The sequence below is a fragment of the Burkholderia reimsis genome (genome assembly GCF_003294055.1).
GTDB classification, from domain to species: domain Bacteria; phylum Pseudomonadota; class Gammaproteobacteria; order Burkholderiales; family Burkholderiaceae; genus Burkholderia; species Burkholderia cepacia.
Window position 1 is genome coordinate 169,788 of record NZ_QMFZ01000007.1, and the last position, 55,148, is coordinate 224,935.

Annotated in this window: 55 protein-coding genes and 1 tRNA gene (2 of these 56 cut by a window edge); 29 read left to right on the plus strand and 27 right to left on the minus strand. The window is 67.7% G+C overall.

Annotated features, from left to right (window positions below; all coding sequences use genetic code 11):
* The 3 genes in view from DPV79_RS11345 to DPV79_RS11355 are tightly spaced (each overlapping or abutting the next) and all read left to right on the plus strand, a layout consistent with a single transcriptional unit that may run on beyond the window.
* Window positions 1-666, plus strand: the end of a protein-coding gene (locus DPV79_RS11345) for an efflux RND transporter permease subunit (protein WP_113045462.1). It extends 2,559 nt beyond the left edge of the window; the window shows 666 of its 3,225 coding nt (coding positions 2,560-3,225); its start codon lies beyond the left edge, outside the window; it ends in the stop codon at window positions 664-666.
* Window positions 666-1,349, plus strand: a complete 684-nt coding sequence (gene irlR / locus DPV79_RS11350; RefSeq protein WP_021157388.1) for a heavy metal response regulator transcription factor IrlR — start codon at window positions 666-668, stop codon at window positions 1,347-1,349. The genes DPV79_RS11345 and irlR overlap by 1 nt, the downstream gene beginning before the upstream one ends.
* A complete protein-coding gene (locus DPV79_RS11355) occupies window positions 1,346-2,770 on the plus strand; it encodes a heavy metal sensor histidine kinase (RefSeq protein ID WP_113045463.1) in 1,425 nt (474 codons plus the stop codon). The genes irlR and DPV79_RS11355 overlap by 4 nt, the downstream gene beginning before the upstream one ends.
* 79 nt (window positions 2,771-2,849) lie before the next feature.
* Here the strand turns inward: DPV79_RS11355 and DPV79_RS11360 are convergent, their stop codons facing one another.
* Window positions 2,850-3,137: a DUF4148 domain-containing protein gene (locus tag DPV79_RS11360; protein ID WP_059684655.1), complete on the minus strand. Its 288-nt coding sequence runs from the start codon at window positions 3,135-3,137 to the stop codon at window positions 2,850-2,852.
* 206 nt (window positions 3,138-3,343) lie between these two features.
* Here DPV79_RS11360 and DPV79_RS11365 point away from each other — a divergent pair, with 206 nt between their 5' ends.
* A complete protein-coding gene (locus DPV79_RS11365) occupies window positions 3,344-3,691 on the plus strand; it encodes a hypothetical protein (RefSeq protein ID WP_244321738.1) in 348 nt (115 codons plus the stop codon).
* A gap of 310 nt (window positions 3,692-4,001) precedes the next feature.
* Here the strand turns inward: DPV79_RS11365 and DPV79_RS11370 are convergent, their stop codons facing one another.
* Window positions 4,002-5,162: a porin gene (locus DPV79_RS11370; RefSeq protein ID WP_113045465.1), complete on the minus strand. Its 1,161-nt coding sequence runs from the start codon at window positions 5,160-5,162 to the stop codon at window positions 4,002-4,004.
* 317 nt (window positions 5,163-5,479) lie between these two features.
* Between DPV79_RS11370 and DPV79_RS11375 the strand changes: the two genes are divergently transcribed.
* The gene (locus DPV79_RS11375; protein WP_113045466.1) at window positions 5,480-5,755 is read left to right on the plus strand and encodes a DUF4148 domain-containing protein; all 276 of its coding nucleotides are present in this window, start codon (window positions 5,480-5,482) and stop codon (window positions 5,753-5,755) included.
* Between the two features lie 65 nt (window positions 5,756-5,820).
* Window positions 5,821-6,324 carry a hypothetical protein gene (locus DPV79_RS11380; RefSeq protein WP_113045497.1) on the plus strand — a complete coding sequence of 168 codons (504 nt, stop codon included), beginning with the start codon at window positions 5,821-5,823 and terminating at the stop codon, window positions 6,322-6,324.
* A gap of 22 nt (window positions 6,325-6,346) precedes the next feature.
* Here DPV79_RS11380 and DPV79_RS11385 read toward each other — a convergent pair whose 3' ends face one another.
* Complete coding sequence (locus DPV79_RS11385) at window positions 6,347-7,072, minus strand: ZIP family metal transporter (RefSeq protein WP_113045467.1); 726 nt, start codon at window positions 7,070-7,072, stop codon at window positions 6,347-6,349.
* A gap of 182 nt (window positions 7,073-7,254) precedes the next feature.
* Complete coding sequence (locus tag DPV79_RS11390; protein WP_021157380.1) at window positions 7,255-8,550, minus strand: O-acetylhomoserine aminocarboxypropyltransferase/cysteine synthase family protein; 1,296 nt, start codon at window positions 8,548-8,550, stop codon at window positions 7,255-7,257.
* A gap of 132 nt (window positions 8,551-8,682) precedes the next feature.
* Here DPV79_RS11390 and DPV79_RS11395 point away from each other — a divergent pair, with 132 nt between their 5' ends.
* Window positions 8,683-9,351: an O-methyltransferase gene (locus DPV79_RS11395; RefSeq protein ID WP_059649161.1), complete on the plus strand. Its 669-nt coding sequence runs from the start codon at window positions 8,683-8,685 to the stop codon at window positions 9,349-9,351.
* Between the two features lie 36 nt (window positions 9,352-9,387).
* On the opposite strand, the gene DPV79_RS11400 is transcribed toward DPV79_RS11395, so the two are convergent.
* The 6 genes from DPV79_RS11400 to DPV79_RS11425 form a co-directional block, all read right to left on the minus strand.
* Complete coding sequence (locus DPV79_RS11400; protein WP_113045468.1) at window positions 9,388-10,701, minus strand: XAC2610-related protein; 1,314 nt, start codon at window positions 10,699-10,701, stop codon at window positions 9,388-9,390.
* A gap of 61 nt (window positions 10,702-10,762) precedes the next feature.
* On the minus strand, window positions 10,763-11,911 hold the full coding sequence (locus tag DPV79_RS11405; RefSeq protein WP_113045469.1) for a DUF1176 domain-containing protein: 1,149 nt from the start codon (window positions 11,909-11,911) through the stop codon (window positions 10,763-10,765).
* Between the two features lie 261 nt (window positions 11,912-12,172).
* Window positions 12,173-12,985 (minus strand): nucleotidyltransferase domain-containing protein, encoded by an 813-nt coding sequence (locus DPV79_RS11410; RefSeq protein WP_027790916.1) that lies wholly within the window; start codon window positions 12,983-12,985, stop codon window positions 12,173-12,175.
* Between the two features lie 55 nt (window positions 12,986-13,040).
* On the minus strand, window positions 13,041-14,264 hold the full coding sequence (locus tag DPV79_RS11415; protein ID WP_027790917.1) for an RtcB family protein: 1,224 nt from the start codon (window positions 14,262-14,264) through the stop codon (window positions 13,041-13,043).
* Between the two features lie 62 nt (window positions 14,265-14,326).
* Window positions 14,327-15,466: a slipin family protein gene (locus DPV79_RS11420; protein WP_060195036.1), complete on the minus strand. Its 1,140-nt coding sequence runs from the start codon at window positions 15,464-15,466 to the stop codon at window positions 14,327-14,329.
* A 258-nt stretch (window positions 15,467-15,724) separates the two neighbouring features.
* Window positions 15,725-15,797, minus strand: a tRNA-Cys gene (locus DPV79_RS11425).
* 336 nt (window positions 15,798-16,133) lie between these two features.
* Here DPV79_RS11425 and rtcR point away from each other — a divergent pair.
* Window positions 16,134-17,753, plus strand: a complete 1,620-nt coding sequence (gene rtcR, locus DPV79_RS11430; protein WP_060058932.1) for an RNA repair transcriptional activator RtcR — start codon at window positions 16,134-16,136, stop codon at window positions 17,751-17,753.
* A 76-nt stretch (window positions 17,754-17,829) separates the two neighbouring features.
* Entirely contained in the window at window positions 17,830-18,345 is a 516-nt protein-coding gene (locus DPV79_RS11435) for an SUKH-3 domain-containing protein (RefSeq protein WP_225723303.1), read from the plus strand.
* Between the two features lie 25 nt (window positions 18,346-18,370).
* On the opposite strand, the gene DPV79_RS11440 is transcribed toward DPV79_RS11435, so the two are convergent.
* Window positions 18,371-18,961 (minus strand): nuclear transport factor 2 family protein, encoded by a 591-nt coding sequence (locus tag DPV79_RS11440; protein ID WP_113045470.1) that lies wholly within the window; start codon window positions 18,959-18,961, stop codon window positions 18,371-18,373.
* 128 nt (window positions 18,962-19,089) lie between these two features.
* Between DPV79_RS11440 and DPV79_RS11445 the strand changes: the two genes are divergently transcribed.
* A complete protein-coding gene (locus DPV79_RS11445; RefSeq protein ID WP_027790922.1) occupies window positions 19,090-19,632 on the plus strand; it encodes a MarR family winged helix-turn-helix transcriptional regulator in 543 nt (180 codons plus the stop codon).
* Between the two features lie 39 nt (window positions 19,633-19,671).
* Here the strand turns inward: DPV79_RS11445 and DPV79_RS11450 are convergent, their stop codons facing one another.
* The gene (locus tag DPV79_RS11450) at window positions 19,672-20,883 is read right to left on the minus strand and encodes an IscS subfamily cysteine desulfurase (RefSeq protein WP_113045471.1); all 1,212 of its coding nucleotides are present in this window, start codon (window positions 20,881-20,883) and stop codon (window positions 19,672-19,674) included.
* 276 nt (window positions 20,884-21,159) lie between these two features.
* On the opposite strand from DPV79_RS11450, the gene DPV79_RS11455 reads away from it, so the two are divergent.
* The 4 genes from DPV79_RS11455 to DPV79_RS11470 all read left to right on the plus strand — a co-directional run bounded on the left by DPV79_RS11455 (window position 21,160) and on the right by DPV79_RS11470 (window position 24,398).
* Window positions 21,160-21,687: a flavin reductase family protein gene (locus DPV79_RS11455; RefSeq protein WP_244321739.1), complete on the plus strand. Its 528-nt coding sequence runs from the start codon at window positions 21,160-21,162 to the stop codon at window positions 21,685-21,687.
* Window positions 21,688-21,723: 36 nt separating this feature from the next.
* On the plus strand, window positions 21,724-23,202 hold the full coding sequence (locus DPV79_RS11460) for a 4-hydroxyphenylacetate 3-hydroxylase family protein (RefSeq protein WP_059622381.1): 1,479 nt from the start codon (window positions 21,724-21,726) through the stop codon (window positions 23,200-23,202).
* Window positions 23,203-23,250: 48 nt separating this feature from the next.
* A complete protein-coding gene (locus DPV79_RS11465) occupies window positions 23,251-23,637 on the plus strand; it encodes a hypothetical protein (protein ID WP_048022440.1) in 387 nt (128 codons plus the stop codon).
* A 71-nt stretch (window positions 23,638-23,708) separates the two neighbouring features.
* On the plus strand, window positions 23,709-24,398 hold the full coding sequence (locus tag DPV79_RS11470; protein WP_059857302.1) for a DUF2848 domain-containing protein: 690 nt from the start codon (window positions 23,709-23,711) through the stop codon (window positions 24,396-24,398).
* Between the two features lie 19 nt (window positions 24,399-24,417).
* On the opposite strand, the gene DPV79_RS11475 is transcribed toward DPV79_RS11470, so the two are convergent.
* A complete protein-coding gene (locus DPV79_RS11475; RefSeq protein WP_113045472.1) occupies window positions 24,418-25,182 on the minus strand; it encodes a class I SAM-dependent methyltransferase in 765 nt (254 codons plus the stop codon).
* A 13-nt stretch (window positions 25,183-25,195) separates the two neighbouring features.
* Complete coding sequence (locus DPV79_RS11480) at window positions 25,196-25,822, minus strand: LysE family translocator (protein WP_021157365.1); 627 nt, start codon at window positions 25,820-25,822, stop codon at window positions 25,196-25,198.
* A gap of 184 nt (window positions 25,823-26,006) precedes the next feature.
* On the opposite strand from DPV79_RS11480, the gene DPV79_RS11485 reads away from it, so the two are divergent.
* The 3 genes from DPV79_RS11485 (at window position 26,007) to DPV79_RS11495 (ending at window position 28,459) form a co-directional block, all read left to right on the plus strand.
* Window positions 26,007-26,807 carry an AraC family transcriptional regulator gene (locus tag DPV79_RS11485; RefSeq protein WP_113045473.1) on the plus strand — a complete coding sequence of 267 codons (801 nt, stop codon included), beginning with the start codon at window positions 26,007-26,009 and terminating at the stop codon, window positions 26,805-26,807.
* Between the two features lie 131 nt (window positions 26,808-26,938).
* Complete coding sequence (locus DPV79_RS11490; protein WP_060071248.1) at window positions 26,939-27,358, plus strand: hypothetical protein; 420 nt, start codon at window positions 26,939-26,941, stop codon at window positions 27,356-27,358.
* 99 nt (window positions 27,359-27,457) lie between these two features.
* On the plus strand, window positions 27,458-28,459 hold the full coding sequence (locus DPV79_RS11495; protein WP_113045474.1) for a LysR family transcriptional regulator: 1,002 nt from the start codon (window positions 27,458-27,460) through the stop codon (window positions 28,457-28,459).
* Window positions 28,460-28,484: 25 nt separating this feature from the next.
* Here the strand turns inward: DPV79_RS11495 and DPV79_RS11500 are convergent, their stop codons facing one another.
* From DPV79_RS11500 to DPV79_RS11510, 3 genes are all read right to left on the minus strand, one after another.
* Window positions 28,485-29,756 (minus strand): type II toxin-antitoxin system HipA family toxin, encoded by a 1,272-nt coding sequence (locus DPV79_RS11500; protein WP_113045475.1) that lies wholly within the window; start codon window positions 29,754-29,756, stop codon window positions 28,485-28,487.
* Window positions 29,753-30,265: a helix-turn-helix domain-containing protein gene (locus DPV79_RS11505; protein WP_113045476.1), complete on the minus strand. Its 513-nt coding sequence runs from the start codon at window positions 30,263-30,265 to the stop codon at window positions 29,753-29,755. The genes DPV79_RS11500 and DPV79_RS11505 overlap by 4 nt, the downstream gene beginning before the upstream one ends.
* A 197-nt stretch (window positions 30,266-30,462) precedes the next feature.
* The gene (locus DPV79_RS11510; protein ID WP_059814920.1) at window positions 30,463-31,383 is read right to left on the minus strand and encodes a LysR substrate-binding domain-containing protein; all 921 of its coding nucleotides are present in this window, start codon (window positions 31,381-31,383) and stop codon (window positions 30,463-30,465) included.
* Window positions 31,384-31,491: 108 nt separating this feature from the next.
* Between DPV79_RS11510 and DPV79_RS11515 the strand changes: the two genes are divergently transcribed.
* Entirely contained in the window at window positions 31,492-32,574 is a 1,083-nt protein-coding gene (locus DPV79_RS11515; RefSeq protein WP_113045477.1) for a tartrate dehydrogenase, read from the plus strand.
* Between the two features lie 208 nt (window positions 32,575-32,782).
* Window positions 32,783-34,093: an MFS transporter gene (locus tag DPV79_RS11520; protein WP_113045478.1), complete on the plus strand. Its 1,311-nt coding sequence runs from the start codon at window positions 32,783-32,785 to the stop codon at window positions 34,091-34,093.
* A gap of 75 nt (window positions 34,094-34,168) precedes the next feature.
* Here DPV79_RS11520 and DPV79_RS43310 read toward each other — a convergent pair whose 3' ends face one another.
* From DPV79_RS43310 to DPV79_RS11540, 5 genes are all read right to left on the minus strand, one after another.
* Window positions 34,169-34,303, minus strand: a complete 135-nt coding sequence (locus DPV79_RS43310; RefSeq protein ID WP_165843505.1) for a polysaccharide lyase family 7 protein — start codon at window positions 34,301-34,303, stop codon at window positions 34,169-34,171.
* A 51-nt stretch (window positions 34,304-34,354) separates the two neighbouring features.
* Window positions 34,355-34,852, minus strand: coding sequence for a nucleoside/nucleotide kinase family protein (locus DPV79_RS11525; RefSeq protein WP_113045479.1), 498 nt, complete (start codon window positions 34,850-34,852; stop codon window positions 34,355-34,357).
* A 222-nt stretch (window positions 34,853-35,074) separates the two neighbouring features.
* Complete coding sequence (gene argG, locus DPV79_RS11530; protein WP_021157353.1) at window positions 35,075-36,409, minus strand: argininosuccinate synthase; 1,335 nt, start codon at window positions 36,407-36,409, stop codon at window positions 35,075-35,077.
* A gap of 328 nt (window positions 36,410-36,737) precedes the next feature.
* Complete coding sequence (locus DPV79_RS11535; protein ID WP_048022431.1) at window positions 36,738-37,808, minus strand: FUSC family protein; 1,071 nt, start codon at window positions 37,806-37,808, stop codon at window positions 36,738-36,740.
* 164 nt (window positions 37,809-37,972) lie between these two features.
* Entirely contained in the window at window positions 37,973-39,505 is a 1,533-nt protein-coding gene (locus DPV79_RS11540; RefSeq protein WP_113045480.1) for a GGDEF domain-containing protein, read from the minus strand.
* Between the two features lie 608 nt (window positions 39,506-40,113).
* Here DPV79_RS11540 and DPV79_RS11545 point away from each other — a divergent pair.
* From DPV79_RS11545 to DPV79_RS11560, 4 genes are all read left to right on the plus strand, one after another.
* Window positions 40,114-41,649 (plus strand): amino acid permease, encoded by a 1,536-nt coding sequence (locus tag DPV79_RS11545; RefSeq protein ID WP_042973318.1) that lies wholly within the window; start codon window positions 40,114-40,116, stop codon window positions 41,647-41,649.
* A gap of 264 nt (window positions 41,650-41,913) precedes the next feature.
* Window positions 41,914-42,159: a DUF3717 domain-containing protein gene (locus DPV79_RS11550; RefSeq protein ID WP_042973317.1), complete on the plus strand. Its 246-nt coding sequence runs from the start codon at window positions 41,914-41,916 to the stop codon at window positions 42,157-42,159.
* A 185-nt stretch (window positions 42,160-42,344) separates the two neighbouring features.
* Window positions 42,345-43,262, plus strand: a complete 918-nt coding sequence (locus DPV79_RS11555) for a LysR family transcriptional regulator (RefSeq protein ID WP_021157347.1) — start codon at window positions 42,345-42,347, stop codon at window positions 43,260-43,262.
* 109 nt (window positions 43,263-43,371) lie between these two features.
* A complete protein-coding gene (locus DPV79_RS11560; RefSeq protein WP_113045481.1) occupies window positions 43,372-44,232 on the plus strand; it encodes an alpha/beta fold hydrolase in 861 nt (286 codons plus the stop codon).
* Window positions 44,233-44,269: 37 nt separating this feature from the next.
* Here the strand turns inward: DPV79_RS11560 and DPV79_RS11565 are convergent, their stop codons facing one another.
* Window positions 44,270-44,623 (minus strand): hypothetical protein, encoded by a 354-nt coding sequence (locus DPV79_RS11565; protein WP_021157344.1) that lies wholly within the window; start codon window positions 44,621-44,623, stop codon window positions 44,270-44,272.
* Window positions 44,624-44,873: 250 nt separating this feature from the next.
* On the minus strand, window positions 44,874-45,494 hold the full coding sequence (locus DPV79_RS11570; protein WP_060376307.1) for a TetR/AcrR family transcriptional regulator: 621 nt from the start codon (window positions 45,492-45,494) through the stop codon (window positions 44,874-44,876).
* A gap of 94 nt (window positions 45,495-45,588) precedes the next feature.
* On the opposite strand from DPV79_RS11570, the gene DPV79_RS11575 reads away from it, so the two are divergent.
* The gene (locus DPV79_RS11575; protein ID WP_113045482.1) at window positions 45,589-46,830 is read left to right on the plus strand and encodes a glycosyltransferase; all 1,242 of its coding nucleotides are present in this window, start codon (window positions 45,589-45,591) and stop codon (window positions 46,828-46,830) included.
* Between the two features lie 15 nt (window positions 46,831-46,845).
* Here the strand turns inward: DPV79_RS11575 and hutC are convergent, their stop codons facing one another.
* From hutC to DPV79_RS11590, 3 genes are all read right to left on the minus strand, one after another.
* Entirely contained in the window at window positions 46,846-47,541 is a 696-nt protein-coding gene (hutC, locus tag DPV79_RS11580; RefSeq protein WP_048022472.1) for a histidine utilization repressor, read from the minus strand.
* A gap of 182 nt (window positions 47,542-47,723) precedes the next feature.
* On the minus strand, window positions 47,724-48,851 hold the full coding sequence (locus tag DPV79_RS11585) for a porin (protein ID WP_113045483.1): 1,128 nt from the start codon (window positions 48,849-48,851) through the stop codon (window positions 47,724-47,726).
* 160 nt (window positions 48,852-49,011) lie between these two features.
* On the minus strand, window positions 49,012-49,326 hold the full coding sequence (locus DPV79_RS11590) for a hypothetical protein (RefSeq protein ID WP_081052568.1): 315 nt from the start codon (window positions 49,324-49,326) through the stop codon (window positions 49,012-49,014).
* A gap of 334 nt (window positions 49,327-49,660) precedes the next feature.
* Between DPV79_RS11590 and kdpF the strand changes: the two genes are divergently transcribed.
* The 5 genes from kdpF to DPV79_RS11620 all read left to right on the plus strand — a co-directional run.
* Entirely contained in the window at window positions 49,661-49,741 is an 81-nt protein-coding gene (kdpF, locus tag DPV79_RS43850; RefSeq protein ID WP_063623159.1) for a K(+)-transporting ATPase subunit F, read from the plus strand.
* A gap of 139 nt (window positions 49,742-49,880) precedes the next feature.
* A complete protein-coding gene (gene kdpA / locus DPV79_RS11605; protein ID WP_113045484.1) occupies window positions 49,881-51,584 on the plus strand; it encodes a potassium-transporting ATPase subunit KdpA in 1,704 nt (567 codons plus the stop codon).
* A gap of 10 nt (window positions 51,585-51,594) precedes the next feature.
* The gene (gene kdpC, locus DPV79_RS11610) at window positions 51,595-52,293 is read left to right on the plus strand and encodes a potassium-transporting ATPase subunit KdpC (protein WP_208866716.1); all 699 of its coding nucleotides are present in this window, start codon (window positions 51,595-51,597) and stop codon (window positions 52,291-52,293) included.
* Between the two features lie 83 nt (window positions 52,294-52,376).
* Entirely contained in the window at window positions 52,377-54,401 is a 2,025-nt protein-coding gene (gene kdpB, locus DPV79_RS11615) for a potassium-transporting ATPase subunit KdpB (RefSeq protein WP_059675186.1), read from the plus strand.
* A gap of 80 nt (window positions 54,402-54,481) precedes the next feature.
* On the plus strand, window positions 54,482-55,148 hold the start of the coding sequence (locus DPV79_RS11620) for a DUF4118 domain-containing protein (protein WP_113045485.1). 1,040 nt of this gene lie beyond the right edge of the window; 667 of the gene's 1,707 nt are visible here — the first part of the coding sequence; it begins with the start codon at window positions 54,482-54,484; the stop codon falls past the right edge of the window.

The following is a 55,148-nucleotide window of genomic DNA, read 5'->3' on the forward strand; positions in this document are numbered from 1 at the left end:
GACGCGCGCGAGCAGCTTCAGCAGGACGTGCGCGTGCCGGCCGGCTACTGGGTGTCGTGGGGCGGCCAGTTCGAGCAGCTGCAGAGTGCGAGCGAGCGCCTGAAGCTCGTCGTGCCGCTCGCGCTGTTCATGGTGTTCGTGCTGCTGTTCGTGATGTTCAACAACGTGAAGGACGGGCTGCTCGTGTTCACCGGCATTCCGTTCGCGTTGAGCGGCGGCGTCGTGTCGCTGTGGCTGCGCGGGATTCCGCTGTCGATCACGGCGGCGGTCGGCTTCATCGCGCTGTCGGGCGTGGCCGTGCTCAACGGGCTCGTGATGATCTCGTTCATCCGCAACCTGCGCGACGAAGGGACGCCGCTCGAGGCCGCCGTGCGCGAAGGCGCGCTCACGCGGCTGCGGCCGGTGCTGATGACGGCGCTTGTCGCGTCGCTCGGTTTCCTGCCGATGGCGTTCGCGACCGGCACCGGCGCCGAGGTGCAGCGCCCGCTCGCGACGGTCGTGATCGGCGGTATCCTGTCGTCCACGGCGCTGACGCTGCTGGTGCTGCCCGTGCTGTACCGCGTCAGCCATGCGGTGTCGTGGCGTGCCGCGCTGGCGGGCGGGTTCGGCGGCGGGTTCGTGTCGGGCGTGCTGCGCCGGCTGGGTTTTTTCAAGGGTAATGCGTGATGCGAATTCTGATTGTCGAAGATGAACCGAAGACGGGCGCATATCTGCGCAAGGGCCTGACGGAAGCAGGTTATGTCGTCGACTGGGTCGAGGACGGCATCACGGGCCAGCACCAGGCCGAGACCGAGGAATACGACCTGCTCGTGCTCGACGTGATGCTGCCCGGGCAGGACGGCTGGACGCTGCTGCAGAACCTGCGGCGCAGCAAGTCGACGCCGGTGCTGTTCCTGACCGCGCGCGACGATGTCGGCGACCGCGTGAAGGGGCTCGAGCTCGGCGCCGACGACTATCTCGCGAAACCGTTCGACTTCGTCGAGCTGACCGCGCGCATCAAGTCGATCCTGCGGCGCGGCCAGCCGCGCGATTCGAACACGCTGCGCGTGGCCGACCTCGAACTCGACCTGACGCGCCGCAAGGCCACGCGGCAGGGCGACACGATCCTGCTGACCGCGAAGGAATTCGCGCTGCTGTGGCTGCTGATGCGCCGCGAAGGCGAAATCCTGCCGCGCGCGACGATCGCGTCGCAGGTGTGGGACATGAATTTCAACAGCGACACGAACGTCGTCGATTCGGCGATCCGGCGCCTGCGCTCGAAGATCGACGACGCGTACGACCCGAAGCTGATCCACACCGTGCGCGGGATGGGCTACGTGCTCGAAGCGCGCGGCGGCGCGGCCGCATGATCGCGCGACTGCTGCCGCGTACGCTGCGCGGACGCCTGACCGCGCTGATCATCCTGTCGACGTCGGTGATCCTCGCGTCGAGTGGTGTCGCGCTTTACGAGGCGCTCAGCAATCGCGTCGAAACGACGGCCGCCGAGCAGATGGCCGGGATTTCCGCCGCGCTGGGCGCGCACCTGGCCGAAGCGCGCTCGACGGCAGACGTCACCCGCAACGTCGATATCTGGATCGACCAGTTGCACGGCCATCCGAACATGGATCTCGCGATCTACGACGCGACGGGCACGCGCCTCGTCGGCACACCCGGATTCCGCCTGGTTGCACCGCTGCTGACGCTCGACGCGGGGCGCGTGCCGGTCGGCGTCGCGCCGCCCGGCGCGCGGCAGCAGTATCTCGTGACGTCCGTGCCGCTCGCAGGCGCAGGCGCGCCGGTGGTACGCGTCGCGGTGCAGTACGACCGCAGCGCCGACATGCTGCTGCTGCGCACGCACGCTTATACGATCGTCGTGATCGAGGTGTTCGGCGTGGTGCTCGCGGCCGCGATCGCGTACGGCATCGCGGCGCTGGGCTTGAGCCCGCTGCGGCGGTTCGCGGCGCGCGCCGAGCAGATGTCGACGAGCCGGCTCGCCCATCCGCTGCCGGAACTCGATACCGCGGGCGAGCTGAAGGAACTCGAGCACGCGTTCAACGGGATGCTCGGGCGGCTGAACGAGTCGTTCACGCGGCTGAGCCAGTTCTCGTCGAATCTCGCGCACGACATGCGCACGCCGCTCACGAACCTGCAGGCGGCCGCGCAGGTCGTGCTGTCGCAGCCGCGCAGCGCGGATGAATACCGGAACGTGATCGAGTCGAGCATCGACGAATACCAGCGGCTGTCGCGGATGATCGAGGACATGCTGTTTCTCGCGCGCTCGGAACAGGCCGGCACGTCGATCGACGTGCGGCGATTGAATGCGGCGGAGGAGGCCGGGCGCGTGGCCGGCTATTACGAGGCGCTCGCGGAGGATGCGGGCGTGCAGATGAAGGTCGACGGTCACGCGTGGGTCGATGCGGACCTGACGCTGTACCAGCGCGCGCTGAGCAACCTGCTGTCCAATGCGCTGCGGTACGCGCCGCGCGGCAGCGTCGTGACGATCGACTGCGTGGAGCAGGGCGGTGCGACGACGATTGCCGTGTCGGACACGGGGCCCGGCATTGCCGCCGAGCATGTCGGGCGGATTTTCGAGCGCTTCTATCGCGTCGATCCGTCGCGGCACAATTCGGCGTCGGGTACCGGGCTGGGCCTCGCGATCGTCCGGTCGATCATGGACAATCACGGCGGCGAATGCGGCGTCGACAGCGATCCGGGCCGGCGCACGACGTTCTGGCTGCGCTTTCCGCACCAGCCGGCCGAACCGAAGCGGCTGGCGGCCGTTAGCGCCTGACACCGCGGGCGGGCACGCCCGCGCGTTCGCCATGAGGCGGCCGCGCGTGGCGCGCTGCCCGTGGTCGTGCGGCCGGGCGTCATTGCCGCGCGGTCAGTTCGTCGTGGTTGTCGGTCTGCGGCTTCTTCTCGCCGCCATGCACCGAAATCCCGTGAAGCTCCTTGTTGCGCGCGATGAGCTCGCTGCTCGGCGGGTACTGCGTCTTGCTCGTCGGCACGACGCCGTCGTGCTGCGCCTGCTTCAGTTCATTGACGACCTGCGTGCGGGTCTTGCCCTGCGTTTGCGTCTGCGCGGACGCGGCCTGCGTGGCCATGCCGAGCGACAGCGTGGCGGTGACGAACAGTGCTGCGAGTTGTGCGGTTTTCATTGAGTGCTCTCCTTGATCAGGGCCGCCGGGTGGCGAACCATGGACCCAGTATGCGAAAGCAGCCGTGCGTGATCGTGATCGCGAGATGAAAAATGCGTCAGATTGCGTGATGCCGGGATGTGCCGTTCGACTGCGGCCGACATGATGCAATCGTCATGTTCGCGTCATGGGCGCGATGAGCGGGAAGCGGAACATGAAGCCTGCCGATGGTCGACCTGGCCGACGGCATTCACGCCGTCCGCGACAGCCGCATGGAATGCGGGCGGCCCTTTCCGACTTTCACCCCGGACCGAAAAGTGCATCGTCCCGCCATTCGCCTCGCCTTGATCGCAGTCCTGATCGTCCCGTTGTTCGCGGGTTGCACATCTACGCGCTCCGGCCTAACGCCCGCTGCGTCGGCCACATCGGCCACGCCCGCCGCCGCGCGCAAGCCGCTGCCGGCCGACCTCATGCCCGGTGAGCAGATCGACTATGCGGGGCATCGCTGCGGCAATCCGAACCTGCACGTCAAGACGCACGTGTGCCTGTTCCCGCAGCGCAGCGGCACGCGTTGACCGCGATCGCACCGCACGCGATTGCGCGGTCTCAGGTTGCCGGGTATGCGGCGGGAGTCGTCCGGGACAGCGCGCGGTCGGTCGCGGGTTCGTCGCCGAGCACGCAGGGTATCGATTCACGACGAGCAAAAAGAAGCCCGGCACTCGACGAGTCCGGGCCTAACGCGTGACGTGCCGTGCGGCAGCGACCCGCTTGCGTGGTCTGGAACGGGCGCTGCCCGTCACGTTTCCGATCGTAGCGAAGCGACGCTTCGCGAACCTGATCGGAACATGAAATTTTCGTCACACGGCGCGTGTATCTCCCCCGCGATCAGAACCGGTGGCGCAATCCGAGATTGACGATGCCCTGCGTGCGCGTTCCGCCATAACCATAGGAACCGATCGACGCCTGCGCCGTTTGCGTGCCGCCGTCGAGCGTGCGCTGTTCGCCGTTCGCGCGCTGCCATGCACCGACCGCGTAGAGATCGGTGCGCTTCGACAGCACGTAATCGGCGCCGGCGGACACCTGATGATAGGTCGCGCCCGTATCGCCGCGGGCGCGCGTGTAGCTGTAGCCGACGCCGACGAGCAGGCTGGGTGTCGCCTGGTAGTTGAAGAAGCCGCGCGCGGTGTCGTACTTCTGCGTGCTCCGGAATGCGGACATCGCATCGGCCTTGTACTGCGCGTTGCTGTAGTCGATGCCGACCGCGAACGGCGCGAAGCTGTAGCGCACCGCGCCGCGCGCGATGCCGATCGATTTCGCGGAGAGGTAGCCGCCGTTGACCAGCGACCCGTCGAACGTGCCGTCGGAGGTGCCGTTCCAGCCGGTGCGGATGCCGTTGGCGAGCGCTGAACGATTGGCGGCGTAGTAGTAGCCGCCGGCCACGTCGACCGGGCCGTTGCTGTACGACAGGCCGGCCGACCAGGTTTGCCCGGCGCCGCTCTTGCCGGCCACGCCGCCGAGCGCGTACATGCCGACGAACTGGAATCCGTTGATCACCGGCGACGTGTATTTCACCGCGTTGTCGGTGCGCGACGACGTGTCGTAGTTGTCGACGTCGCCGGGTGTCGCATAGACGCTGCCGAAGTAGAAATCGCCGGTAATCGGCCACGCGACATCCGCGAGCGCGTCGTACTGGCGGCCGAGCGTCAGCGTGCCCCAGCGCGCGCTTTCGAGGCCGACGAAAGCCTGCCGGCCGAACATCCGGTTGCCTTGCCCGAGCGCGCCGGTGTTCGGGTTGAAGCCGTTTTCCAGGGTGAAGACCGCTTTCAGCCCGCCGCCGAGATCTTCCGCGCCCTTCACGCCGAAGCGGTTGCCGAGCAGGTTGCCGTTGCCGAGGCCGACGAGATTCCTGCCGTTCGCGTCGGCATTCCACACGTAGGTCAACGACGTATCGAACAGGCCGTACAGCGTGACTTCCGACGCGTGTGCCGCGTGGGCGGCCGTGAGCATCGCACCCGACATCATCGCGAGCCGAACTGGAGTTTTCATGGTGTGTCCCTGAGGTTCAAGAGGATCGATCCGTGCATCGGTCGATTCCGGCGCCGCGTGTCGTTGCGGCAGGCGCGGAATGTCGCAATCGCGCTGCCGATTCTGGAAAGCGTTCGGATCGTGAAGGTGAGGGACAAATGAGAAAAATGTCATCGCCGCGTCATCGGCCTGGAAACTTGCGACCCGTTTTCATTGGGAGTGCGATATAGAAGCGGTCGGGGCAGTGACGAAACCGTCATGCTGCGATCACGATTGCGCACCGCCGCCGGATCAAAGTGAAGGCTCCTGTCACATCTTTCCCGCAAGGAGCGAGCCACATGAACATTCCGCGACCGATGATCGTCGTCGCCGCCGCCGTCCTGTCGATTGCGGCCCTCTCGCAGGCAGCGGCCGCGCAGCAGAAGTCCCGTCAGGAAGTCCGTCAGGAACTTGTGCGTGCCCGCCACGACGGCGTGATCCCGAGCCCGAACCACGACTACCCGGCGAGCCCGGCCACCGTCGCGCGCAACCAGGAAATCCATCGCGCGACGGTACATCGCGGCGAGGCGGCGCCGCGGGTCGATGCGCACGACAACCGTCTTGCGGTTCGTTGATCGTTCATGCGCGGCCGGCCGGCACGGTGCCCGCCGGCCGCACCCCACACGAAGAGGAGAGTGCCATGCGCCATTTCGCGAAAGGAATCGTGCTCGCGGCGTGCCTGATGTCGACGGCTGCGATGGCGGCCGGCTGGCCGGAACGCGCGCTGTCGCACGCGCCGGCGCACGAGGTCGGCCGCCGCGCGAACGAGCGGATGCGCTGCGAGCTCGCGACCGTGCCGGCCGGCGAGTGGAGCGCGACGTTCACGCGCGGGCAATGCGAAGTCGGAAACGGACGGCTGACGTTCGTGCCGGCCGATGCAGGCGGCGGGCAGGATGTCGCGGAGAAGCGGATCCTGCTCGGCGACATCCGCACCGCGTCGCATCAGTCGCGCAAGCTGAAGGTGCAACTGCAACTGACGACCCGCGACGAGGTGATCGCACTGAACGTGTTGACCGACGACGGCAGCCGCAAGTCGCGCGAACACGCGATCGACCTGTGGGCCGCGCTGCGCGACGAAGGCGTGACGCCGGTCAACGGCACGCGCATCGTCGATACGTATCCGACGGGCGCGACGACGTGGTAACCGGCGCGCGGCCGCGCCCGGCTTATCCGGTCTTCACCGATCCTTCGATCAGGAAGAACACGATGAATCCGATGAAGAACGCGGCCGTCGCAAACGGCGTTTCGGGCACCTCATGCGCTTCGACCAGCAGTTCCTCGGTGACGAGGTACAGCAGCGCGACGGTGCCGAGCCCGAGCAGCGCCGCGTAGATATTGGCGGGAAGTCCTGCGAACGCCGCATTGCCGGCAACGGCTGCGATGCTCAGCAGTGCCGCGAGCCCGACCGGCACGACGATCGACAGCATGCGGCCGATGCCGGCGGCCGCGAGCGCGGCGCTGACCGACAGCGCGAGGAACAGCACCTCGAGCGTCAGCGCGACGGTCAGGATGATGCCGCTTTCGGTGCTCGCGGAGAAGGCGATGCCGAGCACGAGGCCGTCGATGACGAGGTCGATCGCGGTGACGATGACGAGGCTCACGGGCAACCGCGCGTCCTCGAAGCGCGTCTCGATCGCGCCGGACAGCGCACGGATCGCGAGCATCAGCGCGATGCCGAGCACGAAGCCGACGACGACCGGAAACAGCGCATGCGCGCGATCTTGCGGCAGCAGTTCGAGCGCCGCGGCCGCGAACACGATGCCGCCGGTGAAATGCTGGATGACGCTCGACGTGGTCGGGCCGGGGGCGCGCCACGCGGCGGCGAGTGCGCCGAAACAGGCCGCCAGCACGGGCGGTAACGTCAGTAGCGCAAGCTTCGCGGTCGGTGTCATGAGGCCTCTCGAACGGTTGGCGTACCGCAGCGGGCTCAGCGTCCGGCTGCCCGGCCGCAGGGTACGGTTCATGCACGCCGGGCGTTGCCCCGGCATCAACCGGGGATTGAACACCCTGAAGCCGCTTCAAGGTCAACACATTCGATGCAGGGCGCACCGGCAAGCCGGCGCGCCCGTGCCGGTCACACCTGCGCGAGCGCCTGGTCGAGATCGGCGAGCAGGTCGTCGATATGTTCGATGCCGATCGACAGCCGCACCGTTTCTTCTTTCACGCCGGCCTTCGCGAGTTCGGCCGGCGACAGTTGCCGGTGCGTCGTCGATGCCGGGTGCGTTGCGAGCGATTTCGTGTCGCCGATGTTGACGAGCCGCGTGAACAGCTTCAGCGCGTCCTGGAACTTCGCTCCACCGTCGCGGCCGCCCTTCACGCCGAACGTCAGGATGCCCGGCGCACGGCCCGACAGGTAGCGCGCGACCAGCGGATGGTCGGGGTGGTCGGGCAGGCCCGCATAGTTCACCCATTCGACCTGCTCGTGACGCGCGAGATGCTGCGCGATCTTCAGCGCGTTGTCGCTGATCCGCTCGACACGCAGCGCCAGCGTTTCGATGCCCTGCAGGATCTGGAAGGCATTGAACGGCGAGATGGCCGCGCCCATGTTGCGCAGCGGCACCACGCGCGCGCGGCCGATATAGGCGGCCGGCCCGAACGCTTCCGTGTAGACGACGCCGTGATAGCTGACGTCGGGCTCGTTCAGCCGCTTGAAGCGATCCGCATGCTCGGCCCATGGGAACTTGCCCGAATCGACGATCGCGCCGCCCAGGCTCGTGCCGTGCCCGCCGAGATACTTCGTCAGCGAATGCACGACGATGTCCGCGCCGTGCTCGAACGGGCGCAGCAGATACGGCGACGGCACCGTGTTGTCGACGATCAGCGGGATGCCGTGGCGATGCGCGACTTCCGCGAGCGCGGCGATGTCGGTGACGTTGCCGAGCGGGTTGCCGACCGATTCCGCGAAGATCGCCTTCGTGCGCGCGTCGATCAGCGGCTCGAACGACGCGGGGTCGCGCGGATCGGCGAAGCGCGTCGTGATCCCGTATTGCGGCAGCGTATGCGCGAACAGGTTGTAGGTGCCGCCGTACAGCGAACTCGCGGACACGATGTTGTCGCCGGCCTCGGCGATCGTCTGGATCGCGTACGTGACGGCCGATTGTCCCGATGCGAGCGCGAGCGCGCCGATGCCGCCCTCGAGCGCGGCGATACGCTGCTCGAGTACGTCCGTCGTCGGGTTCATGATCCGCGTGTAGATGTTGCCCTGCACCTTCAGGTCGAACAGGTCGGCGCCGTGCTGCGTGTCGTCGAATGCGTACGCAACGGTCTGGTAGATCGGTACGGCGACCGCGCGCGTGGTCGGGTCGGGACGATAACCGCCGTGCACGGCGATGGTTTCGAGGCGCCAGTTCGAAGAGGCCTGATCGGTCATGGGTGCTCCGTCTGTTGTTGTGGTGGTCGAGCGATTATAGGAGCACGTGCGCGGCGGCCCTTAGAACGAATGGTTTGTTGCTTATGGCGGTGCGGCGCATAGAATGCCCTTTCCGCAAACAAGGGGTGCGCGATGAATCAGGAACACTGGAACCAGGTGGATGCGTATTTCTCCGCGACGCTCGTGCCGTCCGACGACGCGCTCGACGCCGCGCTGGCAGCGAGCGACGCGGCCGGGCTGCCCGCGATCAACGTCGCGCCGAACCAGGGCAAGCTGCTGCAACTGCTCGCGACGATCCGCGGCGCGCGGCGGATCCTCGAGGTCGGCACGCTCGGCGGCTACAGCACGATCTGGCTCGCGCGCGCATTGCCGCCGGGCGGCACGCTCGTGACGCTCGAGCTGAACCCCGAACATGCGAAGGTCGCGACGCGGAACATCGCGCGTGCCGGGTTCGCGGAGGTCGTGACGGTGGTGGTCGGCAGCGCGAAGGACAGCCTCGCGCGGTTCGTCGACGCGGGCGAAGCGCCGTTCGATTTCATCTTCATCGATGCCGACAAGGACAACAACCCGGTCTATCTCGACGCGGCGCTGAAGCTGTCGCGGCCCGGCACGGTGATCGTCGTCGACAACGTCGTGCGCGGCGGGCGCGTGGCCGATCCCGACAATCGCGAGCCCGACGTGGCCGGTGTGCGCGACGGGTTCGCGCGTCTCGCAGCCGCGCCCCACGTCACCACGACGGCCGTGCAGACGGTCGGGCAGAAGGGCTGGGACGGGTTCTCGATCTCGATCGTCGGCGCGTGACGTGACGGCGGCACGCGCATGCGGTCGGCACGCGCGCTAGTTCTGGTCGGGATTCCTGTCGTTGCACTGGTCGGGATCGTCGCGCAGCACGATGCGGCGGATGCGGCCGTTATCGTAGAACGGCACGTCGGGGCAGAACTTCATGCCGGCGCGGGTCGGCGTGCGCTTCCACGCGACCTTTTCTGTGCGGACGAGCGTCGGCGCGTGGCCGGGCGTGCCCGGCTTCCAAATGCCGATGTACACGCGCGCCATCCACGGTGACGCGTCCGCCTCGCAGTCTTTCAGCGCGCCCAGCGTCGAGCGCAGCCCCGTGCCGGTCTGCTCGATGCGCTGCGGAAACTCGATGTAGCCGTCGCCGTAGCCGGGCGTGACGTAGCAATAGCGGCGCGTGTTCCCGTCGAGCACCGGCAGCAGGTAGCTGCTGGCGGAGTCGGCCTCCTTCACGTCGTTGCCCTGCCAGCGGTAGGTCGTCACGCCGTGCTCGCAGCAGCTCGCGCGCCAGCTCGTCCAGATGATCCGGTGCACGGCATCGAACTCCGGCGACGTGATGTCCTGCAGCCCCTGCGGCGCGTCGACGAAGCGCCGCGTCTTCGGGTCGAAGATCCACGTCTGGTATGGCATGTTCGGGCTCGCGCCCATCGATTGCGCGAGCATCAGGTCGGGCCAGCCGTCGAAATTCACGTCGGCGAAATCGGGCGTGAACAGGCCGCAGGTGCCGCGTGAATCGGTTTGCAGCGTCTGCACGAGGCGGCCGCGATCGTACAGGCGGATCGCGGCGACGTGCGGCGGGTCGTTGCACGAACCGTCGTCGTCCGGCAGCTTGTCCGCGACGAGGCGGGTCTCGTAAGGGAACGGCCTGCCGTCCTGTTTCGTTGCGAGCGAGACGGGCAGCGTGCGTTTGCCGTCCGGCGACGCCCACGTGCCGGCCACCGCATTGTCGAGCGATGCCACGCGCCACGTGCCCGTTACGCGATCGGCGTCGGCTTTCGCGCCGCTGTCGCGTTCCGACAGCGTGGCGCCGTGCGTATCGAGCGTCCCCTTCAGTGCGAGCCTGTAACGTTTGTCGGACGTGCAGGGCGCGTAGCAGTACGAGCCCGATACCGTGCCGGCCACGCGTGACAGCGTGACTTCGACATGCCGGTTGCCGATCGTGCCGACCCAGTCGCGCGACCAGAACGGGATCTCGACCGTATCGTCGGCGCTTGCGGCGCGTGCCGCACTCGCCGCACTCATTGGCGAAAAGGCGAACGCGGTGACGGCGAGCAGCGCGAACGCAATTGCGCCGCGCCAGCCGCGCGTGCGCCGCGTCGCGGTCGCGTTGCGCGACGCGTCGATGAACGGGAGATGCATGGGTCGGCCCCTCGGTTTGTTATGGGTGTGACTGCCGGCGTGTTTCGGTGCGATGCACGCGTCAGCGGTTTCCCGGCGCATCGGCGCGTCGATACAGGCGTGGCCATTGATCGTCGAACAGGCCGTTGCACGTGCCGTGCGTGGCGATGTCGCTGAGCACGAAGCGCCGGCCGTCGAAGATCCACGACGCGGTCGAGCCGCAATCGCCGGCACTGCGCAGCCTGACCTTGCTCGACAGCGTCGCGCGGGTACGGTCGTAGGCGGCCTCCGTCAGTTCGTTGGCGAACGACGCCGAGTCGAGCCCCGCGTTCGCGTTCTCGCCGAAATTCATCGCTGTCGGCGTGAACGGTGCCGTCCTTTTCACGCGATACCACAGGTCGGTGTGGTTATACATGCTGCTGGTCTGGCACGGTATCGCGACGAGCGCCTCGTCGGCGGAGATCGCCACGGCGCGCGACGCCTTCCGGCGATCGCCGGCCGACATTTCGTCTTCGACGTCGGCCGCACATTGCTTGATGTCGTCGCCGAACTTCGCGAGCACCGCGTCGACGAGCGGGCGCTGCCCGCCGGCCGGCAGGTCCGCGACGGCCGGCGCCGGCACGACGGCGGGCGGCAGTGTCGGCGCGGCCGGTACCGACGATGCGGGCCGGTTGCCGGGGCGCAGCAGCGCCGTCGTCGTGCCGACCCGGCCTTGCGTGTCGTCGATCAGCAGCAGCGCGGCGTTCAATCCCGTCAACGGCGTTCGAGCGGTTTGCGCCGACGCCGGATCGCCGAAGCTCAGCAGTTGCGCGTTGCGCGCCGCGGTGAGCCATGCGGCAACCGTTGCCGGATCGTCGGTGCGGATCCGGAACGGGTGTGCTTCGTCGTCGTCCGGTTTGCCGCCGAACGCATGCCACTGGGCCGCCATCGCGTCGAACGGGCGGCCGTCCGCGCGCGCGGTGCGCAGGTCCAGCGGCGCCGACGCATAGAGGGCGAGCGACGCTTGCGCGTCCGGGCCGGCATCGCGCGTCACGCGCAGGATGAGGCTGATGCGCGAGTCGTCGGTGTCGTCGGCATGGCTTTCGGCAATGCAACGATTGACGTTGTCGCAGACGACCGACCAGTTCTTGAAGTCGCGCTCGACCGGCGGCCGCGTGAGCGGACGGGCCTGGGCAACGATCGGGGAAACGGCGAGGAGGGCGGCGATGGCGAGCGAAAGGCGGTGCGACATGACGGTTCGTATCGACTGTGAATGGGCGGGCGCAAGACGTCGGACTGCAAGCGCATCGTCAGCAAGCGGGGCGGTCGAAGGCGGCGGCGCATGCAGCGGCGCGCTTTGCCGAACGGTGTCGAGTATACCGCCGCAAAGCGCGCCGATCGCGTCGGCGACGCTTTGTGTGCGGGCACGTACGTTGCTGGGCGGTGTGGTCGCACGTGTACGGAACGGATGCGCAAACGGCGCGATGCCCGCAGGCATCGCGCCGTCCGCTTTTCATCGTGCGTCGACCACGTCGCGCAGGAACGCGTCGAGCATCGCCACGTCGCCCCACGGCCGCTTGTATTCGCGATCGTGTTCGGCATCGGCGAGCATCGTCTCGACGAGCGCGTGGATCGCCGGCCGGCGCGGCCCGTATTCGCTTTCGTTCGCGCTCATCTTCAGCGCGAGCAGCGCGTCGAGCTCCGCGCGCACCGACGGCTCGTGCACGGTGCCGTCGACGAGCGCCGCGAAACGCATCGGCGGCATCCCGAGCCCCGCGTCGATCCAGCGCACCGCGAGCAGCGGCCGCAGCACGTACAGGTATTTCTTGTAGCGCACCGTGTCGCCCTGCAGATAGCCGCGAAAGTTCTTCTTCGCCATCGCGAGGTAGTGATGACGCCCGCGCACCGGCGAGAAGAACGCCGACGCCAGCGACCTGAGCCGCGGCGCCCAGCGCGCGTCTTCGCGATACACGACGGGCGAGTCGAGCCATTCGAGCAGCGTCGGGTTCGAGCGGCGCAGCAGTTGCAGCGCCTTGCGCAGTTCCCAGCCGCTGACGTCGAGCTCGTCGTCGAGCGGCCGCTCGATCACGTCGCGTTGCGCTTCGACGCTCAGGTACCAGTCGCGCCGGTGCGCATACACGAAGCGCACGTCGTAGTCGCTGTCCGGCGAGGCGAACCCCCAGCCGCGGCTGCCCGATTCGCACGCGAACAGCACGCTTACGTCGTGGCGGCGCTCGACTTCCGCGAGCTCCGCCATCACGCGCGCCCGCACGGCCGGGTCGACCGGGTGCGCACTGCGCACGGCAGTCAGTTGTTCCGTTTTCATGATTGTCGTTTCTCTCTCGTTGCGCGCGGCCGCCGGCCATCGGCCGCGCACCGCGCTATCCTTTCACGCACACCACCTGGCGCAGCGTATGCACCACTTCGACGAGGCTGCGCTGGGCCGCCATCACCGCGTCGATGTCCTTGTAGGCCATCGGGATTTCGTCGACGACGCCCGAATCCTTCCGGCATTCGACGCCCTGGGTCGCCTTCACCTGGTCGTCGACCGTGAAGCGGCGCTTCGCTTCGGTGCGGCTCATCGTCCGGCCCGCGCCGTGGCTGCACGAGCAGAAGCTTTCCGGGTTGCCGAGCCCGCGCACGATGAAGCTTTTCGCACCCATCGAGCCCGGAATGATCCCGAGCTGCCCCTTCTGCGCGGACACCGCACCCTTGCGCGTCACGAGCACGTCTTCGCCGAAATGGCGTTCGCGCTGCACGTAGTTGTGGTGGCAGTTCACCGCGTGTTCGTCGACCGAGAACGGCTTCGCGATCACGCCGCGCGCCGCGCCGATCACCGCATCCATCATCGCCTGCCGGTTGCGCCGCGCGTAGTCCTGCGCCCAGCCGACCGCCTCGACGTAGTCGTCGAAGTGGCGGCTGCCCTCGGTGAAATACGCGAGGTTGCGATCCGGCAGGTTCGCGATGTGCTGCCGCATGTCGGCCTGCGCGAGTTCGATGAACAGGCTGCCGATCGCATTGCCGACGCCGCGCGAGCCGCTGTGCAGCATGAACCACACGTGGTCCGCTTCGTCGACGCACACTTCGATGAAGTGGTTGCCGGTGCCGAGCGTGCCGAGATGCGCGTAGTGGTTCGTCTTTTCCAGCTTCGGATACTTGTCGACGATCCGCTGGAAGCCCGGTTGCAGCGACTTCCACGATTCGGTCACGGCGGCCGGCGTGCGGTCGCCCCATGCGCCCGGATCGCGGCGGCCCGGCGCGCGGCCGTGCGGCACCGCGCGTTCGATCGCACTGCGCAGGCCCGCGAGCGAATCCGGCAGGTCGGACGCCGTCAGCGTCGTGCGCGCGGCCATCATCCCGCAGCCGATGTCGACACCGACCGCGGCCGGAATGATCGCGCCCTTCGTCGGGATCACGCTGCCGATCGTCGAGCCCTTGCCGAGGTGGACGTCCGGCATCACCGCGACGTGGCTGAAGATGAACGGCATCTGCGCAGTGTTGCGCAGCTGCGCGCGCGCTTCGTCCTCGACGGCGACGCCTTGCGTCCACATCTTCACCGGCTTGCCGTTCGCCAGTTCCATCACCTGGTAATCCATTGCACTCATTTGCTTCACCTGATTCCTTCATTCATGCGGCGCGGCACACTTGTGCCGCGCCGTTGCGCCCGTCAGGCGCCCTTGATGCTGACGAGTCCGTTCAGCACCTGGTCGAGACCGCCGAACACCGAGATCCGGTCGATCCGTTCCGCGACGCGCTCGAGCGTTTCCAGCTCCTTGAGCCGCAGCGCGGTCGGGTTTTCTTCCATCACCTTCGCGGTGTTCAGCAGCGAACGCGTGGCCGCCGTTTCTTCGCGGCGGCGAATCACGTTCGCCTGCGCGGACTTTTCCGCCTCGACCACCTGCGCGAGGATCGTCTTCATGTCGCCCGGCAGCACGATATCCTTCACGCCGACGCTGCGCACGTCCACGCCCGAGTTGCCGAGGCGTGCACGCACCTGCGTGATCACGACGTCGTCGATCGACTGCTTGTCTTCCAGCAGTTCGTCGAGCGAGCGCGTGCCGACGGCCGAACGCAGGGCGAACTGCAGCTCGCGATACAGGTGCTCGACCGGCTTTTGCAGCTGGCCGAACGCATGCAGCACGTCCGCATAGCACCACGTCGCCGACAGGTTCAGCCGCAGCGCGACCTTGTCGCGCGTCAGGATTTCCTGTCCGCCGACTTCGAGCGCCTGCACGCGCAGGTCGACGAGTTCGACCGCGATGTCGCGGTTGAAGCGCCAGAACGCCGAGACGCCCGCGTCCAGCAACCGTTCGATCTTGCCGTCGATCTTCAGCACGCCGACGTGGTACGCCGGCACCTGCGCCAGCAGTACGCCCGCCAGGCCCGCCACGCCGCGCGCCCGCAGCGCCGGTTGCGCGATACGCTTCACGAGCGCGGCCGGCAGCATGCTGTCCTGCGCGAGATCGACGCGCTCGAGACGGTGCGCGGTCAGGCCGCGCCAGTACAGCCGGCGCGTGCCCGGCGCCAGGATCTCGACGAGCACGTCGTCTTCGTAGCGCAGGCCGGCTTCGTCGTCGGCGAGATCCATCGCGACGAAGTGCCGGGCGAGCACGTCCGGTGCGTCGTGACGCAGGTAATCGGCCAGTGCCGCGTCGGCGAGCGGCGCGTCGAGACGCGCGGTCTGCACCGACAGGCGCTTGAACGGATCGAAGGCCTTGAACACGCCCGGTTCGAGCACCTTCACGAAATCGCCCTCGTTCATCAGCAGCGCGCGTTCGTTCTTTTTCACTACATGTCGCATCCACATATTCTTGTCCTTTTCTTCGATGACCGCCGGGTGACGCGCATCGTGCGGATCGCGGGGCGACGCAACCGGGCGGGCGGCGCGCAGGCCCGGCGCCGAAGTGCGCGGCGACGCATCCTGCTTCGCGTCGTCGTGCGCCTTCGCGCGGGCCGTGCGGCCGTCCGGCCGATCACGCGGAACCGCAACCGGTCCGACGCGCGGCGGGCCTTGCGGCCCGCACCGGCGGGTACTGCTTTCATTACAAGGCTGTCCTTGCGGACAGCGTTCGAGCGGGATTCGAACCCGCTACACACCGGCTTGCGCCGGCTGCTCTACCCGAATGAGCTACCGAACGGAGGGCGCCCCGGGATTCGAACCCGGGCGAAGTTCCAGTACGCGCCCGTTTGCCTTCGTCTGCCCATGGCGGCATGCGCGACCGCGACGAAACAGGTTCGGCGGCGGCGCACCAGCAGGGCTTTGTGAACCCTGGCTCGCGGGCCAGCGGGACATCCGGCGCTATGTATTTAGCGAGGAGCGTGCCAGCGGGCGGCGCAATGCGCGAAATAAATCGCAAGGCATTGAAATAAAAGGGGAAGTCATTTGTCGTGACCAGCGGTGCATGGAAATCCGGCCATGGCTCGATCCGGAAAATTCGATACAATCGGATCGCTTCTTATCTTGTGGGATAAACATGCGCAAGACCGTCGCGATCGGTTTTCTCGGTACCGTGCTCGACCAGGGCGGCGGCTCGCAGCGCCGCTGGCGCAACTGGCGGCCGACGATTTCGCTGTGCGAGCAGCGCGACATGCCGGTCGACCGGCTCGAACTGCTGCACGCGCCGAACTACGCGCGTCTCGCGAACCGCGTGAAGCAGGACCTCGAGCGCGTGTCGCCGCATACCGACGTGCGGCTCGTCCCGATGGAGATTCGCGATCCGTGGGATTTCGAGGAGGTCTACGCGACGCTGCACGATTTCGCGCGCGCCTACCCGTTCGATCTCGACCGCGAGGACTACCTGATCCACATCACCACCGGCACGCACGTCGCGCAGATCTGCTGGTTCCTGCTGGCGGAGGCACGTTACCTGCCGGCGCGTCTCGCCCAGACGGCACCGCCGCAGAAGACCGACGAGGGGTTGAGCGGGCCCGGCACGATGTCGGTGATCGATCTCGACCTGTCGCGCTACAACCGGATCGCGCAGCGCTTCACGCGCGAGCGCGACGAGACGGTGTCGTTCCTGAAGGCCGGCATCGCAACGCGCAACGCGCGTTTCAATGCGCTGATCGAGCAACTGGAGCGCGTGGCCGTGCGGTCGCGCGCGCCGATGCTGCTGGTCGGGCCGACGGGCGCCGGCAAGTCGTTTCTCGCGAAGCGCGTGTACGAGCTGAAGCGCGGCCGCCATCGGCTCGCGGGGCCGTTCATCGAGATCAACTGCGCGACGCTGCGCGGCGACGCGGCGATGTCGACGCTGTTCGGCCACGTGAAGGGCGCGTTCACGGGCGCGCAGTCGGCGCGGGCCGGGCTGCTGCGCGCGGCGGACGGCGGGCTGCTGTTTCTCGACGAGATCGGCGAACTCGGGCTCGACGAACAGGCGATGCTGCTGAAGGCGATCGAGGAGAAGCGTTTCCTGCCGGTCGGCGCGGACGTCGAGGCGACCAGCGATTTCGAACTGATCGCGGGCACGCACCGCGACCTGCGGCAGATGGTGGCGGCCGGCACGTTCCGCGAGGATCTCTATGCGCGGATCAACCTGTGGACGTATGAACTCCCGGGGCTGGCCGAGCGACGCGAGGACATCGAGCCGAACCTCGAATTCGAACTCGACCGGTTCGGCCGCGAGCAGGGCGAGCAGGTGCGTTTCAACGTCGAGGCGAAGCGGCGCTATCTCGCGTTCGCCGCGTCGCCGCGCGCGGCGTGGGCCGGCAACTTCCGCGAGTTGTCCGCGTCGGTCACGCGGATGGCGACGCTGGCCGATGCGGGACGGATTACCGAAGCGCTGGCCGAACAGGAAGTCGAACGGCTGACGCGCACGTGGTCGCAGCCGGGCGGCGCGGGATCGTCCGACGCGTGTGTCGACGCGGTGTTCGGCGCGCGCGCGGCGGAACTCGACCTGTTCGACCGTGCGCAGCTCGAACGCGTGCTCGACGTGTGCCGCGTGTCGGCAAGCCTGTCGGAAGCGGGGCGCACGCTGTTCGCGGTGTCGCGGCAGAGCAAGAAGCAGCCGAACGACGCGGACAGGCTGCGCAAGTATCTCGCGCGGTTCGGGCTGGATTGGGAGGGGGTGAGGGGCGCGCTCGATGCGTCGAGGTGACGGGCACGCGCGATGCATTTCCTGTGTCGCGCATGGTGGATAGCGCGTGCGGTATCGTGCACGCAAACTCGGGAGGGTGGTGGTGATCGCGATTCCTTCGTCGGTCAAGGCGCTGTTTGCCGATTCGGGGTGGCGTGGCGATTCCGGTTGCCGGGTGTCGTCCGGCGATGGCGAGCATCCGGGGGATGCCATCCTGCGCGAATTCGGCGGGCTGATCGTGGGCGCTTCCGCCAGCGGGCAGACCTGCGCGCGAATGGGGCTCGCCTTTCATGCGCTGGCGCGCAAGGATCACCAGATCGACGCGTGGGAACAGGCGCTCGGGACGACGATGATCGGCTTCGCCGAAGACGATCTCGGGTACGCCGAGTTTTATGTCGATGCGCAGGGCCGGGTGTTCTCGACCAATTGCGTGGTCGACGGTGTGCATCTGTGCGGATTCACGTTCGGCGAAGCGGTCGAGCGGACGCTGCTCGGGCGCGTCTCGATTCCGCTGTTGCTCGACCACCGGGCAACGATTGCCCATTACGGCGAGGTTCTGACGAGCGACGATCCGCGCGTGATGACGGTCCGTCAGCTCCTTGCCCGCACGTGAAGCGGCGACGCGCTTCAGCCGTGTTTCAACCGGCCGCCGCTGCCGCCGCCTCGTGAAACGGCGCCAGGAATGCCCATTCCGGCTGCGCGGCCGCGACATCCGCCAGCCCGCGCGCGAACGCGTGCGCCGGCAGCCACGGATACCCGAACGCCGCATGCAGCGCGTCGAGTTTCGTCGACTTCGGATCGTCGATCGTATCCATGCGCGCGACATGAATGTGCAGCGCGGCGATCCGCGCACCGCTTTCGCTGTCGGGTGTGAACTGCCAGCGGTACGTGCCGTGCCCGATCCGCAACGCGCGGTTGTCCTTCTGCCGCATCACGACGAGCCACGACATCCGGCTGACGCCATGCGGGTCGACTTCGGGTTCCGTGCAAACGTAATAGGTCCGGCACCGCTCGAACCGCTCGCCGAATTCCTCGACCAGGGTGCGTGCGATCGCGGCCGCGCCCGTCACGCGCGGCGGAAAATCGATGTCGTCGTTCGCGAGCGAAAAGCTCAGCTCGGCATCGGCCGCGAAGCAGTCGGCGATCAGCGCGGGCCGGTTCAGGTCCTTTGCGCGCAGATAGCATTCGAGCAGCGCGCGAAGCGATGCGGGATGAAGCGGGAAGGGCATGGACGAGCCTCCTGTAGCGGGAAATGGGGGCACGCGCACCGGCCGGAGCTGGCCGGGGGCGCATGTGCCTTTGCCGTATAATTTCGTTTCAAAGCTAAATTCGCATGACCGTACGGAGCGTCGAAGTCATGGCCAAGCAGCAAGAGGAGTCCGTTCTGACCATCACCAACCCGGCCTGCCTGATCGACGGCACGGACACGGAATTTCGCCACCTGATCAACGGGCTGCTGCCGTTTGCGGCCCGCCTGCTGTCGGTACGCGACGGCTTCGGCTCGCTGATCGGTCTCACCGGCATCCAGTATTCGCTGCTCGTATCGGTTTCGCATCTTTCGCACGACGACGTCGTGACCGTCAACCGCCTCGCCGATCACCTGCACCTGAGCGGCGCATTCGTCACGATCGAGACGGGCAAGCTGAAGAAGCTCGGCCTGATCGACAAGCGCCCGGACCCCGACGACAAGCGCAAGATGCGTCTCACGGTCACGCCGGCCGGCTCGAAGCTGCTGAAGGCGCTCACGGATACGCAGCAGCGCATCAACAACGTGTTGTTCGAGGGCGTGACGAAGACCGAATTCAAGGCGCTCTGCTCGGTGATCGACCGCCTCGTCACCAACGGCGACCGCGCGACGCTCGATCTCGCGCACCTGATCGCGCGCCAGGAAAAAGGCTGACGCGCACGCGCCGCCAGCCCGCCTGACGCTCGACCGCACTCAGTGCGCGGCCCACTCGATCGTATTCAGGTCGACCCCTTCGAGATGCATGTCCCACAGCGGGCTCAGCGCGCGCAGCTTGCCGACCGTGTCGCGCACCTGCGCAATCACGCTGTCCACTTCGGCCTCGGTCGTGAAGCGGCCGAGCGTGAAGCGGATCGAGCTGTGCGCGAGCTCGTCGCTGCGGCCCAGCGCGCGCAGCACGTACGACGGCTCCAGCGATGCCGACGTGCACGCGGAGCCTGACGATACCGCGACACCCTTGATCCCCATGATCAGCGATTCGCCTTCGACGAAATTGAAGCTGACGTTCAGGTTGTGCGGAATCCGGCGGGCCAGATCGCCGTTCACGTAAACCTCGTCGAGCGTCGACAGGCCGGCCAGCAACCGGTCGCGCAATGCGCCGACGCGGCGGCTTTCCTCCGCCATCTCTTCCTTCGCGAGCCGGAACGCCTCGCCCATCCCGACGATCTGGTGCGTGGGCAGCGTGCCCGAGCGCATCCCGCGCTCATGGCCGCCGCCGTGCATCTGCGCTTCGATCCGCACGCGTGGCTTGCGGCGCACGTACAGCGCGCCGATTCCCTTCGGGCCGTAGACCTTGTGCGCGGTCACCGTCAGCAGGTCGACGTTCAACGCATTCACGTCGACCGGGATCTTGCCGGCCGCCTGCACGGCGTCGCAATGGAACACGATGCCGTGCGCGCGACACAGCGCGCCGATCTCGGCCACCGGCTGGATCACGCCCGTTTCATTGTTCGCGAGCATCACCGACACCAGGATCGTGTCGGCGCGCAGCGCCTGCCGCACCGTATCGAGGTCGAGCAGGCCGTCTTCGCGCACGTCGAGGTACGTGACATCGAAGCCCTGGCGTTCGAGTTCGCGGCACGTATCGAGCACGGCCTTGTGCTCGGTCTTCACCGTGACGAGATGCCTGCCCTTGCCCTGGTAGAAGTGCGCGGCGCCCTTGATCGCGAGGTTGTTGCCCTCGGTCGCGCCGGAGGTCCACACGATTTCGCGCGGATCGGCGCCGAGCAGCGCGGCGACGTGCGCGCGCGCTTCCTCGACCGCCTGCTCGGCATCCCAGCCGTAGCTGTGGCTGCGTGAAGCCGGGTTGCCGAACTGCTCGTGCAGGAACGGCACCATTTTGTCGACCACGCGCGGATCGACGGGCGTCGTCGCGCTGTAGTCCATGTAGATCGGACGGGATTGCATCGATGCGGCTCCGGAAAACGGTGTCTCCCGCAGTGCGCGAAAGCACCGCGGAACAGGGTAGCCGCAGTGTACGTGGACATTCGCGGGCGCCGCGCAACACCCATCCCGCCAGTAGGGTTGTCTTTCAAACAAAGCTTTCTAGGTCAGGGTTTACGACAACTTGAACCCATCTTTGTGTTTACATTTAATAAAAGCTAAATAACAAAGCTAAGTAACGGTGCTTTGTTGGGCCGGATTCCGCTGCGGAATCCGGCGATGCCACCCAAGGAGGACGAGATGAGCGAGAACCATGCCGGAACCGGTGCGGGTGCCGACGCGCAGCGGCGCTTTCGCACCGCGCTGTCGATGTTCGCGACGGGCGTCGCGGTGATTACCGCCCCGCGCAAGGAGGGGGCGCCGATCGGTATCACGGTCGCGTCGTTCAATTCGGTGTCGCTGGACCCGCCGCTGATCCTGTTTTCGGTCGACCGTCGCAGCCTGAGCCTCGGCGACCTGGCCGGTGCGGGCGGCTATGCGGTCAACGTGCTCGACGAGACGCAACAGCATCTGTCGAACTGCTTCGCGAAAGCGAACGGCGACAAGTGGGGCTGGCGTGCCGGCGCGGCCGATGACGACGGCGCGGTGCTGCTGCCCGATGCGCTCGCGACGTTCGAATGCGAGCCCTATGCGCAGTACGACGGCGGCGATCACGTGATCTTCGTCGGCCGCGTGACGCGGCACCGCGCGCGCTCGGAAGGGCGCCCGCTGATCTTCTTCGGCGGCCGCTATCGCACGCTCGACGGCTTGCACGCGCCGTCTGCCTGAATGCAATCCACGTTTCATTCCACCCAGGAGGACATCATGATCAAGAACGGGACCCAGCACATCGCGTCGCTGCGCGACGGGCGGCAGGTCTACCTGAACGGCCAGCCGGTCGGCGACGTGACCGCGCATGCGGCATTCCGCAATTCGATCCGCAGCTACGCGAGCCTGTACGACTACCAGGCTCGCGACGAGAACGTCGAGAAGATGACGTTCGTGTCGCCCGACTCGGGCGACCGCGTCAGCCGGATCTGGCAGCTGCCGACCTCCTACGACGAACTCGTCGAACGCCGTGCCGCGCTGGAAGCGTGGTCGGAGCTGCATTACGGCTTCATGGGCCGCTCGCCGGATCACGTCGCGTCCTGTCTTGCCGGCATGGTGATGGGCGCCGACGTGTTCGAGCAATACGATCCGGCGCGGGCGGGCGCGCTGCGCGACTACTACCGCTACGCACGCGACAACGACCTGTTCCTGACCTACGTGATCGTGAATCCGCAGGCGAACCAGTCGAAGGCCGCGCACGAGCAGGAGGACAAGTACCTCGCGGTCGGCATCGTCGATCAGGATGCCGAAGGCATCACGGTGCGCGGCGCGAAGATGCTCGCGACGAGCGGAATCATGGCGAACGAGGTGTTCTGCAGCTGCATCCAGCCGCTGCGCGAAGGCGACGAGATGTATGCGCTGTCGTTCGCGGTGCCGATGAACGCGAAGGGCATGAAGATCCTGTCGCGCAAGTCGTACGAGGAGAACGCGACGTCGGTGTTCGACAACCCGCTGTCGAGCCGCTTCGACGAGAACGACGCGGTGCTGTATTTCGACGACGTGAAGGTGCCGTGGGAACGGATCTTCGTTGCCGGCAACACGGCGATGTGCGCGAAGCAGTTCCACGCGACGCCCGCGCACGTGTACCAGAACTACCAATGCCAGGTGCGCCTCATGACGAAGCTGCGCTTCCTCGTCGGGCTCGGCCTGAAGATCTCCGAGGTCAACGGCACGAATGCGTTCCCGCAGGTGCGCGAAACGCTGGGCCAGCTCGCGGCCGAAGCGTCGATGGTCGAGGCGTGGGTCTACGGGATGGAAGCGAAGGGCACCGTCGTCAACGGCTTCTACGTGCCCGACCGCAACATGCTGTACGGCTCGCAGGTCGTCACGCAGCAGCTCTATTCGAAGGTGCTCAACACGCTGCGCGAGCTCGCCGGCGGCGGAATGATCATGCTGCCGTCCAGCGTGCGCGATTTCGAGAACCCCGACCTGCTGCGCATCATCGAGAAGACGCAGAAGTCGCCGGTGTGTTCGTCCGAGGAGCGCGTGAAGTTCTTCAAGCTCGCGTGGGATGCGGTCGGCTCCGAATTCGCGTCGCGCCACAACCAGTACGAACTGTTCTACGCCGGCGCGTCGTTCGTCACGAAGGGGCATGCGTATCGCACGTACGACTGGCAGCGCGCGTCGCATCTCGTCGATTCGATGCTCGGCAGCTATTCGCTGAACCAGGAACTGTCGACGCCGCACGCCGCCTGACGCGCCGCATCGCGTTCGACTCATCCGCTATCGCCACAGGAGAGACAGATGGCCATCAACAAGCTTCACGACGAATTCCATACGCTGGACATGCAGCGCGACTGGCAACTGCCGGAAGGCTATGACCCGGCATCCGGCGCGCAGGAACTGATCCTGTCCGGTGCGCTCGACACCGAGCGCAAACGCGGCAGCCGCACGCGCCTGCTGCGCCTGCCGGCGGGGCTGCATACGAAGAAGCCGTTCGTGCACGACTACTGGGAAGAGGTGTTTCTCGTCGAAGGCGACCTGACCGTCGGCAACGACGAACACGGCAACGGCGGCACGCCGTTCAAGGGCTACACGTATGCGGTGCGCCCGCCCGGCGCATGGCACGGCCCGTTCAAGTCGAACGGCGGCTGCGTGCTGCTGGAGATCCACTACTACGACCCGGCCTGAGCCCGGCCATTCACGACACAACGCGGGCGGCGCCGCATCGCGCGTGCGCTGTCCGCTACGAGGAGCATTCGATGAAAACCATCACGTTCGCGATCGACGGTCGCGACGGCCGCACCGAGCGCGCGATCGCGATCGACACGCTCGTGATCGCGGGCTGGACCGGCCGCGACACGGCCGCCATGGAGAAGCACATCCGCGAGCTGGAGGAACTGGGCGTCAAGCGCCCGGCGACGACGCCCGTGTTCTACCGCGTCGCGGCCGACCGCCTCGATCCGTCGCCGGCAATCCAGGTATCGGGCGGGCAGAGCAGCGGCGAAGCGGAATTCGTGCTGGTGCGCGACGGCGGCGAGACGTTCGTCGGCATCGCGTCCGATCACACCGACCGCGAGGTCGAGACGTACGGGATCACGGTGTCGAAGCAGATGTGCGGCAAGCCGTGCGCGAACACGCTGTGGAAGCTCGACGACGTGGCCGGGCACTGGGATCAGCTCGTGCTGCGCGCATACGCGACGATCGACGGCGAGCGCGTGCTGTACCAGGAAGGCAAGGTGAGCGCGATGCGCGCACCGGACGACCTGCTCGCGCAGTTCGCGCGCCACGGCGGCCGCTTCGTCGACGGCACCGCGATGCTGTGCGGCACGCTCGCGGCGATCGGCGGCATCCGGCCGGCCGAGCGGTTCGAGGTCGAGCTGGACGATCCGGTGCTGGGCCGCACGCTGCGGCATGCGTATGCGGTGGACACGCTGCCGGTGGCGGGCTGACGCGGCCGGGAACGCGCACTCACGCGCGGCAGATCGCGATGATCTCCGCGCTGGTCGCAGCGTCGAACGGCGCGTGCCGCCAGTCGCCGTACCAGTCGGCCGACGGGAATCCGGCCGCGATCACGCGCTCCCGCAGGTCGGGTTGTGTGATGAAGCGCAGCCGGCTCGTGTTCGTCAGCACCGTGTCGTCGCGGCGGAAGCGGTAGTGCGTGTCGAACGTGACGATCGCGCCGTCCACGGAGCGCACCGCATGATGCAGGTCGACGATGCCCGATTCGCGCGATTCGACGCTGCGTGCCGAATGTGGCGGCGTCCATGCACGCCACGGCGCGATGCGCGGATTGCGGGTCTCGAACAGGAAGCGTCCGCCGTCGGCGAGCACGTGCCGCGCGCCGCGCAGCGTCGTATCGATTTCCGCGTCGGTCAGCAGGCACTGGAACGCATGCCCGGTCATCACGACCGCATCGAACGGCGGCGCGTCGGGCGGCAGGCCGTCGAGCCCGCACGCAAGCCAGTGAACCGCGTCGGCGCCCGGCTGGCGTCGGGCGTATTCGATCATCGCCGGCGCGGGATCGATCGCCGTGACGTCGTGCCCGGCTGCCGCGAGCCGGCGCGCGAACGTGCCGGTGCCGCAGCCGAGGTCGAGGATGCATCGGCGTGCGATGCCGATCACGGACGCGTAGAACGCGAAATCCCGATCGCCCGCGTTGAACAGGTCGTAGACCGCGACGAGGCGCGGGTCGGTGTAGAGCGCTTCGCCGGCGGGCGGGGCGGCGGACGTCATGCGGCCGCGCGTGTCAGCGCTGCTGCACGGCCACGCGCAGCCCGAGCGCGATGAAGATCGAGCCGATGATCTTCCCCTGCCAGCGCGTGAGCCACGTGAGCCGCTTCACGATGCGGCCGAGCGGACGGATCGAGCAGGCGATCAGTGTCGTGTAGAGCGAGCTGAGCACGACGAAGATCAGCCCGAGCACCGCGAACTGCACGAACGTCGAGCCGCGTTCCGGATGCACGAATTGCGGCATGAACGCGAGGAAGAACAGCGCGGTCTTCGGATTCAGCACCTCGGCGGGAATCGCCTGCAGGTACGCCTTGAGCGGCGTGACGGGCGATACGCTCGGCAGCGACGGATCGGACTGCTTCTCCAGCAGCGCGCGCACGCCGAGATAGATCAGGTACGCGGCGCCGATCACCTTCACGACATTGAACGCGAGCGCCGACGTCATCAGCAGCGCCGACAGGCCGACGGCCGCGAACAGCGTATGCACGAAGTCGCCGCTGGCGACGCCGAGGCCGGTCAGGATGCCGGTCTTGCGGCCGCCCTGCACGGTGCGGCTCAGCACGAGCAGCACGGCGGGGCCGGGAATCAGGAACAGGCCCAGGACGACGGCCGTGAAGGTGGTCAGCGTGGTCAGGTCGAACATGACGGCTCCGGCAGGTGGGTGCGGCGGCGGCGGGGGATCGGGGCATTGTATTCGCATCGGCAGGCGGCTGCAGACGCCGCACGGGCACCCGCCCTAGCGGCAGGGCCGCGCCGGCGCCTTTCTGGTATAAGCACGAAAGGACGCGCGGGCAGGGCGTCCGGCTTCCTCCATCGTCCACCGTTTCATGCGCCAGCTTCCTCCGACCACCGATCCCGCAGCGGATGACGAAGTCTTCCACGTGCCGCGTCCGCTCGTCGTATTCGGCGGCTCGGTCGTCGAGCCCGAATGGCGGCTCGAGCGGCACAGCCATCCGCAGGCGCAGTTGCTCTACACGCTGAGCGGCGTCATCTATTGCGAGATCGACGGCGGCGTGTGGAGCGCGCCGCCGCAATGCACGGTATGGATTCCGGGCGACGTCCCGCACGCGGCGCGCGGCTCGGCCGGCGCGACGTTCTACGCGGTGCTGGTCGAACCGGATGCCGCCCTCGACCTCCCCGCGCGTTGCTGCACGCTGTCGGTGTCGCCGCTGCTGCGCGAACTGTTGCTGAAGGCGGCGAGCTTTCCGAGCCTGTACGACGTCGACGGGCCGCAGGGGCGGCTGATGGCGACGCTGCTCGACGAACTCGCCGCCGCACCGGTCGAGGACCTGTACCTGCCGATGCCCGCCGATCGCCGGCTGCGCAAGCTGATCGACCATCTGCTCGCCGATCCGGCCGACAAGTCGCCGCTGGCCGAACTCGCGCGGCGCGCGGGCATCAGCGAGCGCAGCCTGACGCGGCTCGCGGCGAAGGAACTCGGGATGAGCCTCGGCGACTGGCGCCGGCGGCTGCACGTCGCGCTGTCGCTGCGGATGCTGACGACCGGCCGCCGCGTGCACCAGATCGCGATCGATCTCGGCTACGAGAGCGCGAGCAGCTTCGTGACGATGTTCCGCAAGGCGACCGGCAAGTCGCCGACGCAATTCCTGACCGACCGGCAACGCTGAACGGTGCGACTCGCGCGATCCGCACCATCCGGGCGCGATTGGCCGGATCGAGCAAGCGGTTGGCCGGGACGATAAATGACGCCGCGGGCCTCGATCCATAAAATGAGAATCGTTCTCATCTGGAGGCCGACATGCACATCACCACGACCGAATTCCCGTTTGTCTGGTTGCGTTACACCGGTTCGACGCACACCGACCCCGCCAGCCTGATCGCCGAGCTCGACGCGTTGCTCGCGCGTCGCGAACCGTTCGTTCTTCTGACCGACGATGCGCCGTCCGGCGATGACCGCGGCGCCGACGATCACGAGTTGCGCAAGCAGCTCGCGAAGTGGAGCAAGGCCAACCGCGCGCAGTCGCGCGAATGGATCCCCGCGATGATCGCGATCGAGCCCGACGCCGCGCGGCGCGTGGCGCTCGACGCGTTCTCGGGCGCGTTCGAGAAGGTCTGGGGTTATCCGCTGAACGCGGCCGCCACCCGCGACGACGCACTCGCGCTGGCGCAACGGCTGCTCGACGAACCGGCGCGCGGCGCCTCGGCGGCGAACGGCTGAACCGTCTGCCGCGCCGGCGGCGCGGCGTTCCTCGATACGCAGGCACGGCGGGCGCGCAAGCGTGCGCCGCGGCATGCGGCAAACATGCAGGGGTGTCCGGTGGACAATCCGATCCGCGCGATGCGCATCTTCACGCGCATCGTCGAAATGAACAGCTTTACGCGTGCGGCGCAGGCGCTCGGCATTTCGCGCGCCACCGCGACGCGGACCGTGCAGGAGCTCGAAACGGCGCTCGGCATGCCGTTGCTGGTGCGTACGACGCGCGCGCTGCGGGCGACGCCCGAAGGCGACGCGTATTACCGGCGCTGCGTGCGCATCACGGCCGACGTCGACGAGCTCGAGGCCAGCATTCGCGGCGCCGCGCTGCACCCGAGCGGGCCGCTGCGCGTCGAGCTGCCGGCGGCGGTCGCGGACGCGATCGTGCTGCCGGCGCTCGGCGAATTCCATGCACGGCATCCCGACCTGGCGCTGACGCTGGGCGTATCCGGGCGCCCGGCCGATCGCATCGGCGACGCGATCGACTGCAGCGTCCAGCTTGGCGAACTGCCCGATTCGTCGCTCGTTGCGCGCCGGCTCGGCACGCTCGAGCGCGTGACATGCGCGAGCGCCGCGTATCTCGACCGCCACGGCGCGCCGCGCACGCTCGACGATCTGGCCGTGCATCGTGCGGTCGGCACGTCGCCGGTTCCGGGGCAGCGTACGGCCGAACTCGAGTTCCTCGTCGATGGCGCGGTGCGCAAGGTGCGGCTCGACGGGATCGTCAGTGTGGAGGACGAGCGGGCGTACCTGGCGTGCGGCGTGCATGGCCTCGGGCTGATCCAGCCGCCGCGCGTCGCCGCGCAGCCGCTGATCGACGCGGGGCGGTTGCGGGAAGTGCTGCCGTGCTGGCGGCCGGGTGCGATCGCCGTGTCGGCCGTGTACGTGAAGCGCCCGCATGTGTCGCCCGGCGTGCGCGCGTTCGTCGACTGGATGGTCGAGCGGTTCTCGGAAGCGTCGCGAAGCGGGGAGGGGCTGGTCGTTGCGGCGGGCGTCGTACGGCGGCCGGTGCCGGAAACGATCGAGGTCGGCGATCGCGAGGGTAGTGAGGCCGCGATGGTGTGAAGGAGGCGCGATGGACGTAGCGCGATCAAGCGCTCGCGAGATGGAACGCGCCGGCCATGCGTTCCTGTTCCCTTGCAGGGAGCGCGAGCCGTGTCGCAAGCGTTCTCCATTGGCCGACGATGCTGCTGAAGTCGGCGATGATCTCGTCGGCGTCCTGTAGCTTGAGCCGAAAATATTCGCATACCTCGCGGGCAAGTTCGAGGTCGAGAGCGTTGTCGGCTTCCGTAATGTTGAGTTTGAGCCCGTCGGCGACGGCGACAGGGTTCATGTCGTAGGCTGCCGAGAGCCGCCACCCCGCACCCGGTACCAGAATGAAGCCGTGATTGCGAAGATGATCGTCGGTGTTCGAGACCAGCAAGTTGAAGACGATTCGCGCCCACAGCTCGCGCAAGTCGGCGTTCGGCTGCGCGCCGTGCCGCATGAGCACTTCGGCCAGTTCAAGATAGCTGACGCCAGTCGACGCGTCGTCGCCGTCGACGTGGTTGGTCATGGTCATCGCCGACGCGAAATGCAGGCGTCGGCCCTCCGCCGTCCGATCGAATCGCCGAACCAGGAAGCAGTGATGCTCGCTGGCGAATTTTCGTGCTTCGGCGTGCGCGACGTTGAGGCCGCAACCCACCGCCAGCGCATTGACGACCATCTCCCAACCGCCGACGTCGTAGTCGTCGCGCGCGCTCGGAAACTTCGCGATATAAAGGCGGCCTTGATCGTCGGCCACGCTTGCCTTGGGTCTTGCGCCGCCGAGCGAGCCGCCGGGGGCGATGAGCATCGACAGCCAGTCGCGGCCATTCGGGGCGGTATTGTCGACGTCTTCCTCCAGCGCGCGACTCGCGCGCTCCAGTTCACGGATCTCGGCAAACGGCGGTGCGGCAAGATCGTGACGGTCGTCGAGGAATTCTCCGGTGTCGTCGAGCTTGTAACGCAATGCGCCGACACGGTACAGGTCGTGCACGCCAAGCAGGTAGTCCGACTCGTGCAGGCGAGTGCCTTTCGGTCGCAGGCCGGCGCGAATGTCACGCTCCAGCCTGCGATCCATCAGCATGCGGCCCCATCGATCGGGGCTGGAGTCGGCGAAGGCGCCGAACGTCTCTCGCGGTGGGGCCGGGTATTGGGGGCCGTCGAAGCAACCGATTGCCGGATCGATCTGCACGTTCGCGAATTCGGGTGCCGCCAGCGCGGCAGACGCATACTGGAACTCGAACCGCTCGCTCGCCCGCGTCTTGCGGCTGCGCAGGAGTCCGAGCTTTTGCGGTTCCGCCAAGCCGTCCCAATCTGCGTAGATACCGATCGTCGTCATTTCCCTCGATGCTCCCCATGCCGCTTTCGTGCCGGCTTCAGCAATGCGGCAAGGTCGGCCGCCGTCGTGCCGCGGACATCGCCGTGGTCGGTGGTGTCGGAGGCGGCGCTGCCTGTGTCGGTCGCTTTCGTGGTGGAAGACGCGGTTGCACGATTGCGCCGTTTGGGCTCCGATGCTGCGGCAGAAGACGGCGGCGGCACGGTTCGTCGGTCGGGCCGCGGTTTGACGAGCCGCGCGTCTTGAAGCTGGCGGCCGAATTCGTCCGTGGCAGCGAGATTTGCCAGATCGTTCTGGAGCCCCAGGACCTGCATGACGGACAGATACGCGCCCATGGTGACGCCCGACCCGCCGGCTTCCAGTGAACGGAGCGTCATCGGCGACATGCCGGCGCGTTCCGCGACCTGCTTGGCCGTCAGTTTCCGGCGCAGGCGCGCAAGTTTCAGCCGCTCGCCGAATTCGGCGAGCAGCTGGTTCGATACCGGCAGGAGCGGGGCGGTCTTCTTTGCCATGAGGCTAATATTTCAACGTTTTGCTAACGGAAATGCCAGAATATTAGCACAATCGGTGCGGTTCATCGGTGTCTCGTGGGCTGGTCGACTATGCGGGATGCCAATATTTTGGCTATTTATCAAATAAATAGCCAAAATATTGGCATTCTTGTTTCCGTGCCGTGTGCGCGGAGACACCGGGCGTGCCGTGCCGATTCCTACACCGTCCTCAACCGCCCCAGCTCCTCCGCCAGAAAATCCACGAACGCCCGAATCCGCGCGGACATCTGGTGACGCTGCGCATACACCGCATAAATGTCGGCGCCCGGCGTTTCGTGATCGGGCAGCACGACGACCAGGCGGCCGTCGGCGAGGTAGTCGCGCAGATCCCATTCCGCGCGCATCAGGATTCCGTGCCCGTCGAGTGCCCACTTCACGGCGATCTCGCCGTCGTTCGTCGTCAGGTTGCCGTTGATCCGCACGGCTTCCGTATTACGCGCCGTGCCGCGCCCGCTCGTCAGGCGCCAGACGCCGTAACCCTCGTCCCCCTGGCGGATGCCGATGCAGTTGTGCCGCGTCAGATCGTGCGGCGCGCCCGGGGTGCCGTGCCGCGCGAGATAGGCGGGCGACGCGCACAGCAGCCGGCGGTTCGGCGCGAGCCGCCGCGCGACGACGCGCGAATCGGGCGGCTCGCCGAAGCGGATGCACACGTCGAACGTGTCGTCGGTGAGCGGCGGCGGCATCACCGACAACTGCAGTTGCACCGACACTTCCGGATACCGCGCGACGAAGCGCGAAATCGCCGGGCCGACGTGGCTGCGCCCGAAACCGAGCGTCGCATTCACGCGCAGCAACCCCTTCGGGCGCTGCTTCGCGCTGCCGAGCAGCTCGCCGAGTTCGTCCATCTGGTCGAGGATCCGGCGCGCGTAGTCGAGATACACGTCGCCTTCCGGCGTCAGCATCATCCGCCGTGTCGTGCGGTTCACGAGCGTGACGCCCGCGCGCCGCTCCATCTGCGTGAGCCGCTTGCTGACGGCCGCCGCGGTCAGCCCGAGTTCGCGCGCGGCCGCGCTGAGGCTGCCGGACGCGGCGAGCGTCGAGAAGAAGCCGAGATCGGCCGGCTGGACGGTATCCGCCATGACGGGATTCATGAATTCAAGTTAAAGATGCTTTGAGTCTAGCACCGGTTCCTGCACTCCCGGTTCGGTAAAGTGCCTCCACGCTGACGATCAATCGAGGATGTGCGCATGAAGACCTACCGTATCGCAACGATTCCCGGCGACGGGATCGGCAAGGAAGTGGTGCCGGCCGGCAAGCAGCTGCTGGAGGCGCTGGCCCGCGGCAGCGAGCGCTTCGCGTTCGAGTTCGAGGATTTCGACTGGGGCGCCGATCATTACCGCGAGCACGGCGCGATGATGCCGGCCGACGGCCTCGACGCGCTGCGCGGCAAGGACGCGATCCTGTTCGGCTCGGCGGGTGACCCCGACGTGCCCGACCACGTGACGCTGTGGGGGCTGCGCCTGAAGATCTGCCAGGGCTTCGACCAGTACGCGAACGTGCGCCCGACGCGCATCCTGCCCGGTATCGACGCGCCGCTGAAGCGCTGCGGGCCCGGCGACCTGAACTGGGTGATCGTCCGCGAGAACTCCGAGGGCGAATATGCGGGCGTCGGCGGCCGCGTGCACCAGGGCCATCCGATCGAGGCCGCGACCGACGTGTCGATCCTCACGCGCGCCGGCGTCGAACGCATCATGCGCTTCGCGTTCCGGCTCGCGCAGTCGCGCCCGCGCAAGCTGCTGACCGTAATCACCAAGAGCAATGCGCAGCGGCACGCGATGGTGATGTGGGACGAGATCGCGAAGCAGGTCGCGCAGGAGTTTCCCGACGTGACGTGGGACAAGGAGCTTGTCGACGCGGCGACCGCGCGCATGGTCAACCGGCCGGCGTCGCTCGACACGATCGTCGCGACCAACCTGCACGCCGACATCCTCAGCGATCTCGCCGCCGCGCTCGCCGGCAGCCTCGGCATCGCACCGACCGGCAACATCGATCCCGAGCGTCGTTATCCGTCGATGTTCGAGCCGATCCACGGCTCCGCGTTCGACATCATGGGCAAGGGGCTCGCGAATCCGGTCGGCACGTTCTGGTCGGTCGTGATGCTGCTCGACCACCTCGGCGAAGCGGAAGCCGCCGCGCGCGTGATGCAGGCGATCGAGGCGGTGACGTCCGACCCGTCGCTGCACACGCGCGATCTCGGCGGCAGCGCGACGACCGCGCAGGTGACGGCGGCTGTCTGCGAGCGTGTCGCGAACGCGGCGATCGCCGCCTGATGACACGGGCGGCGATGGGCGGGCGGGCCGCGACGTAGCGGCGGCGCGCGTGCGCAGCCGGTAAGCGGCCGTCGCCCGTTCTTCGTCCTCGTTTTCCTGCCCGCGACTCGCGCATCCGACGCGAGCCGGGTGCCTGCCCGCCCGCTTCGTGGCGGCGCCGGCAAGCATTCACGGACAGAGCACGGCTCGACCTCGAAGGAGGAGACACATGCAAGCGGATCTGGAAACCCGCGTCGCGCGGAAACTGATGTGGCGCATCATTCCGTTCGTGATGCTGCTTTATTTCGTCAGCTTTCTCGATCGCGTCAACGTCGGCTTTGCCGCGATGACGATGAACAAGGCGATCGGCCTGTCGCCGACCGCGTTCGGGTTCGGCGGCGGCCTGTTCTTCATCGGCTACTTCCTGTTCGAAGTGCCGTCCAACCTGATTCTGCATCGCGTCGGCGCGCGCATCTGGATCGCACGCGTGATGGTCACGTGGGGGATCGTATCGGCCGTGTCCGCATTCGCGGTTGGGCCGACGAGCTTCTACGTGCTGCGCTTCCTGCTCGGCATGGCCGAGGCCGGATTCTTCCCCGGCATCATCCTGTACCTGAGCCTGTGGTTTCCCGCGAAGCAGCGCGCGGTGGCCGCCGCGTGGTTCATGGCGGCCGCGCCGATCTCGACCGCGATCGGTTCGCCGCTGTCGGGCGCGATCATGCAGATGCCGCCGATGTTCGGGCTCGCCGACTGGCAGATGCTGTACATCGTCGAAGCGCTGCCGGCGGTCGCGCTCGGTTTCGTCGTGCTCAGGTGCCTGACCGATTCGCCGTCGAAGGCCGCATGGCTGCGGGCGGACGAGCGCGACTGGCTGGTCGCGAAGCTGAAAGCCGAAGCCGATGCGCGCCACACGCATGCCGGGCATACCGCCGGCGCGTGGCAGGCGCTGCGCGATCCGCGCGTGCTGGCGCTTGCGCTGATCTATTTCGGCACGTCGGCGGGGCTGTACACGCTCGGCCTGTGGGCGCCGTTGATGGTCAGGCAGTTCGGCTTCACCGCACTGCAGACGGGCCTGCTCACCGGCATCCCGAGCATCGCCGCGGTCGTCGCGATGATCGCCTGGGCGCGGCATTCGGATCGCAGCGGCGAGCGCACCTGGCACGTCGTGATTCCGTGCGTGCTCGCGTGCATCGGCTTCGTGTTTGCGGGGCAGGCGGGCACCGCGCTGCTCACCGTGCTCGCGCTGGTCGTCGTCAACATCGGGATCAGTGCCGCGAAGGCGCCGCTGTGGGCGATGCCCAGCGCGTTCCTGTCGGGGGCCGGCGCGGCGGCCGGCATCGCGATGATCAACTCGATCGGCAACCTCGGCGGGTTCGTCGGGCCGTTCGCGATCGGCTGGCTGAAGCACGTGACGGGTGGTTATGCCGCAGGGCTCTACGTGGTGGCGGGCACGCTCGCGGTGTCGGCGGTCGTCACGCTGATGCTGAGCCGCAAGGGCGAGAAGGAAGCGGCCGTGCCGGGCGTGCGGCATCACTCGTAGGCGCGGCCGGTGGGCCGGGACGCCGGGCAGGCGCGTATCGCGAGCACGCCCGGCTTCATGCATCGAGAGGCGCGATCAGTTGTGCGTGAGCGTCAGCGCATGGAACTTCATGACCGTGCCGGGCGTCGTCGGCGCCCTGCCGGACACTGCCGTCCGGTCGTAGTCGCCAGCCTTGAAGTAGAAGCGCTCGCCGACGAAGCTCGAATCCATCGTGAAGGTCCCGGTCGTGCCGTTCGCCGTGACGGTGATCGTCGTGCCGCTCTACGACGCCGTCGCAGCGACGTGCCGCGCGATACGCGCCGCACAGGCGTCGGGCGTCGCGTCCGACGTATCGAGCACCATCTGGCTGAATGGCCGCGACGCATAACCTTCGCGATACATCTCGGCGATCCGGCTCCGCTCCCAGTCAGTCAGCGCGCGCGAGCCGCGATTCGACGACGCGATCGCTTCGGGCGGCGCGAGCGTCACGACGAACAACCGCGCATCGCGCGCCTCGCAGGCGGCGCGCAGCCGCCCGAATTCCGCGTCGCCGATCGGATAGGCGATGACCAGATGACGCTCGCGCGCATTCGCGATCTGCGTGACGAGACGCTCGAGCGCGATCGCCCACTGCACGTCGAACGGTGCGTCTTCGGGCGCATCGTGATCGTCGCCGTCGATGAAGCGCGCATCCGGCAGCATGCGGGTGAGCGCGAGACCGATCGTCGTCTTGCCGCTGTTGATCGGGCCGTTCAGGTGGATGACGGTCAGGGTGGTCATGAGTCGACGAAGAAATCGAACGACTCGCAGCTTGCCATGATTGGTGCGGCGGCGCAGTGCCGTTGGTGCGCTACGCGGCGTGATGCAACTGCGGAAGGGGAAGCGGAAAGGCGGGGGGAGGAAGGGAGCGGCAGGCTGCGTGCGTGAAGAAGAGGATCGACCCGCGCAGCCTGCCCGGCCGTGCCGCATCCAGCGATGCGGCACGGCGTCGAGCGACGCGACTTACTTGTCGTCGCCCTTGATCTGCGGCAGCGCCGATGCTTCGCCCGGCGTCAGCAGCCCGACTTGCGAATACACGCGCAGCTTGTCGCGCGTATCGGTGATGTCGAGGTTGCGCATCGTCAGCTGGCCGATCCGGTCGCGCGGCGAGAACGTCGATGCCACCTTCTCCATCGACAGGCGTTCCGGCTGGTACGTGAGGTTCGGCGACTTCGTGCTCAGGATCGAGTAGTCGTTGCCGCGGCGCAGTTCGATCTTCACTTCGCCGGTGATCGCGCGCGCGACCCAGCGCTGGGCCGTTTCACGCAGCATGATCGCCTGCGGGTCGAACCAGCGGCCCTGGTACAGCAGGCGGCCGAGGCGGCGGCCGTTCTCGCGGTACTGCTCGATCGTGTCTTCGTTGTGGATGCCGGTGACGAGACGCTCGTATGCGATGTACAGCAGCGCGAGGCCCGGGGCTTCGTAGATGCCGCGGCTCTTCGCCTCGATGATCCGGTTTTCGATCTGGTCGCTCATGCCGAGGCCGTGACGGCCGCCGATGCGGTTCGCTTCCAGCAGCAGCTCGACCGGGTCGGTGAACTCGACGCCGTTCAGCGCGACCGGCTGGCCGGCTTCGAAGCGCACCGTCACTTCTTCCGCGGCGATCTTCACGTCGTCGCGCCAGAACGCGACGCCCATGATCGGGTTCACGATCTTGATGCCGCTCTCGAGGCTTTCGAGATCCTTCGCTTCGTGCGTCGCGCCGAGCAGGTTCGAATCGGTCGAGTAGGCCTTCTCGGCCGACATCTTGTACGCGAAGCCTGCCTGGTTCATGAACTCGGACATTTCGGCACGGCCGCCGAGCTCGTCGATGAACGTCTGGTCGAGCCACGGCTTGTAGATCTTCAGATCCGGGTTCACGAGCAGGCCGTAGCGGTAGAAGCGCTCGATGTCGTTGCCCTTGTACGTGCTGCCGTCGCCCCAGATGTTGACGCCGTCTTCCTTCATCGCGGCGACGAGCATCGTGCCCGTCACGGCGCGGCCGATCGGCGTGGTGTTGAAGTACGTGACGCCGGCCGTCGTGATGTGGAACGCGCCGCTTTGCAGCGCCGCGATGCCTTCTGCGACGAGCTGCGCGCGGCAGTCGATCAGGCGGGCGCCGGCTGCGCCGTATTCGATCGCGCGTTTCGGGATCGCGTCGTAATCGTCTTCGTCGGGCTGGCCGAGGTTCGCCGTGTATGCGTACGGGACGGCGCCCTTGAGTTTCATCCAGTGCAGCGCTGCGCTGGTGTCCAGGCCGCCGGAGAAGGCGATACCGACCTTCTGGCCGGTCGGGAGGCTTTCGAGAATCGTGCTCATAGGAATTACCGTGGATTGAAGCCGGTGGGATCGTATTTCGCGGAATATGCGAGTATCGGCTGTCCGGGAGGTTGGGGCAAGGGTTGATTTTCGTCCGGAACCGTCGCCGGGCCTGTCGCGGCGGGCCTGACGGGCGGTTAACCGGGTGGAGAACGCCGCCCGGGACGGCGCGAAATCACGGCAAATCAGGCGCCGATGAGCCCGGACGCCGGCCGTGTTTGCGGGGCCGGATCGACCGAATCACGGGGCTGCCGCGGTCAGGATGCCGGTGCGCTGCGCCGAAAGGAATATGAAAGGCACCGGCGTGAAGCCCGGATGCCCGCGAGCGTCAGATGTTCCACGACTGGGCGGTATCGAGCAGCTTCTCGCGCAACTGGTCGACTTCGCCGGCCAGCTTGGCCGTGATCGACACGTAGCCGGACAGCTGCGGCGGCGGTGCGTCGTGCGCTGGCTCGGCCGGCCGGCGGCGCGGCGCGAGCCGGCTCGGCGTGCCGAACTTGAGCGCGCGGCTCGCGCCCACCAGCGTATCGCGGATGCGCCGGTTCACGGCCTTCATGTCGACGCGCATGTATTCGCGGGCCGCGAGGTCGTCGCGGGCCGGCACCGCGCTCGACAGGATCTCCAGGTAGCCGATGCACAGGCGCAGGCTGCGCTGGATCGCCTCGAGCTGCGTCATCGACGTCTCGCATTCCTTCGACACCGACGGCATCAGCGAGCGCAGCTGCACGAGCAGCGCGCTCAGCGCGGCCATTTCCTTCAGGTGCGCGTCGTCGCTCACCTGGCGGTCGCCCGCGACCCGCGCATGCACGGCCGCGCACGCGCGCAGCGCGTCGGCGAGCTTGTAGCGCCACGAATAGGTCGCGTAGAGCGGCAGCGCGAACGAGAACGCCAGCGCGATCGCGATGCCGATCAGCACGTTCACCGCGCGCCACAGGCCGTCGACGATCTCGTTGTCGCCGTGCCCGGCGACGATCACCATCGTGATCGCCGACAGCAGCGCGATGTAGCCGGCCTTGCCGATCGCGTGATACGCGCAGATGCCGCACGCGAGCGCCATCAGCAGGTAGATCGCGATCGGCGCGTGCGCGGCGGAATACAGCAGGATCAGCCCGAGCCCCGCGAGCGCGCCGATCGACGTGCCGAGCGCGCGCTCGGCCGCCTTCTTGCGGATGTTGCCGTGATGCTGCAGCCCGCCGACGACGATCAGCACGGTAATCGTCGACCATTCGCCGTGCGGCACGTTCAGGCCGGTGGACAGCGCGATCGACACGAGAATCGCGAGCGCGACGCGCGCCGCATGGATCAGCTTCGCGTGCCGGTAGCGGCGGTACGGGTCGAGCAGCGGGCGGAGCGCGTTGCGCAGGAGCGGCGGCAGCCGGGCAGGGAACGGGGTGGTCATGGCGGAGCTGGAGTGGCCGGAACGCGCATCGCGGCCTGCGCGGGCCGGCGCCGCGCCGCGTGCGCAGCAGACGTAACGCTAGCCGAACGCGGCAGGGCTGTCCACGGGCGCGGTCGTCCGGCGGGGCCGGCCGCCGCGCGGCTTCGCGTCACGTCAGCGCGCTGTCATGCGTCCGCGGTGCCCGGCTGCGCTTCCAGCACGCGGTTGCGTCCGCCGGACTTCGCCCGGTACAGCGCCTCGTCGGCACGCTGCAGCAGCGTCGCGGCATTCAGGCGGCCGTCGGCCGCGGTCGCCGCGCCGATGCTCGCCGTGACACGTCCGTACGGGCTTTTCACGTGCTCGATGCCGAGCTCCGCGATCGCGCGCCGGATACCTTCGGCGACGGTCACCGCGCCTTGCGCATCAGTGTCGGGCAGCGTGACGACGAATTCCTCGCCGCCGTAGCGCGCGACGTGATCGCTGTCGCGACGCAGGCAGCGCGACGCGGTTTGCGCGACGCGCCGCAGCACGTCGTCGCCGGCCGGATGGCCGTAGTAGTCGTTGAACGCCTTGAAGTGATCGACGTCGACGAACAGCACCGACAGCGGGCGGCCGCTGCGTGACGCACGCTGCGCCTCCTTCGTGAGCACCGTGTCGAACGTGCCGCGGTTGTCGAGGCCCGTCAGCGCATCGGTGTGCGCGAGCCGGTACAGCTTCGATTCGGCGACCTGCCGGCGCTTCAGTTCGCGCGACAGCGCCAGCGACCCCCACGCGATGAACCCGGTGAACAGGCACATCAGCACGACGGTCCAGATCGCGCGGTGGTGCCACGACGCGTAGATGTCGACCTCGGCGGGCGCGACGTCGACGATCAGCGGCAGGCCGGCAAGATGCTTGTAAACATAGACGCGCCGCACGCCGTCGATGCTGCCGACGCCCGACAGCACGCCTTCCTCCCTGCGCAGCGCCTCGATGAACAGCGGCGACCCGCGCAGGTCGATGCCGACCACGCGCGCGTCGTAGGGCAGGCGGCTCACGAGCGTGCCGTTGAGCTCGGCGATGGCCGCGCTCCCGTGCTTGCCGACCGCGAGGCCGTCGAGCAGCGCGCGGAAGTAGTCGATGCTGAGCGTGCCGACGACGATGCCGCCGAACGAGCCGTCGGGCAGCGTGATCCGGCGGCTGAGCGCGATCGTCAGCGCGCCGCCGCGCAGCCGGGATGCGTACGGCCGGCTGATATAGAGGCCCTGCGCGACATCGTTGCGGTGCACGGCGAAATAGTCGCGATCCGCAAAGTTGCCTTGCCGCGCGGGCGATGCGCTCGAATCGATCACGATATTGCCGTGCGCATCCATCACGAACAGCGACCCGAGATATTCGCCGGTGGCGGCGCGGTCGAACAGCAACCGATGGCGCTGGCGGGGCGGCAATGTCGTCAGTTCCGGATCGGCCACGCCGTCGAGGACGTTCTGCAGCGACAAATCGTAGAGCTCGATATTGCGCGCGATATCGCGTTCGATCAGCAGCATCAGGTTGCGTGCATTTTCGACCGCATGGTCATATGCATCGCGTCGCGCCTCGATTAAAAGCGCCGTGGAAAGCCCCCAGCTGAACATCAGCAGCAAAATCCCCGCAACGAGCACGCCGCGGGGCGACAGAATGCGTGCCACGATCGACGCCGTATGGCGGCGCAGCGTGGCGGGCAGCGTGAATGACTTCATCCTCGAGGGCGGCGGGCGGCGGATATCGCGTCGTTGGCGATTCCGCTCGCTGTTGATTTCGAATCGGGCCGCATTATCTCGCGAATTCGCGGCATTCGTGTGCGCATGCAAAAGATGCATGCCCGGGCGGCGATTCGAAACGGTTACGCATCATTACCGCTTTAGGTGCGGGTGATTTGATTTGAATCAATTGCCGATATCGGTCATTTTGTCTGAATAATCCCGTGATTACCCGGCGATTATGTGTGCCGTCGCGGTAGCTGGCGGATTGCGACAAGGTGGCGGAGAAACACCGTGGCAGCGGAAAACCGGATGACCACCCGATGCGCATGGTTTTTTGCACCGGCGCGCGGCGACGGCCCGGCCGGCCCGGTCGGCCCGGTCGCGACGCGGCCAACCCCTTGATTCTGCGAAATCTCCGGAGCGGCCGCGGGCGGCGGCACCTGAGCTGCCCCCGTGACGAATCAGGTAGAATCCGCGCTTCGCCGCAGGCGCCCGCCGCGCAACGCGTATCGGGGCCGCATCGAATGCATCGCAGGACGCGCCCCGCGCTCCGATTCCGCATGCGCCGGCTACGGATGCCGGCCCGCTCAACGTTCGTCTCGTTTATGTCCGCACTTCCGAAATCCGACCAACCCGGTTCGTCCGCGAACCCACCCAAGCTTCATCGCGCGCTGAAGGCGCGCCACCTGACGATGATCGCCATCGGCGGCTCGATCGGCACGGGCCTGTTCGTCGCGTCCGGCGCGTCGATCTCGCAGGCCGGCCCCGGCGGCGCGATGGTCGCGTACATGCTGATCGGCCTGATGGTCTACTTCCTGATGACGAGCCTCGGCGAAATGGCCGCGTTCATGCCGGTGTCGGGCTCGTTCGCGACCTACGGCGCGAAATACGTGGACGAGGGCTTCGGTTTCGCGCTCGGCTGGAACTACTGGTACAACTGGGCCGTGACGATCGCGGTGGAACTCGTCGCCGCGCAGCTCGTGATGCACTACTGGTTTCCGGACGTGCCGGGCGTGTGGTGGAGCGCGGCGTTCCTCGGCGTGATGTTCCTGCTCAACGCGCTGACCGTGCGCGGCTTCGGCGAAGCCGAATACTGGTTCGCGCTGATCAAGGTCGTCACGGTGGTCGCGTTCATCGGCGTCGGCCTGCTGATGATCTTCGGCATTCTGAAGGGCGCGCCGAGCAACGGCTGGGGCAACCTGACGATCGGCGACGCCCCGTTCGCGGGCGGCCTGCCGGCGTTGATGGGCGTCGCGATGATCGCCGGCTTCTCGTTCCAGGGCACCGAGCTGATCGGCGTCGCGGCCGGCGAATCGGAGAACCCGCGCACGACGATCCCGCGCGCGGTGCGCCAGGTGTTCTGGCGGATCCTGCTGTTCTACGTGTTTGCGATCTTCGTGATCGGCGTGCTGATTCCCTACACCGACCCGAACCTGCTGAAGACGGACGTGACCGACATCGGCGTGAGCCCGTTCACGCTCGTGTTCCGCCACGCGGGCCTCGCATTCGCGGCCGGCGTGATGAACGCGGTGATCCTCACGGCCGTGCTGTCGGCCGGCAACTCGGGCATGTACGCATCCACGCGGATGCTCTATAACCTCGCGACCGAAGGCCGTGCGCCGAGGATTTTCGCGAAGCTGTCGCGCGGCGGCGTGCCGCGCAACGCGCTGTACGCGACGACGGCCGTCGGCGCACTGTGCTTCTTCACGTCGCTGTATGGCGACAAGACCGTGTACCTGTGGCTGCTGAACACGTCGGGGATGACGGGCTTCATCGCATGGCTCGGCATCGCGGTCAGCCACTACCGGTTCCGCAAGGGCTACGTGAAGCAGGGCTACGCGCTCGACCAGCTGCCGTACCAGTCGAAGTGGTTCCCGTTCGGCCCGCTGTTCGCGTTCGTGCTGTGCCTCGTGATCGCGCTCGGGCAGGACTATCAGGCGTTCCTCGCGAACCGGATCGACTGGGCCGGCGTGGCCGCGACCTATGTCGGCATTCCGCTGTTCCTCGTCGTGTGGCTCGGCTTCCGGTTCCTGAAGAAAAGCCGTTTCGTGCGCTACGAGGACATGGAAATCGCGCCGTGGATCGCCGCGAGCCGCGGCGCGCAGCGGCAGCCGGTGGCGAACCGCGAAACCGCGGGCTGACGCGGGCGCGGCGTACAGCCGCGCGGCATGCGACGAAACGGGAAGCCGCGCGCTTCCCGTTTTTTTTGCCCGGCTTTTGCCTGCACGGGGTCAAAGCCGGTTATATTGCCCGACCCTACCGGGCCATGGCCCGGCCGGCGCGGGGCGCGCAGCGCGGATCGGCATCCGGCGCGCGCGCGGTGCGGCGGCCGGCGAGATGCCCGGCGTTTTCATCGTTCCATCCGGGCCGATACGGCCCGCGGAGCGCGCAACCCAGAGGAATCCATGAGCGCATCACCCGCCGAGCGGAAGGCCGGACCCGTTTCCATCGTGCGAATCGAAGCCGCGATCAACGCGTGGCGCGAAGTGTACCCGCCGGCGCCCGACGGCGAGGACGGCTACGCGCTCGACGCCGGCAGCAATTGCCTCGCGGAACTGTACGGCACGATGATCTGCTACCAGCTGCCGGACGTGCCGCTCGACTCGCTGAGCGACGCACAGCGCGACGCGCTCTACGCGACCGAGGTGTGACGGACGGCGCGTGACGCCGCCGTGCCGCGGCGTCGATCAGGCAACGGGAAGCTCGCGGGCTTCCCGTTTTGCTTTGGGCGGCGCCGGGCGGGGGCCGTGCGTGGCGGATTGCGCCGCCTGCGGTATCGTGACGACATCGTCCGGCCGGGGTCGACCGCCGGATCGCTGTCCGGGAGACATCGAACATGGAGTTGAGACACCTCCGCTACTTCGTCGCGGTTGCCGAAGAGCGGAATTTCACGCGGGCGGCCGAACGGCTGCATATCGCGCAGCCGCCGCTGAGCCGGCAGATCCAGCAGCTCGAGGAAGCGCTCGGCGTGCCGCTGTTCGAGCGCAACGCGCGGCCGCTGAAGCTGACCGACGCGGGGCGCTTCTTCTATTCGCACGCGGTGCAGCTGCTCGCACAGACGACCGAGCTCGAATCGATGACGAAACGGGTCGGCAAGATCGAACGCAGCATGTCGGTCGGCTTCGTCGGCTCGACGCTGTACGGGATGCTGCCGAAGATCATCCGGCGCTTTCGCAGCGAGTATCCGGCCGTCGAGCTGAGCCTGCACGAGATGTCGACGATGGACCAGATCAAGGCGCTGAAGGAAGGGCGCATCGACGTCGGGTTCGGGCGCATCCGCCACGAGGACCCGAGCGTGCGGCGCGTCGTGCTGCGCGAGGAGCGGATGATCGTCGCGCTGCCGGTCGGCCATGTGCTCGACAGCGCGAAGCCCGTGCTGTCGCTGCACGATCTCGTGAACGACACGCTGATCATCTTTCCGAAGGCGCCGCGCCCGAGTTATGCGGACCAAGTGCTCGCGGCCTTTCACGATCGCGCGCTGCAGCCGCGCAAGATCTACGAGACGCGCGAACTGCAGATCGCGCTCGGTCTCGTCGCGATGGGCGAGGGCGTGTCGGTGGTGCCGCACAGCGTGTACGGGCTGAAGCGCGACGACATCAGCTACAAGCCGCTCGACGATCCGAACCTCGTGTCGCCGATCATCATGAGCATGCGGATGCTCGACGAATCGGAGGACATCCGCGCGATGCAGGCGCTGATCTACCGGCTGTACGACGAGGCGCAGATGGAGTATCTGCCGCCGCAGCCCGAATGAACGCGCGGGCGGTGGGGGCTTGCTTGACGCCGTGCGCGGGCGCGGGCCAACATCGCCGGATCCGGCAAGGCCGCCGAGGCGCGGCCGCTTTCATGCAGACGACAGGCACATGACCGACATTCCGATCGAGGAGACAACCGTCGAGACGCCGCAAGGGCGCCTCTTCGTGAAACGCTGGCGCGGTGGCCCGGCGCAACGGGCAGCGGGTGCGGGCGAGCCGGCCGCCTCCGAGCCGGCCGCGCCTGAGCCGGCCGCACCTAAGCCGGCCGCGCCGATCGTGCTGCTGCACGATTCGCTCGGCTGCGTCGACCTGTGGCGCGACTTCCCCGCGCAGCTCGCGAGCGCCACGCAGCGCGACGTGATCGCCTACGACCGCCTCGGTTTCGGCCGCTCGGACCGGCACCCGGGGAAACTCGGCACGACGTTCGTGCGCGACGAGGCCGACCATGCGTTCGCCGCATTGCTCGACCAACTCGATGTCGACGCGTTCGTCGCGTTGGGGCACAGCGTCGGCGGCGGGATGGCGGTCGGGTGTGCCGCCGCTTATCCGGCGCGTTGCCGTGCGCTCGTGACGATCGCCGCGCAGGCATTCGTCGAGGATCGCACGCTGGCCGGCATTCGCGACGCGGGGCAGCAGTTCGACGAGCCGGGCCAGCTCGACCGGCTCGCGCGTTATCACGGCGACAAGGCCGAATGGGTGCTGCGCGCGTGGGTCGACACGTGGCTGTCGCCGGCGTTTCGCCACTGGAGTCTCGACGACGAACTGCCGCGCGTGCAATGCGCGACGCTCGCGATTCACGGCGAAGACGACGAATACGGGTCCGACGTGCATCCGAAGCGGATCGCCGCGCGCGTCGCGGGGCCGTCGTCGTATCTGTTGCTCGGCCGGTGCGGGCACATGCCGCACCGCGAGCGGACCGACGACGTGCTGGCCGCCATCGCGACGTTCCTGCGCGACGCGCTCGCCTGAGCGCGGCTGCCGTCGGCGGGCGCGCGCCCGCCGGCCGTCAGAAGGCGAGCTGGATCGCGAGATCGATCGCCAGCAGCGCAATCGAGAGACCGATCCCGAGGATCACGTTCGGCAGCCGGTGCTCGAAGTCGCGATTGTCGCGGCGCATCGCGGCGCCGAGCAGGAAGATCGCCTCGACGAAGATCTGCAGCCCGACGAACAGCAGCATCAGCAGATACTCGTAACCCATCTGCTTGAACGCGCCGAACTGCATCCCGTGATCGCGGATCCATTGGCCCACGCGCAGCAGCTCGTAGACGAACAGCAAGGCGGGAAACAGGTAGCTGATGAAATAGGTCGGCGCGGTGGCGTGCCGTAGTTCGAGGTGGAAGTGCTGATGCGTGGTTGCCATCACGAATCCCTCCTTGCAACGCATGATTGCGGTCGCGACGGCCGCGCGACGATGTGCCGGTACAGGGATTACCCGAAGCGTCGTGCGCAGCCGTACGTCGCCAGCATACTGCCGCGCGGGAAATTTGGCATGCGATGCATGCGTTCGTCGTAAAAATGCGTATGCGCCGCGCGACGCGGCTATCGCACCGTATTCACCGGAGGCGCTGCGCTGGCCGGTTCTGCGTCGCTCGATGCATCACCGGTGCCGTTCAGCCTTTCGCTTCCGCCCCCTCGACAAACAGCTTCGCGACCGCCTGGAACTCCCGTTTCAGCGACAGCCCCGGCACGGTCAGCCAGCGCAGCATCGCCGCGAGATACAGGTGATGGAACCACGTCGCGAGCTGGTCGGCCCGCAGCGTGCCGTTCAGTTCGCCTGATTGCTGCCCGGCCGCGATCAGTTGCTGCCACACGAACGCGATATCGCTGCCGTTCTCGTTGCCGCTTTCCGGTTCGGCCACGCCGATGCTCAGGAAGCGATGGCGCAGATACGCGAGCAGGTACGCGGGATGCTGCTCGCACCACGCGGCCGATGCATCGAGCACGCAGCCGATGCGCGACACGAACGTCTTGCGCCGCGCGACGTCGCGCTGCAGATGGGCGAGATCGCGCGCGAGTTCACCTTCGAGCCAGTGCGCGAGCACGGCTTCCTTCGTCGCAAAGTGGTTGTACAGCGTGCGCTTCGCGACATCGGCCTGCGCGGCGATCTGCTCCATCGTGACGGCTTCGTAGCCGTGCGCGTCGAAGAGGCGTGCGCCGGTGGCGGCGAGATGCGCGAGCATCTGGATGCGCTTGCGCGCGCGGCGGCCCGGATCGTCGGTCGGAGTCGGCATGGCGAGGGATCGGATAAAAGTGAACGAATTGCATTAGTATACGACGTGCACTTTTATGAATCCACCTGCCTCCGTCGGGCGCAAGGAGTCACGCATGAAACTCGTCATCGCCACCTACGGCACCGAAGGCGACACGCGCCCGCTCGCGGCGCTCGGTCGTGCGCTGATCGATGCCGGCCATGACGTCCGGTTGCTGGCCGACGCGGCAACGCTCGGCTCGGCCGCCATGCTCGGCGTGCCGTCGGCGGCGTTGTCCGGCGATATCCGCCGCGCGATTGCGCCGGAGGGCGCATTGGCCGATGCGGTGCGCGGGCGCGGCGGCTTCAACGACACGTCGAAGGCGCTCGCGGCGATCGCCAATGCGAACACGGCCGCGTGGATGCGGCAGGTCGCGGATGCGTCGGCCGGGTGCGACGCGATCCTCGTGTCGGGGCTCGTATCGTTCGTCGGCTTGTCGGTTGCCGAGTATCGCGGCGTGCCGGCGATCGGCGCCGGCATGATCCCGATTACGCCCACCGCGGAATTCGCGTCGCCGTTCCTGCCGCCGGGGAAGGTGCCGCATTGGCTGAACCGCGCGAGCCACCGGTTCGTGAACGCGCTGTTGTGGCAGGCGTTCAGGAAGTCGACGAACGCGGCGCGCGCGAGCGTGTGCGCGTTGCCGCCGCGCAGGCGGGTGTGGACCGATCATCCGATGCTGTACGGCGTGTCGCCGGCACTGCTGTCGGGCCCGGCCGACTGGCCGTCGCAGGCGCAGGCCTGCGGCCAGTGGCGAATCGATGCACGTGACTGGGAACCGCCGCCCGATCTCGCGGCGTTTCTCGACGCGGGCGATCCCCCCGTGTACATCGGTTTCGGCAGCATGGCCGGCTTCGATCGCGCCGGGATGGCCGATGCGCTCGTGCACGCGCTCGCCGGCCGGCGTGCGCTGTTCCATCCGGGCTGGAGCGGCATCGACGCGTCGATGCTGCCCGCGCACGTTCATGTGATCGGCGATACGCCGCATGACCGGCTGTTCCCGCGTGTGTCGATGGCGATCCATCATGGCGGGTCGGGCACCACGCATTCGGCTGCGCGGGCCGGCATTCCGTCCGTCGTCGTGCCGTTCGCGGGCGATCAGTTCTTCTGGGCCAACCGGCTGCAGCGGCTCGGCGTCGCGGATGCGCCGGTCGCGGGGCGGCGCGTGGACGCCGCCGCGCTGGCGCGGGCCATCGCATTTGCGGAGCGCGGCGACACGAAGGCGCGCGCAACGGAACTCGGCGCGCGCATCGCGCGGGACGACGGCCTGACGCTGGCCGTCAGTGCGATCGAGCGCTGGGGACGGCCGGGCGCGCGCTGAGCCCGCGCGTCGACGTCAGAAATGCCCGGTGAAGCGATAGCGGCTGCCCGGGTGCCACAGGTTGGCGACCGACGCGACCATCCCTTGCGACCACGTGCGCCGATGCAGCAGCAGGCACGGCTCGCGGTCGTCCATCGTCAGGTGGCGGCGTGTTTCGGCATCGGGCATCGCGGCCTCGATCCGGTATTCGACGCGCTGCAGCGGCGCGACGCGCGTCAGGTACTGGTTCGGCGTCGTCGTCGTGAAGTCCTGCAACGCGTATTCGGGCGCGCAGGCCGGATTGACCCAGCGTTCCTCGAGCTGAACCGGCGTGTCGTTCTCGAAGTGCAGCACGCGCGAATGGAAGATCGGGCTGCCCGCGTCGAGCTGCAGTTCGTCGGCGAGCTTCGCATCGGCGACGGCCGCGCCGACCAGCAGCACCTGCGCGCGATAGCCGTGGCCGCGCGCGGCGACTTCGTCCGAGATGCTGCGGATCGCGACGAGCGTCGATTCGTACTTCGGCGACGCGACGTACGTGCCGGAGCCGCGCGTGCGCGTGAGCACCTGCTCGGCCGTCAGTTCGCGCAGCGCGCGGTTCACGGTCATCCGCGCGACGTTGAATTCGCGCGCGAGTTCGTTCTCCGACGGCACCTGGTCGCCTTCCGCCCATTCGCCGGCATGAATGCGCGCGAGGATGAAGTCCTTGATTTCCTGATAGATCGGTGTGGTCATGGGATCACGGTTCCAGAGTCGGCGGCGGCCCGCCGCCGAATGCCGATCCGGCGCGCGCCCGGCGCCGAGTGTACCGGTTTCGCGGGCGTGCGGGCCCGGATTTCCCGAATGATCCCTGTTCGGCCGGCGCGCGTCCATGCGGGATTGCACAGAGCGCCCGGCCCGCGGCAGTCCGCGCGCGGTCAGAACCGATGCCGGATGCCGACCGTCGCGACCACCTGCGTGTTGGTCGACGAAGCCGCGAGCCCCGTCACGTTCGCGAAGCCGAGCGTCGCGCCCGACGGCACGCCGAACTGGTGCTGGTAGACCGTCTCCGCATACACGTCGGTGCGCTTGCTCAGCGCGTAGTCGGCCATCAGCGTCACCTGGTGCCATTTCGGCCGGTGGCTGCCGGTGGCGTCGTCGTAGCGGCCGTCGGTGAACGTATAGGCGCCCGCGAGCGAGACGGCCGGCGTCAGCGTGTAGCGCGCGTTGACCTCGAAGTTGTCGAAGCGCAGCGCGTTCAGCGCGCCGGGCAGCGACGACGCGGCCGTTTCGTCGAACATCGAGTGCGTCCACAGCGCGCCGACCGTCAGCCGGTCGAACGCGTAGCTGCCGCCCGCGCCCATCACGCGCTGGCGCACGGCCGGGAAGTTCGGGCCGTCGTTCGTCGACAGCGCGCCGCCGGCCGTCAGCCCGCCGCGGTTGAGCTGCAGGTACGCGGCGCCGAGGCTGACCGGCCCGTTCGCATACGACGCGCCCGCGCTGTACGCGCGGTTGTTCGCGAAGCCGCCGGCCGCGTTGCTGAACCCGTACAGGCCGCCGAACTGCCAGCCGGCGAGCGTCGGGCTCGTATATTTCACCGCGTTGTCGATGTAGAACGAATCGTCGATGTTGTCGTTGTCGAACGGATGGGACGCGAGATTGTTGCCGTCTCCGTTGTTCGCCATCGCGAGCGGGCCGAGGTAGTCGACCACGGCATCGTATTGGCGGCCGAGCGTCAGCGCGCCGTACCGGTCGCTCTGCAGGCCGACGTACGCGCGGCGGCCGAACATCGTGTTCCGGTAGGACTGCGTGCCGTTGTTCAGGTTGAAGCCGTTCTCGAGGCGGAACAGCGCATGCAGGCCGCCGCCGAGATCCTCGTTGCCGCTCAGGCCGAAGACCGTATTCGACAGCAGGCCGCTGCCTTGCTGCCACGCGCTTTTACCCGACTGGTTGTTCGTATAGGCGATGCCCGCATCCAGCATCCCGTAGAGCGTGACGCTGCTTTGCGCATGCGCGGCAGCGCCGAAGAATGCGAGGGAAAGGGTACCGACGACTGCTTTTTTCATTGTGAGTGCTTCCTGGAAAGGCCCGTCGCAACGGGAACGACGATTCGTCGCGCGTTCGCGCCGGAACACGCGTTCGAATCGATGAATCGATGAATCGATGAATCGTTGAAAAGGGCAGGCCGCGCGTGACGCGTGTCACGCGCGGCCGCGGCGAACGCCGCTAGTGCTGCAACAGGCGGATCGTGCCGAACTCGGCGGCCGGCAGCAGGCGGAGGATCGACAGGATGGCCGGCGATGCCTGCGACCGTGCGACCTCGAGCTCGATGCAGGCGCGCCCGGTGCGCTCGTCGATCGCGGCCGTGTAGAAATTGAGCGCGGTGCCGACCGCCTGGTGCAGCAGGCGCCGCACGACGGCGAGGTTGTCGGATTCGACGCGGATCGACAGCAGCACGCGTTCGTCGGCGGGGTACCGGCGCCGCGAACGAACGGGCGGCAGATCGCGTGAAGCGGCGGTTTCGGTTCTGGTCGGTTTCATGCTGGCACCCTGGTCGCATCGTGCTCCGCACCGCGGAGATCTCGTCTTGGACATGCCGCCCATTCTAGGAATCGCGGTGACGATACGGTGTATAGACTCGCGCGGGCCCTGAAAAGAACGCATAAAAATGCCCCGTCGGCCGGCTTTCGTCTTTACGGCTTTTTTATTCCCTGTAAAGAAATTGAACACCGCTTTGATACGCGGATTTCTACACTGTCGCATCCCATTCGCCAGACGAGCATGGGGGCGTCACACGGGCCTGCGCCGGCAAGGCAAGGCCCGCCACGCCGACGATCGCGCGGTGTCGCCGCGCATACGAAAAAAGGGGAAAGCCATGTTGTGGATCACCGGCGCGCTGTCGCTCGCGCTCTTTATCTATCTGTTTCATGCCTTGATCAAACCCGAGCGGTATTGATCGGCGCGATTCAACAGGAATTCGAAAAATATCGGTGGATGTCATGAGCGATCTGCTTTTCATTCTGTTCACGCTCGCGTTCTTTGCCTTGACGGCCGGTTTCATCACCGGCCTTGACCGGATCTGAGCGAGCGTCGACATGTTCAACAATCTCATTCAATTCGCGATCGTTCTCGCGATCATGCTGGCGCTGGTGCCCGTCGTCGGGAAATGGCTCGCGCACGCCTTTACGAGCCCGCGCCACGCGTGGGTCGAACGCCGTACCTATGCGCTGCTCGGCGTGAATCCCGACGAAGCGATGTCGTGGCAGCGCTACGGCATGGTGCTGCTGCTCAGCAATGCCGGGATGATGCTGCTCGGCTACCTGCTGCTGCGCATCCAGGACACGCTGCCGTTCGATGCGTTGCAGCGCGCCGCGCAAAGCCCCGACCTCGCGTTCAACACCGCCGCGTCGTTCATCACGAACACGAACTGGCAGGCGTATGCGGGCGAGAGCAGCCTGTCGAACTTCTCGCAGATGGCCGTCATCACGTTCCTGATGGTGGCCAGCGCGGCGACCGGCGTCGCGGCCGCGGGCGGCTTCATCCGCGGGCTGAGCCGCAAGAGCGCGGCGGACATCGGCAACTACTGGGTCGACTTCACGCGCGTGACCTATCGCGTGCTGCTGCCGCTCAGCTTCGCGATGGCGCTCGTGTACGTGTGGCAGGGCATCCCGCAGACGCTCGCGTCCGATGCGTGGGCGACCACGCTCGAAGGCGCGCGCCAGCAGATCGTGACGGGGCCCGTTGCCAGCCTCGAATCGATCAAGCACATCGGCACGAACGGCGGCGGCTTCTTCAGCATGAACGCCGCGCATCCGTTCGAGAACCCGACGCCGCTCACCAACACGCTGCACATGCTGTCGATGCTGCTGATTCCGTCCGCGCTGACCTACACGCTCGGCACGATGATCGGCCGGCGCCGCCAGGGCTGGGTGATCCTCGGTGCGTTCGTCGTGATGTTCGTCGGCTTCCTGGCCGTGATCTATTCGGCCGAGCAGCACGGCAATCCGCTCGTGGCCGGGCTCGGCGTCGACCAGCAGATGAGCGCCGCGCAGCCGGGCGGCAACATGGAAGGCAAGGAGATGCGCTTCGGCATCGCGCAGACGAGCCTGTTCGCCACCGTCACGACCGCCGCGACCACCGGCTCGGTCGACGCGATGCACGACTCGCTAACGCCGCTCGGCGGCCTCGTGCCGATCGCACAGATGATGCTGAACAACGTGTTCGGCGGCGACGGCGTCGGCCTGATCAACCTGTTCACGTTCGCGATCCTCACGGTGTTCCTGGTCGGGATGATGATCGGGCGCACGCCGGAATTCCTCGGCAAGAAGATCGAGGCGCGCGAGATGAAGCTCGTGATGCTCGCGGTGCTCGCGCATCCGTTCAGCATCCTCGGCTTCACCGCACTGGCCGCGATGCTGCACTCGACGATGGACAGCCTCGCGAACCTCGGCCCGCACGGCTTCAGCGAGGTGCTGTACGCGTACACGTCGGGCACCGCCAACAACGGCTCCGCGTTCGCGGGCCTGAACGCGAACACGCCGTTCTTCAACACGACGATCGGCTTCGCGATGCTGATCGGCCGCTACCTGACGCTGCTGCCGATGCTCGCGGTCGCGGGCAGCCTCGCCGCGAAGAAGAGCGTGCCGGAAAGCGCGGGCACGCTGTCGACGTCGACGGGCCTGTTCGCCGGCCTGCTGGTCTTCGTGATCCTGGTCGTCGGCGGCCTCACGTTCCTGCCCGCGCTCGCGCTCGGCCCGGTCGTCGAGCACCTGCTGATGTCGGGCGGCCAACTGTTCTGAGGAAAACATCATGATGCAAGGCAATCGCCAGGCAGCGGCCGCCGCCGCGCCGGCACCCGGTTCTTTGTTCGGCGCGGCGACGCGCGGCCTCGTGCGGCCCGTGATCGCATCGTCGGTGCTGTTCATGCTCGTCACGGGCATCGCGTATCCGCTGCTCACCACGGGCGTCGCGAACGTGCTGTTCCCGTCGCAGGCGCGCGGCAGTCTCGTGGAGCGCAACGGCACGACGATCGGCTCGACGGTGATCGGGCAGTACTTCACGCGCGCCGGCTACTTCCACGGGCGGCCGAGCGCGACGACCGGCACCGATCCGGCCGATCCGTCGAAGACGGTCGACCAGCCGTACAACGCGGCCGGCAGCGGCGCCAGCAACCAGGGGGCAACCAGCAAGAAGCTGCTCGCGGATATCGCGCAGCGGGTACGCGCGTACCGGCAGGAGAACGCGCTCGCCGCCGGCACGCCGGTACCGGCGGATGCCGTGACCGCGTCGGCATCGGGGCTCGATCCCGAGATCTCGGTGGCGAACGCGCGGCTGCAGGCGGCACGCGTCGCGCAGGCACGCGGCGTCGATGCAGCACAGGTCGCGGCGCTGGTCGAACGCATCGCATCGCCGCGCCAGCTCGGCGTGCTCGGCGAACCGCGCGTGCGCGTGCTCGACCTGAACCTCGCGCTGGATCGCGCTTTCGGCCAGGCGGCCGGCGCGAAGTAATGGCAGGAACCACGGAGTCACTCATGTCCCATATCGAAACCCCGATCAATCCGGCGGCGATCCCGGTCGGCGCCGTGCCGCCGATGCGCCGGACGGCCGTGCTGCGCGAGGCCTTCCGCAAGCTCGCGCCGCGCGTGCAGTTGAAGAATCCCGTGATGTTCGTCGTCTATCTCGGCAGCATCGTCACGACCGTGCTGTGGCTGCAGGCGCTGACCGGCACCGGCGATGCGCCGGCCGGCTTCATCTTCGCGGTCGCGTGCTGGCTGTGGTTCACCGTGCTGTTCGCGAACGCGGCCGAGGCGCTGGCCGAAGGGCGCGGCAAGGCGCAGGCCGACGCGCTGCGCGCGGCGCGCAAGCGCGTGTACGCGAAGGTGCTCGACGAACCGAAGCGGTACGGCAGCACCAGCCATCGCGTGCCGAGCGACGAACTCGCGGCCGGCAGCATCGTGCTCGTCGAGGCCGGCGACACGATTCCCGCCGACGGCGAAGTGATCGACGGCGTCGCGTCGGTCGACGAATCGGCGATCACCGGCGAATCCGCGCCCGTGATCCGCGAGTCGGGCGGCGATTTCTCGTCGGTGACGGGCGGCACGCGCGTGCTGTCCGACTGGATCGTCGTGAAGATCACCGCGCAGCCGGGCGAGGCCTTTCTCGACCGGATGATCGCGATGGTCGAGGGCGCGAAGCGCGGCAAGACGCCGAACGAAGTCGCGCTGACGATCCTGCTCGTCGCGCTGACGATCATCTTCCTGCTCGTGTGCGCGACGCTGCTGCCGTTCTCGCAGTTCAGCGTGCTGCTGAACGCGTCGGGTTCGGCGGTGAGCCTGACCGTGCTGATCGCACTGCTCGTCTGCCTGATCCCGACGACGATCGGCGCGCTGCTGTCGGCGATCGGCATCGCCGGGATGAGCCGCATGATGCGCGCGAACGTGCTCGCGACGTCGGGCCGCGCGATCGAGGCGGCCGGCGACGTCGACGTGCTGCTGCTCGACAAGACCGGCACGATCACGCTCGGCAACCGCGAGGCCGTGCAGTTCCGGCCGGCGCCGGGCGTGGACGAGCGTGCGCTGGCCGAGGCCGCGCAGCTGTCGTCGCTTGCCGACGAGACGCCCGAGGGGCGTTCGATCGTCGCGCTCGCGAAACAGCGGTTCGCGCTGGAGGGCAAGACGATCGACGGCGGTTTTGCCGTGCCGTTCAGCGCGCGCACGCGGATGAGCGGCCTCGATATCGGCGGGCGGCAGGTGCGCAAGGGCGCGGCGTCGGCGATCCGCGCGCACGTCGATGCGCTCGGCGGCGCGTTTCCGCAGGCGGTCGAGACGGCCGTCAACGAAATCGCGCGGCGCGGCGGCACGCCGCTCGTCGTCGCCGACGGCGCCCGCGTGCTCGGCGCGATCGAGCTGAAGGACATCGTCAAGCACGGGATCGCCGCGCGCTTCGCCGAGTTGCGCAAGGTCGGCGTGAAGACCGTGATGATCACCGGCGACAACCGCCTCACCGCGGCGGCGATCGCGGCGGAAGCCGGCGTCGACGACTACCTGGCCGAAGCGACGCCCGAGGACAAGCTGCGGCTGATCCGCGAGCACCAGGCGAAGGGCCATCTCGTCGCGATGACGGGCGACGGCACCAACGACGCGCCCGCACTCGCGCAGGCCGACGTGGCCGTCGCGATGCACAGCGGCACGCAGGCGGCGAAGGAGGCAGCCAACATGGTCGACCTCGACAGCAACCCGACGAAGCTGATGCAGGTGGTCGAAGTCGGCAAGCAGATGATCATGACGCGCGGCGCGCTGACCACGTTCAGCGTCGCCAACGATCTCGCGAAGTATTTCGCGATCATCCCGGCCGCGTTCGTCGCGACCTATCCGGCGCTCGGCGCGCTGAACGTGATGGGCCTGCACAGCCCGACGTCGGCGATCCTGTCGGCGGTGATCTTCAATGCGCTGATCATCGTCGCGCTGATCCCGCTCGCGCTGAAGGGCGTGAAGTATCGCGCGGAGCCGGCCGGCAAGCTGCTGGGGCGCAACCTGCTGATCTACGGCGTGGGCGGAATCGTCGCGCCGTTCATCGGCATCAAGCTGATCGACATGCTGTTGACGCCGTTTATCTGACCGAACGCGCCGTCGCGGCCCCGCTCACGCCTTCGCGGCGTGCGCGGGGCCGTTCGGCGTTTCAATTGCCGGAAGCGATCATGGATGTGAATGTGAACGTGAAGGATGCGAATCGACGGGCAACGAGGCGGCGGGACACCGCTGCCCGCCACAGCGGGGCCGGCGCGCGCCGCGACCGCTGGCGAGCCGTGCTGCGCGCGTGCGCGGCGCTGGCCGACCGCATCGCGGGCGCGGGGCCCGATACGCGGCCGGCGCTGGCCGTGCGCGAGGCGCACCCGCGCACGCACGTGTGGGTGTCGCAGTACGCGGTGCCGCTGCTGCTCGCCACGCTCGTGTGCGCGCTCGCGACGCTGGCGGCGAGCGCGCTGCTGCGCGTGTTCGACCTGTCGAACGTCGTGATGCTGTTCCTGATGACCGTCGTGCTGATCGCGCTGCGGCTCGGCCGGCTGGCCGGTGCGTGGGCCGCGTTCGTCTGCGTCGGCTGCTTCGACTTCTTCTTCGTCGAGCCGAGGCTGTCGTTCGCGGTGTCCGATACGCAGTACGTGTTCACGTTCGCACTGATGCTCGCCGTCGCGCTCGCGATCGGCCAGCTCGCGGCACGCCTGCGCGCGGAGGCGCGGGCCGCGCGCGCGAACGAGAAGCGCTCGGCCGCGCTCGCGCGTGTCGCGCATGATCTGTCGGCGGCGATCGAAACCGAACAGATCGCATCGATCTGCACCGGCACGATCGCGCCGCTGCTCGGCGTGC

Coding starts and splice junctions, on each gene's coding strand:
- irlR (WP_021157388.1), top strand. CDS start 666: ATGCGAATTCTGATTGTCGAAGATGAACCGAAGACGGGCGCATATCTG.
- DPV79_RS11355 (WP_113045463.1), top strand. CDS start 1,346: ATGATCGCGCGACTGCTGCCGCGTACGCTGCGCGGACGCCTGACCGCG.
- DPV79_RS11360 (WP_059684655.1), bottom strand. CDS start 3,137: ATGAAAACCGCACAACTCGCAGCACTGTTCGTCACCGCCACGCTGTCG.
- DPV79_RS11365 (WP_244321738.1), top strand. CDS start 3,344: ATGGTCGACCTGGCCGACGGCATTCACGCCGTCCGCGACAGCCGCATG.
- DPV79_RS11370 (WP_113045465.1), bottom strand. CDS start 5,162: ATGAAAACTCCAGTTCGGCTCGCGATGATGTCGGGTGCGATGCTCACG.
- DPV79_RS11375 (WP_113045466.1), top strand. CDS start 5,480: ATGAACATTCCGCGACCGATGATCGTCGTCGCCGCCGCCGTCCTGTCG.
- DPV79_RS11380 (WP_113045497.1), top strand. CDS start 5,821: ATGCGCCATTTCGCGAAAGGAATCGTGCTCGCGGCGTGCCTGATGTCG.
- DPV79_RS11385 (WP_113045467.1), bottom strand. CDS start 7,072: ATGACACCGACCGCGAAGCTTGCGCTACTGACGTTACCGCCCGTGCTG.
- DPV79_RS11390 (WP_021157380.1), bottom strand. CDS start 8,550: ATGACCGATCAGGCCTCTTCGAACTGGCGCCTCGAAACCATCGCCGTG.
- DPV79_RS11395 (WP_059649161.1), top strand. CDS start 8,683: ATGAATCAGGAACACTGGAACCAGGTGGATGCGTATTTCTCCGCGACG.
- DPV79_RS11400 (WP_113045468.1), bottom strand. CDS start 10,701: ATGCATCTCCCGTTCATCGACGCGTCGCGCAACGCGACCGCGACGCGG.
- DPV79_RS11405 (WP_113045469.1), bottom strand. CDS start 11,911: ATGTCGCACCGCCTTTCGCTCGCCATCGCCGCCCTCCTCGCCGTTTCC.
- DPV79_RS11410 (WP_027790916.1), bottom strand. CDS start 12,985: ATGAAAACGGAACAACTGACTGCCGTGCGCAGTGCGCACCCGGTCGAC.
- DPV79_RS11415 (WP_027790917.1), bottom strand. CDS start 14,264: ATGAGTGCAATGGATTACCAGGTGATGGAACTGGCGAACGGCAAGCCG.
- DPV79_RS11420 (WP_060195036.1), bottom strand. CDS start 15,466: ATGTGGATGCGACATGTAGTGAAAAAGAACGAACGCGCGCTGCTGATG.
- rtcR (WP_060058932.1), top strand. CDS start 16,134: ATGCGCAAGACCGTCGCGATCGGTTTTCTCGGTACCGTGCTCGACCAG.
- DPV79_RS11440 (WP_113045470.1), bottom strand. CDS start 18,961: ATGCCCTTCCCGCTTCATCCCGCATCGCTTCGCGCGCTGCTCGAATGC.
- DPV79_RS11445 (WP_027790922.1), top strand. CDS start 19,090: ATGGCCAAGCAGCAAGAGGAGTCCGTTCTGACCATCACCAACCCGGCC.
- DPV79_RS11450 (WP_113045471.1), bottom strand. CDS start 20,883: ATGCAATCCCGTCCGATCTACATGGACTACAGCGCGACGACGCCCGTC.
- DPV79_RS11455 (WP_244321739.1), top strand. CDS start 21,160: ATGAGCGAGAACCATGCCGGAACCGGTGCGGGTGCCGACGCGCAGCGG.
- DPV79_RS11460 (WP_059622381.1), top strand. CDS start 21,724: ATGATCAAGAACGGGACCCAGCACATCGCGTCGCTGCGCGACGGGCGG.
- DPV79_RS11465 (WP_048022440.1), top strand. CDS start 23,251: ATGGCCATCAACAAGCTTCACGACGAATTCCATACGCTGGACATGCAG.
- DPV79_RS11470 (WP_059857302.1), top strand. CDS start 23,709: ATGAAAACCATCACGTTCGCGATCGACGGTCGCGACGGCCGCACCGAG.
- DPV79_RS11475 (WP_113045472.1), bottom strand. CDS start 25,182: ATGACGTCCGCCGCCCCGCCCGCCGGCGAAGCGCTCTACACCGACCCG.
- DPV79_RS11480 (WP_021157365.1), bottom strand. CDS start 25,822: ATGTTCGACCTGACCACGCTGACCACCTTCACGGCCGTCGTCCTGGGC.
- DPV79_RS11485 (WP_113045473.1), top strand. CDS start 26,007: ATGCGCCAGCTTCCTCCGACCACCGATCCCGCAGCGGATGACGAAGTC.
- DPV79_RS11490 (WP_060071248.1), top strand. CDS start 26,939: ATGCACATCACCACGACCGAATTCCCGTTTGTCTGGTTGCGTTACACC.
- DPV79_RS11500 (WP_113045475.1), bottom strand. CDS start 29,756: ATGACGACGATCGGTATCTACGCAGATTGGGACGGCTTGGCGGAACCG.
- DPV79_RS11505 (WP_113045476.1), bottom strand. CDS start 30,265: ATGGCAAAGAAGACCGCCCCGCTCCTGCCGGTATCGAACCAGCTGCTC.
- DPV79_RS11510 (WP_059814920.1), bottom strand. CDS start 31,383: ATGGCGGATACCGTCCAGCCGGCCGATCTCGGCTTCTTCTCGACGCTC.
- DPV79_RS11515 (WP_113045477.1), top strand. CDS start 31,492: ATGAAGACCTACCGTATCGCAACGATTCCCGGCGACGGGATCGGCAAG.
- DPV79_RS11520 (WP_113045478.1), top strand. CDS start 32,783: ATGCAAGCGGATCTGGAAACCCGCGTCGCGCGGAAACTGATGTGGCGC.
- DPV79_RS43310 (WP_165843505.1), bottom strand. CDS start 34,303: ATGGATTCGAGCTTCGTCGGCGAGCGCTTCTACTTCAAGGCTGGCGAC.
- DPV79_RS11525 (WP_113045479.1), bottom strand. CDS start 34,852: ATGACCACCCTGACCGTCATCCACCTGAACGGCCCGATCAACAGCGGC.
- argG (WP_021157353.1), bottom strand. CDS start 36,409: ATGAGCACGATTCTCGAAAGCCTCCCGACCGGCCAGAAGGTCGGTATC.
- DPV79_RS11535 (WP_048022431.1), bottom strand. CDS start 37,808: ATGACCACCCCGTTCCCTGCCCGGCTGCCGCCGCTCCTGCGCAACGCG.
- DPV79_RS11540 (WP_113045480.1), bottom strand. CDS start 39,505: ATGAAGTCATTCACGCTGCCCGCCACGCTGCGCCGCCATACGGCGTCG.
- DPV79_RS11545 (WP_042973318.1), top strand. CDS start 40,114: ATGTCCGCACTTCCGAAATCCGACCAACCCGGTTCGTCCGCGAACCCA.
- DPV79_RS11550 (WP_042973317.1), top strand. CDS start 41,914: ATGAGCGCATCACCCGCCGAGCGGAAGGCCGGACCCGTTTCCATCGTG.
- DPV79_RS11555 (WP_021157347.1), top strand. CDS start 42,345: ATGGAGTTGAGACACCTCCGCTACTTCGTCGCGGTTGCCGAAGAGCGG.
- DPV79_RS11560 (WP_113045481.1), top strand. CDS start 43,372: ATGACCGACATTCCGATCGAGGAGACAACCGTCGAGACGCCGCAAGGG.
- DPV79_RS11565 (WP_021157344.1), bottom strand. CDS start 44,623: ATGGCAACCACGCATCAGCACTTCCACCTCGAACTACGGCACGCCACC.
- DPV79_RS11570 (WP_060376307.1), bottom strand. CDS start 45,494: ATGCCGACTCCGACCGACGATCCGGGCCGCCGCGCGCGCAAGCGCATC.
- DPV79_RS11575 (WP_113045482.1), top strand. CDS start 45,589: ATGAAACTCGTCATCGCCACCTACGGCACCGAAGGCGACACGCGCCCG.
- hutC (WP_048022472.1), bottom strand. CDS start 47,541: ATGACCACACCGATCTATCAGGAAATCAAGGACTTCATCCTCGCGCGC.
- DPV79_RS11585 (WP_113045483.1), bottom strand. CDS start 48,851: ATGAAAAAAGCAGTCGTCGGTACCCTTTCCCTCGCATTCTTCGGCGCT.
- DPV79_RS11590 (WP_081052568.1), bottom strand. CDS start 49,326: ATGAAACCGACCAGAACCGAAACCGCCGCTTCACGCGATCTGCCGCCC.
- kdpF (WP_063623159.1), top strand. CDS start 49,661: ATGTTGTGGATCACCGGCGCGCTGTCGCTCGCGCTCTTTATCTATCTG.
- kdpA (WP_113045484.1), top strand. CDS start 49,881: ATGTTCAACAATCTCATTCAATTCGCGATCGTTCTCGCGATCATGCTG.
- kdpC (WP_208866716.1), top strand. CDS start 51,595: ATGATGCAAGGCAATCGCCAGGCAGCGGCCGCCGCCGCGCCGGCACCC.
- kdpB (WP_059675186.1), top strand. CDS start 52,377: ATGCGCCGGACGGCCGTGCTGCGCGAGGCCTTCCGCAAGCTCGCGCCG.